This window comes from Shewanella profunda, from assembly GCF_023283765.1.
GTDB lineage: Bacteria > Pseudomonadota > Gammaproteobacteria > Enterobacterales > Shewanellaceae > Shewanella > Shewanella profunda.
In genome coordinates, this window is record NZ_JAKILG010000023.1 from 1 (window position 1) to 57,671 (window position 57,671).

Annotated in this window: 49 protein-coding genes (1 of these 49 running past the window's edge); 32 read left to right on the plus strand and 17 right to left on the minus strand. The window is 47.1% G+C overall.

Translation table 11 applies throughout. The annotated features are described in order from the left end of the window. The first annotated feature begins 135 nt into the window (after nt 1-135). The 4 genes from L2744_RS12110 (at nt 136) to L2744_RS12125 (ending at nt 2,647) form a co-directional block, all read left to right on the plus strand. Nucleotides 136-579, plus strand: a complete 444-nt coding sequence (locus L2744_RS12110) for a hypothetical protein (protein ID WP_248992139.1) — start codon at nt 136-138, stop codon at nt 577-579. 103 nt (nt 580-682) lie between these two features. Continuing rightward, nucleotides 683-1,336, plus strand: a complete 654-nt coding sequence (locus tag L2744_RS12115; RefSeq protein ID WP_248992140.1) for a DUF4304 domain-containing protein — start codon at nt 683-685, stop codon at nt 1,334-1,336. Between the two features lie 109 nt (nt 1,337-1,445). Beyond that, a complete protein-coding gene (locus tag L2744_RS12120) occupies nt 1,446-2,228 on the plus strand; it encodes a hypothetical protein (RefSeq protein WP_248992141.1) in 783 nt (260 codons plus the stop codon). Between the two features lie 89 nt (nt 2,229-2,317). Continuing rightward, on the plus strand, nt 2,318-2,647 hold the full coding sequence (locus L2744_RS12125; protein ID WP_248992142.1) for an SMI1/KNR4 family protein: 330 nt from the start codon (nt 2,318-2,320) through the stop codon (nt 2,645-2,647). Between the two features lie 492 nt (nt 2,648-3,139). On the opposite strand, the gene L2744_RS12130 is transcribed toward L2744_RS12125, so the two are convergent. After that, complete coding sequence (locus tag L2744_RS12130; RefSeq protein ID WP_248992143.1) at nt 3,140-3,691, minus strand: hypothetical protein; 552 nt, start codon at nt 3,689-3,691, stop codon at nt 3,140-3,142. 269 nt (nt 3,692-3,960) lie between these two features. Between L2744_RS12130 and L2744_RS12135 the strand changes: the two genes are divergently transcribed. Then, nucleotides 3,961-5,988 carry a S9 family peptidase gene (locus tag L2744_RS12135; protein ID WP_248992144.1) on the plus strand — a complete coding sequence of 676 codons (2,028 nt, stop codon included), beginning with the start codon at nt 3,961-3,963 and terminating at the stop codon, nt 5,986-5,988. Between the two features lie 102 nt (nt 5,989-6,090). Here L2744_RS12135 and L2744_RS12140 read toward each other — a convergent pair whose 3' ends face one another. The 11 genes from L2744_RS12140 to hslR all read right to left on the minus strand — a co-directional run bounded on the left by L2744_RS12140 (nt 6,091) and on the right by hslR (nt 17,728). Beyond that, nucleotides 6,091-7,569, minus strand: a complete 1,479-nt coding sequence (locus tag L2744_RS12140) for a M16 family metallopeptidase (RefSeq protein ID WP_248992145.1) — start codon at nt 7,567-7,569, stop codon at nt 6,091-6,093. Then, on the minus strand, nt 7,566-8,897 hold the full coding sequence (locus L2744_RS12145) for a M16 family metallopeptidase (RefSeq protein WP_248992146.1): 1,332 nt from the start codon (nt 8,895-8,897) through the stop codon (nt 7,566-7,568). Before L2744_RS12145 ends, L2744_RS12140 begins: the two co-directional genes overlap by 4 nt. Nucleotides 8,898-9,034: 137 nt before the next feature. Beyond that, nucleotides 9,035-10,456, minus strand: coding sequence for an amidohydrolase (locus L2744_RS12150; RefSeq protein ID WP_248992147.1), 1,422 nt, complete (start codon nt 10,454-10,456; stop codon nt 9,035-9,037). 1,240 nt (nt 10,457-11,696) lie between these two features. Next, nucleotides 11,697-11,957, minus strand: a complete 261-nt coding sequence (locus L2744_RS12155) for a hypothetical protein (protein ID WP_248992148.1) — start codon at nt 11,955-11,957, stop codon at nt 11,697-11,699. Between the two features lie 95 nt (nt 11,958-12,052). Beyond that, nucleotides 12,053-12,937 carry a potassium channel family protein gene (locus L2744_RS12160; RefSeq protein WP_248992149.1) on the minus strand — a complete coding sequence of 295 codons (885 nt, stop codon included), beginning with the start codon at nt 12,935-12,937 and terminating at the stop codon, nt 12,053-12,055. Between the two features lie 97 nt (nt 12,938-13,034). Beyond that, nucleotides 13,035-13,304: a hypothetical protein gene (locus tag L2744_RS12165; protein ID WP_248992150.1), complete on the minus strand. Its 270-nt coding sequence runs from the start codon at nt 13,302-13,304 to the stop codon at nt 13,035-13,037. Nucleotides 13,305-13,622: 318 nt separating this feature from the next. Further along, nucleotides 13,623-13,832 (minus strand): hypothetical protein, encoded by a 210-nt coding sequence (locus tag L2744_RS12170; RefSeq protein ID WP_248992151.1) that lies wholly within the window; start codon nt 13,830-13,832, stop codon nt 13,623-13,625. A gap of 11 nt (nt 13,833-13,843) precedes the next feature. After that, the gene (locus L2744_RS12175; RefSeq protein ID WP_248992152.1) at nt 13,844-14,395 is read right to left on the minus strand and encodes an SMI1/KNR4 family protein; all 552 of its coding nucleotides are present in this window, start codon (nt 14,393-14,395) and stop codon (nt 13,844-13,846) included. A gap of 314 nt (nt 14,396-14,709) precedes the next feature. Then, nucleotides 14,710-16,269 (minus strand): phosphoenolpyruvate carboxykinase, encoded by a 1,560-nt coding sequence (locus tag L2744_RS12180; RefSeq protein WP_312018326.1) that lies wholly within the window; start codon nt 16,267-16,269, stop codon nt 14,710-14,712. 185 nt (nt 16,270-16,454) lie between these two features. Next, a complete protein-coding gene (hslO, locus tag L2744_RS12185; RefSeq protein WP_248992154.1) occupies nt 16,455-17,315 on the minus strand; it encodes an Hsp33 family molecular chaperone HslO in 861 nt (286 codons plus the stop codon). Between the two features lie 14 nt (nt 17,316-17,329). Beyond that, nucleotides 17,330-17,728: a ribosome-associated heat shock protein Hsp15 gene (gene hslR, locus L2744_RS12190; RefSeq protein WP_248992155.1), complete on the minus strand. Its 399-nt coding sequence runs from the start codon at nt 17,726-17,728 to the stop codon at nt 17,330-17,332. 252 nt (nt 17,729-17,980) lie between these two features. Here hslR and gspC point away from each other — a divergent pair, with 252 nt between their 5' ends. The 12 genes from gspC to L2744_RS12250 all read left to right on the plus strand — a co-directional run bounded on the left by gspC (nt 17,981) and on the right by L2744_RS12250 (nt 29,482). Further along, the gene (gspC, locus tag L2744_RS12195; protein WP_248992156.1) at nt 17,981-18,907 is read left to right on the plus strand and encodes a type II secretion system protein GspC; all 927 of its coding nucleotides are present in this window, start codon (nt 17,981-17,983) and stop codon (nt 18,905-18,907) included. A gap of 24 nt (nt 18,908-18,931) precedes the next feature. After that, a complete protein-coding gene (gene gspD / locus L2744_RS12200) occupies nt 18,932-21,049 on the plus strand; it encodes a type II secretion system secretin GspD (RefSeq protein ID WP_248992157.1) in 2,118 nt (705 codons plus the stop codon). Beyond that, nucleotides 21,042-22,607, plus strand: coding sequence for a type II secretion system ATPase GspE (gene gspE / locus L2744_RS12205; RefSeq protein WP_248992158.1), 1,566 nt, complete (start codon nt 21,042-21,044; stop codon nt 22,605-22,607). Before gspD ends, gspE begins: the two co-directional genes overlap by 8 nt. Before the next feature lie 3 nt (nt 22,608-22,610). Next, a complete protein-coding gene (gene gspF, locus L2744_RS12210; RefSeq protein ID WP_248992159.1) occupies nt 22,611-23,834 on the plus strand; it encodes a type II secretion system inner membrane protein GspF in 1,224 nt (407 codons plus the stop codon). A gap of 61 nt (nt 23,835-23,895) precedes the next feature. After that, nucleotides 23,896-24,330, plus strand: a complete 435-nt coding sequence (gene gspG, locus L2744_RS12215; protein ID WP_248992160.1) for a type II secretion system major pseudopilin GspG — start codon at nt 23,896-23,898, stop codon at nt 24,328-24,330. 1 nt (nt 24,331) lies between these two features. Then, nucleotides 24,332-24,904: a type II secretion system minor pseudopilin GspH gene (gene gspH, locus L2744_RS12220; protein WP_248992188.1), complete on the plus strand. Its 573-nt coding sequence runs from the start codon at nt 24,332-24,334 to the stop codon at nt 24,902-24,904. After that, a complete protein-coding gene (gspI, locus tag L2744_RS12225) occupies nt 24,891-25,259 on the plus strand; it encodes a type II secretion system minor pseudopilin GspI (protein WP_248992161.1) in 369 nt (122 codons plus the stop codon). The genes gspH and gspI overlap by 14 nt, the downstream gene beginning before the upstream one ends. Then, nucleotides 25,240-25,995 (plus strand): type II secretion system minor pseudopilin GspJ, encoded by a 756-nt coding sequence (gene gspJ / locus L2744_RS12230; RefSeq protein ID WP_248992162.1) that lies wholly within the window; start codon nt 25,240-25,242, stop codon nt 25,993-25,995. The genes gspI and gspJ overlap by 20 nt, the downstream gene beginning before the upstream one ends. Next, nucleotides 25,992-26,996, plus strand: coding sequence for a type II secretion system minor pseudopilin GspK (gene gspK / locus L2744_RS12235; RefSeq protein ID WP_248992163.1), 1,005 nt, complete (start codon nt 25,992-25,994; stop codon nt 26,994-26,996). The genes gspJ and gspK overlap by 4 nt, the downstream gene beginning before the upstream one ends. 48 nt (nt 26,997-27,044) lie before the next feature. Further along, entirely contained in the window at nt 27,045-28,232 is a 1,188-nt protein-coding gene (gene gspL / locus L2744_RS12240; RefSeq protein ID WP_248992164.1) for a type II secretion system protein GspL, read from the plus strand. A gap of 1 nt (nt 28,233) precedes the next feature. Beyond that, complete coding sequence (locus L2744_RS12245; protein ID WP_248992165.1) at nt 28,234-28,710, plus strand: type II secretion system protein M; 477 nt, start codon at nt 28,234-28,236, stop codon at nt 28,708-28,710. A 10-nt stretch (nt 28,711-28,720) separates the two neighbouring features. After that, complete coding sequence (locus L2744_RS12250) at nt 28,721-29,482, plus strand: type II secretion system protein N (RefSeq protein WP_248992166.1); 762 nt, start codon at nt 28,721-28,723, stop codon at nt 29,480-29,482. Nucleotides 29,483-29,547: 65 nt separating this feature from the next. On the opposite strand, the gene yrfG is transcribed toward L2744_RS12250, so the two are convergent. Next, nucleotides 29,548-30,210 (minus strand): GMP/IMP nucleotidase, encoded by a 663-nt coding sequence (gene yrfG / locus L2744_RS12255; RefSeq protein WP_248992167.1) that lies wholly within the window; start codon nt 30,208-30,210, stop codon nt 29,548-29,550. Between the two features lie 164 nt (nt 30,211-30,374). Between yrfG and L2744_RS12260 the strand changes: the two genes are divergently transcribed. The 4 genes from L2744_RS12260 to L2744_RS12275 all read left to right on the plus strand — a co-directional run bounded on the left by L2744_RS12260 (nt 30,375) and on the right by L2744_RS12275 (nt 34,460). Next, the gene (locus tag L2744_RS12260) at nt 30,375-30,962 is read left to right on the plus strand and encodes an aspartyl/asparaginyl beta-hydroxylase domain-containing protein (RefSeq protein WP_248992189.1); all 588 of its coding nucleotides are present in this window, start codon (nt 30,375-30,377) and stop codon (nt 30,960-30,962) included. Further along, entirely contained in the window at nt 30,940-32,949 is a 2,010-nt protein-coding gene (locus L2744_RS12265; protein ID WP_248992168.1) for a phytanoyl-CoA dioxygenase family protein, read from the plus strand. Before L2744_RS12260 ends, L2744_RS12265 begins: the two co-directional genes overlap by 23 nt. Further along, entirely contained in the window at nt 32,946-34,073 is a 1,128-nt protein-coding gene (locus L2744_RS12270) for a sulfotransferase family protein (protein WP_248992169.1), read from the plus strand. The genes L2744_RS12265 and L2744_RS12270 overlap by 4 nt, the downstream gene beginning before the upstream one ends. 99 nt (nt 34,074-34,172) lie before the next feature. Next, nucleotides 34,173-34,460, plus strand: a complete 288-nt coding sequence (locus tag L2744_RS12275) for a DUF6916 family protein (protein ID WP_248992170.1) — start codon at nt 34,173-34,175, stop codon at nt 34,458-34,460. On the opposite strand, the gene L2744_RS12280 is transcribed toward L2744_RS12275, so the two are convergent. Next, a complete protein-coding gene (locus L2744_RS12280; protein ID WP_248992171.1) occupies nt 34,457-34,939 on the minus strand; it encodes a GNAT family N-acetyltransferase in 483 nt (160 codons plus the stop codon). The two genes, L2744_RS12275 and L2744_RS12280, sit on opposite strands and share 4 nt — an antisense overlap. 77 nt (nt 34,940-35,016) lie before the next feature. Here L2744_RS12280 and L2744_RS12285 point away from each other — a divergent pair, with 77 nt between their 5' ends. From L2744_RS12285 to L2744_RS12335, 11 genes are all read left to right on the plus strand, one after another. Beyond that, complete coding sequence (locus L2744_RS12285) at nt 35,017-35,568, plus strand: phage tail protein (protein WP_248992172.1); 552 nt, start codon at nt 35,017-35,019, stop codon at nt 35,566-35,568. Nucleotides 35,569-35,594: 26 nt separating this feature from the next. Next, nucleotides 35,595-36,125: a phage tail protein gene (locus tag L2744_RS12290; RefSeq protein ID WP_248992173.1), complete on the plus strand. Its 531-nt coding sequence runs from the start codon at nt 35,595-35,597 to the stop codon at nt 36,123-36,125. Between the two features lie 28 nt (nt 36,126-36,153). Next, a complete protein-coding gene (locus L2744_RS12295; RefSeq protein ID WP_248992174.1) occupies nt 36,154-36,699 on the plus strand; it encodes a phage tail protein in 546 nt (181 codons plus the stop codon). Nucleotides 36,700-36,869: 170 nt separating this feature from the next. Continuing rightward, complete coding sequence (locus L2744_RS12300; RefSeq protein ID WP_248992175.1) at nt 36,870-38,036, plus strand: S8 family peptidase; 1,167 nt, start codon at nt 36,870-36,872, stop codon at nt 38,034-38,036. Further along, the gene (locus L2744_RS12305) at nt 38,024-39,100 is read left to right on the plus strand and encodes a TIGR03032 family protein (protein ID WP_248992176.1); all 1,077 of its coding nucleotides are present in this window, start codon (nt 38,024-38,026) and stop codon (nt 39,098-39,100) included. The genes L2744_RS12300 and L2744_RS12305 overlap by 13 nt, the downstream gene beginning before the upstream one ends. A 25-nt stretch (nt 39,101-39,125) precedes the next feature. Further along, complete coding sequence (locus L2744_RS12310; protein ID WP_248992177.1) at nt 39,126-50,186, plus strand: putative Ig domain-containing protein; 11,061 nt, start codon at nt 39,126-39,128, stop codon at nt 50,184-50,186. Nucleotides 50,187-50,422: 236 nt separating this feature from the next. After that, nucleotides 50,423-50,974: an ADP compounds hydrolase NudE gene (gene nudE / locus L2744_RS12315; protein WP_248992178.1), complete on the plus strand. Its 552-nt coding sequence runs from the start codon at nt 50,423-50,425 to the stop codon at nt 50,972-50,974. Nucleotides 50,975-51,046: 72 nt separating this feature from the next. After that, nucleotides 51,047-51,859, plus strand: a complete 813-nt coding sequence (gene cysQ / locus L2744_RS12320) for a 3'(2'),5'-bisphosphate nucleotidase CysQ (protein ID WP_248992179.1) — start codon at nt 51,047-51,049, stop codon at nt 51,857-51,859. Between the two features lie 7 nt (nt 51,860-51,866). Continuing rightward, nucleotides 51,867-52,310 (plus strand): GNAT family N-acetyltransferase, encoded by a 444-nt coding sequence (locus tag L2744_RS12325; protein ID WP_248992180.1) that lies wholly within the window; start codon nt 51,867-51,869, stop codon nt 52,308-52,310. A 265-nt stretch (nt 52,311-52,575) separates the two neighbouring features. After that, the gene (locus tag L2744_RS12330; RefSeq protein ID WP_248992181.1) at nt 52,576-53,187 is read left to right on the plus strand and encodes a TetR/AcrR family transcriptional regulator; all 612 of its coding nucleotides are present in this window, start codon (nt 52,576-52,578) and stop codon (nt 53,185-53,187) included. Further along, nucleotides 53,178-55,040, plus strand: a complete 1,863-nt coding sequence (locus L2744_RS12335; RefSeq protein ID WP_248992182.1) for an MFS transporter — start codon at nt 53,178-53,180, stop codon at nt 55,038-55,040. The genes L2744_RS12330 and L2744_RS12335 overlap by 10 nt, the downstream gene beginning before the upstream one ends. Before the next feature lie 91 nt (nt 55,041-55,131). Here L2744_RS12335 and mnmH read toward each other — a convergent pair whose 3' ends face one another. The 3 genes from mnmH to L2744_RS12350 all read right to left on the minus strand — a co-directional run. Further along, entirely contained in the window at nt 55,132-56,238 is a 1,107-nt protein-coding gene (gene mnmH, locus L2744_RS12340; protein WP_248992183.1) for a tRNA 2-selenouridine(34) synthase MnmH, read from the minus strand. Next, the gene (gene selD, locus L2744_RS12345; RefSeq protein WP_248992184.1) at nt 56,238-57,296 is read right to left on the minus strand and encodes a selenide, water dikinase SelD; all 1,059 of its coding nucleotides are present in this window, start codon (nt 57,294-57,296) and stop codon (nt 56,238-56,240) included. Before selD ends, mnmH begins: the two co-directional genes overlap by 1 nt. A gap of 95 nt (nt 57,297-57,391) precedes the next feature. After that, on the minus strand, nt 57,392-57,671 hold the final stretch of the coding sequence (locus tag L2744_RS12350; RefSeq protein ID WP_248992185.1) for an acyl-CoA desaturase. It continues 827 nt past the right edge of the window; only the last 280 of its 1,107 coding nucleotides appear in the window; the start codon falls outside the window, past its right edge; it ends in the stop codon at nt 57,392-57,394.

Here is a 57,671-nt window from a genome sequence, read left to right on the forward strand (position 1 = left end):
CATGCTGATCTCCAATTTTTAGTTTCTTTGACAAAACTATTATGGCTCTGGCTTTAAGCTAATCCACGATTGATTGGAGATCAGCATCTTTGTGGGGAGTCATTATGTCTATACGAAACCAGTGAGTAGCAACGAATGAATTTTTCAACACTGATAGAGCTTGTGCCGTCAGGAGTAATGACAGCTTTTCTTGCTTATATTGCATATCAACAAATGGCAATTAACCGAAAAAAATTAAATCTTGATCTTTACAACAAGCGCTTTGTTATTTACACAGACACGCTTCGTTTCTATCAGGAGCTTGCTGACCAAGAAGTTAGCCAAGAATCCCATCGAGCTTTTATTAGTAGCAAAGAAGCATCTAAGTTTTTATTCTCAAAAGACTCAAGTATTTTTGAACTTCTAGATTTAATGCATTCAGAGTCATTCAAAATTACGGGTTTTAAGCGTCATGGAAAGGAGTTTTCTGGAACACCGGAATTCGTTGAAGGGTTTAAAACATCTCAAGAAACATATTTTTGGTTTAGTAAAAAACTGGGTGAATTAAAAAATAAAATGTCACCTTACCTGAATCAGTAAAAGCGTATAACAAATCGCGCCAGAATCGCACCCTTCGGGTGCTGGACGGAAAACCGCTTCGCGGTTTCCGCCCCTGCGCTCAGCGTTATGCGAAAACGAGATTATGAGTACACCTCCACACAGTAAAATTATCAACAAAGTCGCAAGGCAAGCTTTGAAACCTGTTGGTGTGAAGCGAAAAGGCCAATCGAGGGTTTGGCTTGATGACAATGGATGGTGGATTACAGTAATTGAATTTCAACCTTCTTCATGGTCAAAAGGCACTTACCTAAATGTGGGTATTAATTTTCAGTGGTACCCCAAAGAATACCTATCTTTCGATATTGGTTATAGAGAAGCAGGTTTTGTCGAGTATAAATCAGATGAGCAGTTTGAGCCTAAAGCTCAAGAGTTCGCAGAAATAGCCAAAGCTAAAGTGTTAGAAATTAGAGAGCAGCTATCTAGCCCTAAATCAGTAAAAGAGTACGTGATTTCTTCGTTGCAAAACCATCGGCCAACGTTATGGGGTGAGTTTCATCAAGGTATGTCATGTGTTCTGAACAAAGACAGAAACGAAGCTATTTCATATTTCAATCAGGTGCTAAGCAACCCTCACGATACAGAGTGGGCAATAGAGCTTAAAGAATTCACTTCCCGAATGGTTCAATTACTCGAGTCAGGCGAGGATGCGCTCCGATTCATAGATGAAATAGTAAATAAATCTCGTGAACTGAAGAAATTGGAGCCAACGGATGTTCAGATTGCAGAAATCGCATAACAAAGCGCTGCTGCCGGACAAGCATTGAGCCACAGAGGGGTTAGATAAAAATATGTTTCACTTGCTAGTATCTTACCAAGGATGGCCTGACTCAGGCGGAACCCTGTCAATGAGCCGCATATATATTAGAGAAGACGACCCTGTTGGCAGTAGGTTTTATTCAAACGGTACACTCGATGTTGCCAAATTAAAGGAATACCCTGCACTTTTAGTGACCGAAACTGGGGGCAACGGGCCGCAATTCGCAAGGGTAGCGTATATTACAAATATCACCTTGGGGAATGATGTATCCATTCAATATGCCATTGACAATAGCATTCAGCCAATTTCCAATGCTGAGCTAGAAGGGCATTCAGTAGAATTGAGATTAGGACGGTTTGGTTTATCCCATACTTGTTGGTCTGTGTGCGACGTTGATCTATTTAAGCTGTTATTGCAAAACCAACAAAAAAGGTCTATTAGTCCAAAGGTGTTCTCACTTGAAGCGGCTTACTCGCAAGATGAAAATCTTGTCTCGATTATGATGCCATTTGGAGCTGAATTTAATTCGGTACACGCAGCTCTTCAACAATCAATCAGTGCTGTCGGTTTGGAGAGCGTAAGAGCTGACGACATATGGGAGCACCATACGATAATCCAAGATATCGTAAACATAATAGCTCGAGCCAAAGTTGTAGTATGTGACTGTTCCGGGAAAAATCCTAATGTGTTTTACGAGGCTGGGGTTGCCCACGCTATCGGTAAAGAGGTGATCCTCATAACACAGTCAGAGCACGATATTCCTTTTGATCTTAGGCATATACGCTACATAAGATACCTGCCTAATAGCGAAGGCCTTGCCGATTTGTCGGCATCATTACAGTCAAGATTACGTTCAATTAGAGGCTGGTAAAGTTGCATAACAAAGCCATCAAATCAGCTCCCTTCGGTCGCCCGACGCTCGCAAGCTCGCGCGGTTTATGGCGGCGTTAGGGCTCAGATATGAATCGAGCATTTTGTAAAGTATTCAAAAGCGAAACTGGCGTTGAGTACGGCGTAATCCGAAAAGCCAAGGAGCAATTTCCTGAAGTCTTATCCACTTCGAATGTCCTTGCCGAAGACGATTGCGGTAACTATTTCGTTCTGCTTAACGAGGCTGTGTGCTTCTGGGATCACGAAACGGGAGAGAACGAGGTTCTTTCTGAGTCAGTAAATGATTTTGTTTCTAGGTGTTCTGCTCCAGAAGAAGTCGAACTAGAGCCTGGCCAGGTAGAGTCGGCTTGGATAGATCCCGAGTTTGCGAAGCAATTCGGCATCAAGAGCAAGCCCTAACAAGCGCATGTTTCGGACAAATTTCCGCTGCGCTCCAATTTGCCGCAAATGCGAGCGTATCTCCATAGAAATTTTAATCCGAAACTGACAAGTTAGAGCAAAGGAGCTATCACGCTTTTGTCCACAAACGAGTCACATATCTACTTTAAAGCAAACAGGCAACACCGATGTTAAACAGGTGAGCCATGGTGATTGGCGAGACGACCGTCCGCACCATGGACGGGGCGGTCGAGCATCCACGGAGGGACTTGCTGCGTGTCGGTGAGTGAACACCATGGCAAGTCTGCGTTAGTAGATATCAGCCAACGAATACACGGGGTCAGTGTAAACGAATCTGGTTGCCATCACTTACCTAATGCTATTACCCACCTTTAGTGCATAAAATCTAACGCTTTTTTGTCCCGAAGTGAGTTGTGTGGTGTCAAGTGGAGATTGTACGATTAAGTCGTACTACATAATCAAAACTGCCAGTTCGTGTATGAGTTAGTACACTTATTGAGATGGTGCGACAGGTGTCATCTCTATCCCACGAAAAAGCTGGTAACGATCGACATCATCATCTAGATATTGAATATTCTGCGTCCATTGCCAAGCATTATGTTGGGAAGGGGAAGCCTGAGTTTGGAAGAACAACTGGATCAATGCAGTTCTAGCATTTACCACTCCCTCGCCCAGTAAGGAATAATCCCCATTTTTGCGATACAAACTAAATACTTGCTCTTTCTCCTGCGACACTCCGTCGTAGTAGGTCAGCAGTACTTGTTCACCCTGTTCCCTAAACCACCAAGTTTCACTGTAGGGCGCCCGAGTACCAACGCTGACAGAGAGTAATAGCTGTCGTTGATCGTGGGAGCAAAAGCCTGTCGTGGTGACTTTTCGTGGTATTTCACCCACTTTGGCCGCATCGCCCGTCCATTGGCCGACAAACTGAGAGCAAAACTCATTAAAGCTGATTTTAGTTGCTACAGCCGAAAAAGGCGTTAATACACTGAGCGTAATAACCCATAGGCAATACCTTTTTAATAGGTTGATTTTATTCTGCATATTTTCACCTACCTACAATATTGCATTAGATTAGCGTTAAATTCGTCCATCAACAAATACTAAGCCGCCTTTGAGTCGATTTATGCCTAAATGCGCTGCTCACAGAGTAGGGTTAGCCGAGGTTGGCGAGCCCAATTCACAGATGCTTACACAAAGCTTGTTTATTGCTCGTCATTACTCAGTTTGCTTTCATGCTCAGTTTCTATACTCTCGAGTTTGTACGACTCAATATAATCATTATAACTATATGTATGATAAGGAGACTCATAGTGAAGAAGGCAGGAATTTTATTGCTCTGTCTGTTGATGCCATTCGGCTCAGCATTTGCGGAGCAGGGCAAGCCACTCTCGGTGGAATTGCTCTGGCAACTTAAACGTATTGGTAGCCCAGTTGTATCGCCCTCTGGTGAGCATATTATTGCGCCAGTTACAGAATATGATTTAAAGGAAGATAAAGGTTCGACCCAGTTATGGCGTTTTGATGGCGAAGGTAAAAATAATCGAGCCATCACAGCCAAAGGCTTAAAGGTTCGTGAGCCGGTGTTTTCGCCAGATGGCAAAACCTTAGCCTTTGTCAGTGAGCGAAATGAAGACGACGCAGGCCAAATCTACCTATTGCCTATGGACGGTCCCGGTGAAGCGCAGCGCTTAACCGATATTCCTACCGGTGTTAATGGCATTAAATGGGTTGGCAAGCACCTGTATTTCATCAGCAATATCTTCCCAAATCAAAAATGGGACGAGATGAAAACACAACTGAAAACCGACAAGGACAATAAGGTCTCCGCTCGCCAGTGGAATGCTTTACCCTACGCTCAGTTTGATCACTGGTTAGATGAACGTCGCCAAGCCCATGTATTTAGGATCCCAGCTTCGGGTGGCGAAGTCGAAGCCGTGACGCAAGCGCTCGGCCATGAATTACCGCGTTCGAGCCAAAGCAGTTCAAGCTACGATATTTCGCCTAATGAACGCTTGATTGCCTTCAATGCTTATGGCTCAGACAATCGTGTCGATCCTAAACTGGATATTTTCCTCGCCACGATTGGTAGCGGTAAAGCAGAAAATATCACCCCAGAAAATCAAGCTGGGGATGGGAATCCCAACTTTAGCCCTAATGGCAAAATGCTCGCCTTTACCCGTCAAAAAATCCCTGGCTTCTACGCCGATACCATAAGGCTAATGTTGCTGGATATTGATAGCCGCAAACTTAATACGCTAACACCAGAGTGGGATCGCTCGGTCAGTCAATTCAATTGGACACCGGATAGCAAAGGTTTTTATGCCGCCATCGATGATGCCGCTACTAGCCGCATTTATCATATCGATGCCAAAAACGGTAAAGTCAAAGCTATTACAGAGGCGACGGATTTTGGTCAACCTGCCATAGGTAAAGACGGTGAACTGATTGCCACCAACGAGAGCTTCTTGCATCCTGCGCGCTTGGTCAGCATTAATCCCCGCAATGGTAAGACTGAACGCCTAGAGAATTTTAATGACGATATTCTCAAGGATGTTGATTTAGGCACTTACGAATCAGTAACCTACAAGGGATATCAAAACCAAGATATTCAAATGTGGGTTCACTATCCACCCGGATTCGACCGCAGCAAAAAATACCCCCTCTTTATGTTGGTTCATGGCGGGCCACACAACGCCATTACCGACGGTTTCCATTACCGTTGGAACGCGCAAACCTTCGCCTCTTGGGGATATGTTACTGCGTGGCCAAACTTCCACGGCTCTAGCGGCTTCGGACAAGCGTTTGCCGATGCGATTAACCCAGATTGGAAGAATAAATCCCTCGAGGATGTGCTCAAGGCGGCCGACTGGTTTAAACAGCAAAGCTGGATTGATAGCGATCGTATGGTGGCGGGTGGCGCCAGTTACGGTGGTTATCTGACCTCAATTATTTTAGGTCAACCTCATCCCTTTAAAGCCTTGCTGATCCACGCCGCGGTTTACGACATGTATTCACAAATGGCGTCGGATTTTGCCGTGCACAGCACCCGATTTGGCAACTACTGGGATAATCCTGAGCTGTATAAAGCCATTTCTCCCCATTACTTTGCGGCTAACTTTAATACCCCAACCTTAGTCAGTCATGGTCAACTCGACTACCGTGTACCAGTGGGGCAAGGGTTTGAACTGTTCCGTACCCTGCAAACTCGCAATGTGGAATCGCGGATGATTTACTTCCCCGATGAAAACCATTGGGTTATGAAGCCTAATAACTCCCTCTATTGGTATAACCAAGTGAAGGATTGGATGACCCATTATGCTAAGCCGGGTGGACAATAAACGCTGAACCTAGAAGCTAGCACCTAGAACCGAGAACAGAAAAGCAAAAGGTCTGCACTATGCAGACCTTTTCTTTATTGAATCAAGCCTCGCAATGATAGCTTATTGCCCAAATCCCGTGGCTTTAATATCGACGGTTTGCACTTTGCCATATTTGGCGGCGATGGGTGCAATCTTAGCGGCGTTACCAATCAGCACAAATTGCAGATCTTTTTGCGGGAAGTAAGTTTTCACTAACCTTTGGGTTTCTTCTAGGGTTAAACCATCCACCTTAGCTTGGAACTCATTGATAAACTTATCATCGAAACCGTACAAATACATGCCTGACAAAAGCCCCGCAAGTTGGCCTGAGGTTTCAAATTTAGGTGGGAACTGACCCTTAACATAGGCTTTAGCCGAATCTAAAGTCGCTTGATCTACGCCTTTCTCCCACAAACGTGCATAGGTTTTTAAGGCTAGATCCATCGCTTCTTGGGTAGTTTCCGTCTTAGTGAAAGTACTAATGGTAAACACGCCAGAATCGGTATAAGGGCTAAAACCTGAACGCGCACCATAGGTTAAGCCAGCGTTCACTCGCAGCTCATCGTTAAGCCAAGAGGTAAAACGGCCACCTAAGATAGTGTTCACTACGGTTAAACCCACATAGTCTGGATTATCACGACTAATGCCTAAACCGCCGATCACAAAGGTGGTTTCGATTGCATCGGGTTTATCTACCAACAAGACTTTGGCTTCGGTCAACTGAGGTAGACCTTGGTTTAAGTCAGGCTGTAGCAGTTTTTCGCTACCTTTCCACTGACCAAAGGTTTGCGTCAGCTTGGCCTTCATCGCCGCCACATCGAAGTCACCTACAACAGTAATCGCGGTATTGGTGGGTTGATAATAACTCTTATGGAAAGCGTGTAGCTGCAACACTGTCACTTGTTCGAGTGAATCACTGTTGCCTGAAGTGGCATTGCCGTAAGGATGCGCACCAAATACGAGCTTATCGAAGTAACGACCAATCACAGCCCGTGGGCTTTCTTTATCCTGCTGTAGTCCTGCAATCGCGCGTTGTTTGAGTTTATCGAACTCGGCAGCATCGAAGTCTGGCGTTAACATGGCGGCGCTAAATAAGCCCAGCATCAGGTCAATGTCCTTCGCCATAAAGTCAGCACTCAGATAGCTGCCTTCTTTATCCGCTTCGGCCACTAAGCTTGCGCCGAGAAAATCCACTTGCTGCTCGATATCCGCCTTAGATTGCCCCGCCGCACCTAACAGTAAACCTGTGGCGGTCATTTGTGCCACGCCTGCGGTGGTGTCATTAACGGCGCCCGCACGCACCACGGCATTTAAGGTAATTAAAGGGACTTCGCGCTGCGGCATTAAATACACAGTAAGGCCGTTATCTAACACAAACTTATCGTAACTTGGCATAGCAAAGCTGCCAGTATCGACCTGCTTTGGCGCCGATGTCGCTGCGCAGCCCGCTAAGGCTAAGCTTGTGCCTAAAGTCAATGCTGCCATTAACTTAGACGATTTCCCAAGTGATGCCATCTTAAGTGATTTCATTGCCATCGCTTTCACTGCTGTCGATTTCATAGGGAGGACTCCTCGGTTGCCGCCAGCACAGCCACAGTGCGATTCGATTTACGTAAGTAGATTTGGGCAACTCGTTGAATATCTGCAGGCGTCACCTTGTTATAGGCATCAGGTGCATTAAATAACTTGTCGTAACTGCCAAAATACATCTCATAGGTGCCTATGGTATTAGCCTTACCATTAATGGTTTCCATCGAACGATAAAAATCCATCAACTTGATATTTTTAACTTTTTCTAGCTCTTGTTGGGTAACACCTTGGCTCGCAATCGCATCGATTTGTTCAATCAGCGCACGCTCCAGCGTCGAGGCTTTCACCTCAGGCGTGGCAACGCCCATCACATAGAAGAGGTTAGGATCGACCGACATCGGCATATAGGTTTGCGCTTCTAAGGCCACTTGTTTATCAACCAATGATTGATATAAACGCGAGCTATTACCTTGGCTTAGAATCGAGCTTAATAAGTCCAGCGCATAAAAATCCGCATGGGTTGCCGCCGGAATATGGTACGCCAACATTACGTTAGGTGTGCTGACCGATGCCTTTTGCACAAAGGTGCGACGCTCACCCTTTTGCTCAGGTTCGACAGTGCGAATCGCTTTAGGCGGAGTCTGTGCCGGAATAGGCGCAAAGTATTTGTCTGCTAAGGCTTTCACTTGAGCAAGCTTTACATCACCGGCAATTACGACCACGGCATTGTTCGGCGCGTAATAGGTTTTATGGTACTGGACTAAATCTTCCAGCGTCCAAGCGGCGATATCCGACTCATGGCCGATCACCGACCAAGAATAAGGATGGGCTAAAAACGCCACGCCTTTGATTTCGCCTTCGAGGGCATTCCAGTTAGAGTTTTCTAAGCCAGTGGAACGCTCCGACTGCACTACGCCACGTTCGCTATCGACCATGGCTTGGTTGATATCTAAGTTAGCGATGCGGTCGGCTTCGAGATCGAACATAGTTTCGAGCGCATTGGCGGGGAACCAATCGGTATAAACCGTCATGTCTTCAGTGGTATACGCATTGTTCGCGCCACCGGCGGCTTCCATAGTACGGTCGAACATTTTTGGGCCATACTTTTTCGAGCCATTGAACATCATGTGCTCGAAAAAGTGCGAAATACCGGTAATGCCGGGCACTTCGTTACGTGAACCGACCTTCCAAAACAAATACATGTTGGCATTGGGAATTGAGGCATCTTCTAGCACCATGATTTTCATGCCGTTATCTAGCGTGAAACTCTTAATGTCTTCTGCCGTGGTGGCCTGTGCTTGGCTTAGGGGATTCAAAAGTCCCATAGCCAACACCAGAGCCGATAGCGTGCGCTTCATCTTGTTCGCTCCTTGCTGTAAAAAATCACATATGAAGGTAAATTGTTTAACAAATCAAGCGCAAGAAGCTTATCCCACGCCGATTTTTTGTAAGCTCAAGTTATACCGCAGCGTTTACGGAATAATGCGTTAGCCACTTATTGGGCTTTGAGCGCCGTTAACGCCACTTTGGTCATGGCCTCAACGCCGACTTTTAGCGCACTTTCATCCACATAAAATGCCGGTGAATGATTGCTGGCCGCCGTTTCTGGGTCCGTTCCCTTTGGCGTCACCCCGAGGAAGAAAAACATCCCCGGTGTTTCTAAGGCGTAGTAAGCAAAGTCTTCGGCACCTGTGATTAATCCGGGTTCGATCAGCATCTTATCGCCCACGACACTGGCGAGCACGGGCCGCATGCTGGCGACTAATTCGGGATTGTTGACCACCACAGGATAACCTTGGTGGATCTCCGTGGTCGCAGTCGCCCCTAAGGTTTTCGCCGACAGCTGTGCCATTTCCGCTAGACGCAGTTTAATATCGGCGCGCATAGGTTGGTCGAAGGTGCGAATTGTACCAATCAGCTCGACTTCATCGGGAATAATATTAGAACGAATACCGCCATTAACCGCGCCAAAACTCACCACGGCAGGGGCTTTAGTGATATCCACCTGACGGCTTACTATGGTTTGCACGTTAGTGATAATTTGCGCCGCGGCGACAATAGGATCGACCCCATTCCAAGGACGCGAACCATGGGTTTGGCTGCCTTTCACTTTGATGGTAAAAGAGTCTTCACTCGCCATCGCCGGGCCACTGCGCAGGCCAATCATGCCACTCGGCATGCTCGAGGTGACATGCATACCAAATACTTGCTCGGGTTTGCGCTGAGCAAATAACCCTTCTTTGAGCATCAATTCCGCGCCGCCCTCTTCACCCTCTGGCGCACCTTCTTCGGCGGGTTGGAAGATAAACATCACATCCCCCGCTAGGCTGTCTTTCACTTTCACGAGGTTTTCAGCCACGCCCATTAACATAGCCACATGGGTGTCGTGACCACAGGCATGCATCACCCCCACCTTTTGATCGCGATAAGTGTCAGTCACCTTAGAGGCAAAAGGCACATCGACCACTTCAGTCACAGGCAGTGCATCCATATCCGCTCGAATCGCAATCAACGGCCCAGGCTTACCACCCTTCAATTTTTCCCCTTTTAAAATGGCCACCACGCCCGTATGTGCCACACCCGTTTGCACTTCTAATCCTAGGGATTTCAGATGTTTTTCAATAATCTTGCTGGTGCGAAACTCACGATTAGACAACTCAGGGTGTTGATGCAAATCCCGGCGCCAGTCGATCACCTTTTGTTCCACTCCCGCCGCCAACTTAGCCGCATCCGGCATAGCACTGGTCGCCGCTTGCGCTGAGGTTAAACCTGTGCCCATAAAGCTTAAGGCTAAGGCCGACGCAATTAAGGTCTTAGAAAAACGGGACTTGTTTGCAGAGGATTTAAAGCCAAATGCCTTTTGGATTGCTGATTTTGAAATAACTGATATAGCAAGTGATACAGAGGGTAAAGTCATAGCGATAGCCTATTGTTGTTTTTATAAGCTACCTAAACTACACGGACATTGAGGAATTGTTAATAGATTTAATGATGAAGGTAAATAACACAGCTAAAGAGCCAAATCCTAATGATGTTTCATTAGATGTCATATTAAGCCGTCATTCCCGCAATGCTTGTGGGCGGGAATCCAGCTTTAGGTAAATAAGCCTGTTCGATCTTGAGAGTATAAAAAATCTATGTAAGTGGCACTCATATTTAAATAATTGATTTTATGAAATTAAATTGTAAAACTATTAAGCACCGCCATTACAGTGACACGCAGCCAGTCCATCCATGGATGCTCGACCGCCCCGTCTGCTGTATAGGACATACGAATGTCGCGATCACATGGATGTGAATAAGCGACCATGGGGCGGACGGTCACTTCCATGGCAGCGCTTAATTCCGTTAATCCCAGCTATGTCTGAAAGTCCTCATTTTACGGCCATACAGCAGCTTTAACTCTAGGTGGCTTGGTAAATTCTCTTGGTAAATTTTTCCTAAATTTATTGTCGAATATTTAAGCCGTCATTCCCGCAATACTTCTGAGCGGGAATCCAGCTTTTAGGTATCTTAAGCTTTAAAAAGATGGGACAGGCTGGTCTCTGATAAAAAAAGATCAAGGCGATATTACTTTTTGGTAAAACAGGAGCTCGTCAATCTGTCTCAGCGATTAAGCACCGCCATTACAGTGATACGCAGTCAGTCCATCCATGGATGCTCTACCGCCCCGTCTGCTGTATAGGACATACGAATGTCGCGATCACATGGATGTGAATAAGCGACCATGGGGCGGTCGGTCACTTCCATGGCAGCGTTTAATACCGTTAATCCCAGCTATGTCTGAAAGTCCGCATTTTACAATCATACATACAGCAGCTTTAACTCTAGGTGGCTTGGTAAATTCGCTTGGTAAATTTTTCCTAAATTTATTGTCGAATATTTAAGTCGTCATTCCCGCAATGCTTCTGAGCGGGAATCCAGCATTTAGGCAACTGAAGTTTAGCTATTTAGAGAATTGCATACTGGACGAGTTGTTAGATTTCTGAATCGGTACTCTAGAGATTTGATTCATCTTAAGGGAAAAAACCGCCCCAGAATAGCCGCAAACGGGGCGTAAGGGCGGGTTTTAGGGGGTAACGTGAATCAGTCTGATGTAGAGTGATTTCTTATAACGTTTAGCACAAACTGCTCTGCCACGAAGTGGCATTATGCGCTTACCAGCTTACCTTTAAAGAGTGCTGAGCAGCAGTTGCACAAATACGCTCTACTGTAAAGCCGCGAGCCTCCAGCTTGGTGATGGCACCTTGGAGTTCGTTTTCACTCACGGCTTCTTTGCTAAGAATTTGAGTAATAGAAGTTGCTCCAGTCTTGGAGTTAGCCTCAATAAATTGGCTAACTTGTTTTACAACCTCATCAGCTCCGTACGTAGAAGCTTCCGAGTTGGCGCGGGCCTGAGCTGCAGTGATTTCTGGCATATTGTGATTTCCTTAATGGTGACTAATGGCTAACGCATGCCAGCATGCATGGCTTTGTAGTGACGGTTAAACGCAGCGAAGAAGTTATTGCTAAACTATACATATATTTGTCGTAAAGCATTATCAATACTAGCCATAAGGTCATACTTCATCCTTAAATTTATAGAAAAAATCAAAACTGGAGTCAGTTCAGTTCTCTGAACCCCTTTATTGAAATGCTCTCCATCTTCATGGTTTTTAAGTGCAGCTTTTATCATCATAGCCCCCACGCCCTCATGTCCATCTTTAGCAAAAAGCAATAAGGATCCTCGAGCTTGATCTGAATAATGATGCCCTATGTAATCAATGATTGACTGCTGTAATTCAGGATGATGATCCAACTCAAAATTGGCTAATATAAACTTCAGTTCATTGACGAAAGTATCCTCATTAGCATAAAAACTCTCTATCGATGTGTTAGAACCATTCTTATATTTGAGTGAAAGATCAAACATTCCAGACAGATCTTTTTCTTTAAAATTTTTATTAAGCTCCAAACTGTTCCCCTCCCGCTTTGTAACTGGTGTAGTCACTTCGAAAAAGGAGTGCCTCATATTATTGAATACCCATGAAAGAGCAGTTGAATACGATTTCAATTTTCTATCATTCGTTATGATTGCCTGATGCTCTATTGATTTTTTAGTTTCATCTTCTATTTTATTGGCGTGACCTGTCCATACAGCATTAATTAGAAGGCCTAAAATTGTTATTCCCAAGAGTGCTTGCAGAGATATTGCAATCTGAGCATACCATGAAATGGGAAGAATATCCCCATATCCTAGTGTTGTTATCGTCACAATACTAAAGTATAGAGCACTGACTGGAGTTAAATCTTTATTTAATAGTCCATTTGGAGCGTAGTAATATATGACAGCAAAAACGAGTATGCAGGCTAAATACGAAAAAAATAAAACCCTAACAGATATTGAGCCTAACTTCATAATTATCCTTGGTAACTTAGTACTGCGCAAAAAGACTGGTAAATAAATGCAGCGTTTTGAATATCTCTGCCCAGCCCGATCGCATAACTTATTATCATTAGTTGGACAAGTTAGCTACAAGCCAATCATTCACTTCTTTTGGACCTTGGCCGAAATGAGGATTAGTCAGCTTAATCACGTAAAGATTATCATTGTTATCCAAGTGGTTAGAAAGGAAGTCATATATCTGCTTTGGGTTTTGCCCAGTGCTGATTGCATACGAAGACTCCGAGAGCATCGCCCAATTTCCGTATGATTTTATATCTTCAACTATCGGTGGGCGTTTTGTTTCGTTGTTAAGGTCGTAGGTAATAATATACGTAGTCATATTTATATCTCCTTATATATGTTTTAAATGCTAACATTTGATTTATACGCATGCGTGTTTGCCTCACTAGAACAAAGATCTAGCCACCCATTTTAAATCAACAACATAATGCACTTCCTGTTTGACTACAACCTGTACTGGCTAAAATTACTTGAACAAGATCCATCAAATGTGGCAGGACTGTATCTGAGGTACAAAATAGAGCTAATTCATTAAAAAATAGCGTATTTCAGCCATGCTAACCCACCCACTATACGAATGGGCAGTGATTGGGTTGATTACACTGGATTGCTGTCAATAAATATTAAGAGTGGATGGCTAGCTAAAATTATTTAAAGAAACCTCCAAATCACCGCAATAATTTTCAAAGTACTTATGCATTTTGAGCATAGCATTTAGGATTTGATGCTTTGTTTCTGGTGTCATCAGAGAAACGTCTTCGAGCATTTTTATGCGTAACTTATCTTTGCCCTGAAGCTCACCTTCAATAGTCAGTTCACTAGGTTTGTTGAATAATGGGTCGTTCATTTTCGTTATCCTTAATCCTCAATTAACTCATCTGGATATAGCGCGATTTGCGCCAAGGATTGTTCAAAAAATTGGCTTAGGTCTGGGCTAATAAAGTCCATCATATCGGGATCATGAGTGTATGCGATGACTTGTCCGATTTGGCCTAATGCCGAGGGCGAATGATCTGCAATCAAGAGTAATGTACCGCCCCCAAATTGGGCAAAGGGCAACCAACCTTCTTGATACCATCCCGATTGGATTTTGGGATCCCGCACTTCTGGCTCGTGGTAATCAGCGTAGTACTGAGTCTGTTTTTTCATTCGGTCACGAAATTTAAGTGATGAGGCTAATGACAAAAAATCATACCGACAAAAGTAATCTTTTCGGGCAAATACCGTGCTCCACTCATTGCCACCATTGGCATATCCCCAAAGCTCCCTTAGCTGAGGATCAAGTTTAAAACCTAATTGTTTTTCGGCTTCATCTAAGGCTGAGTTTGATAAGCCATGATCTAGTTCTAATGTTTGATTCATGTTGGCGTAGATAGCGCTCAATGCTTGTAGATACGTCTTAACGTCCATTGTATTTATTCCTCCATCTTAGAACTTGGCACAGCCCTGTTAGTCAGTTTGCTTTATACGGTTAGCATATGCACTTGCGGAACTTATTTAATCGAATTAACCACATAAATGCCATTTTAAAAGCTAAAAAACTCAATATGCGAGGGTGATTAATGACCTTGAACGGGCAATCCCCGCAGGATGCACAGATATTTCGCACGCTTGGTATTAGCTCAGTTTAATGGCATGGTTTGCGTCAGCCCTATAAAAATGGCACTGACCAATATTGAGTCAGTGCCATTTTTTACAGGCTTTAAATTTAAGCGCTTAGGTTTTTATGCCTTTGGGCCAGCGCTTCGGATTGCGTCTGACACTTGATACTTAGCGAAGTTTTTAGTGAAGGCTTCGGCCAGTTTTTGGGCATATTCGGCATATAGTGCTTTATCGCCCCAAGTGTTGATTGGATTGAGTAAATTGCTGTCTACGCCAGTTACCGCCACAGGAACGGCGAGGTTCAATGTGTCTAAGTGAACGGTTTCAGCATCTTTCAATTCACCGCTGACAATCGCATCGACGATGGCGCGGGTGGTTGGGATATCAAAACGCTTACCCACACCGTGTGGGCCACCAGTCCAACCTGTGTTGACTAAGTACACTTGGCTACCGAAGGACTCAATGCGCTTCATCAACAGTTCTGCGTACACGCCAGCAGGGCGTGGGAAGAAAGGTGCGCCGAAGCAAGTTGAGAAGGTCGATTGAATCGCTGAGGTTGAGCCGATTTCAGTCGAGCCCACTTTGGCGGTATAGCCAGATAAGAAATGGTAGGCCGCCTGTTCTTTAGTCAGGATAGAAACCGGTGGTAATACGCCAGATACGTCGCAGGTTAAAAAGACAACCGCATGTGGCTCGGCGCCGCAGTTGTCTTCTTTACGTTGGGCAATGTGTTCTAGCGGATAGGCCGCGCGGGTGTTTTCCGTCAGGCTGCTGTCTTTGTAGTTAGGGACGCGGTGTTCGTCCATGACCACGTTTTCGAGTACAGTGCCGAAACGAATCGCATCCCAAATCACGGGCTCATTCTTCTGGCTTAAATCGATACATTTGGCGTAGCAACCGCCTTCGATATTAAATACGCCGCCCGGTGCCCAGCCGTGTTCATCGTCACCGATCAGGAAGCGTTTGGGATCGGCAGATAGCGTGGTTTTTCCCGTGCCAGACAGACCGAAAAATAACGTAGTGTCGCCATCTTTACCTACGTTGGCCGAGCAGTGCATAGGCAATACGCCTTGGGCTGGCAGTAGGAAGTTTTGCACTGAGAACATAGACTTTTTCATTTCGCCAGCGTATTTCAGGCCAGCAAGCAGCACTTTACGTTCGGCGAAGTTTAAGATCACGGCCGCATCTGAGTTAGTGCCATCGCGTTCTGGTACGCAAACAAAGTCAGGGGCATTGATGATCTGCCACACAGGTTTGTCTTTGCGATTAAATTCTTCAGGAATGATAAAAAGGTTGCGGGCGAACAGTTGATGCCAAGCGTATTGAGTGGTCACTCGCACTGGCTGGTAATGTTCAGTATCGGCACCGACTTCGAGATCCGATACAAACAGCTCTTTATCGGCGAGGTAAGCTTCAACCCGTGCCCATAAACCTTCAAAAGCACCGGGTTCAAAAGCTTGGTTGACTGGGCCCCATTCAATATCGGCCTCTGAACTGGGTTCTCTAACGATAAAACGATCGCCGGGTGAGCGACCACTGCGAGCGCCTGTTTTAGCGACTAATGCACCATTAGCTGTCAATTCACCTTCGCCGCGTAGCAGGGCAAATTCGACAAGTTGAGCTGTTGAGGGGTTGTAATGAACGCGGTTTAATCCATCCGCCATAGCGAGGTCTCCATTTATTTGTATTTGTAAGGTTATTTTTATTATCGATCGTCTGCCGATTTATTTTTTATTTATCGCCTAGGTCATGCTAGGGATAAAGTGAGGCCGATTGTAGCCTAAGCGGAGTACAAAGTGTGAGCTGGATAATTGCCGAATAAAAAAATGGGCACCTCAAGGCGCCCATTTATTGACTAATTTATTGATTACTGAGGCGTATTTGAGCATTGGCCATTGGCAAATATCGCCGCGATATCTATGCCATCGAACGCATAGTTGGCATTGCAATACTCACAGCCCATTTCAATTTTGCCTTCTTCGGCAAGAATGACTTCAACTTCGGCTTGCTCTAGGGTCTTAATTGCCGCAGCACTTCGTTCACGTGAGCAGGTGCATTTAAAGCTGACTTCAATAGGATCGAATAGGCGCACTTCTTCCTGATGATATAAACGGTGTAATACGTTTTCAGCATCTAAACTGAACAACTCCTCGGCCTTAATGGTTGAGGTTAATTGGCTTAAATGCTCGAAATCCTGATTGTGATCTTCTTGGCTTGGCAAAATTTGCAGGAACATGCCAGCAGCCTGTTGTCCATTGGCAAATAACCACAGCGCCGTTGGTAACTGTTCAGATTGATTGAAGTATTCCTCAACACAGGCGGCCAGAGTGGGCTTATCTAATGCCACCACACCTTGGTAGCGTTCACCTTCATCTGGTGTCAGGGTGATCACCATATAGCCTTGACCAAATAAGTCGGCAAGGCTGGCATTATCGGCTAATTCGCCATTCCAACGTGCAACACCGCGCAGTTGTTGCAGGTTATTACCATTGATAACCGCAAGCGAAACCGGGCCATTGCCCTGCAACTGCACGCTGATATCACCACTGAACTTTAAAGTAGCAGTTAACAGTGAGGTGGCCACCATTAACTCACCAATTAAGACTTGTAATACAGGTGGATACTCTTGGGCGCCGATCACTTGTTGATAGCTATCTTGCAATTGCACTAGCTCACCACGCACATCGGCATTATCGAACAGGTAACGGTGTAAAATATCTTGGTTCATATTGAATCTCACTATTAGAATTCTTTAAAGCGAATGAGCTGACGTCGTTGCTTTTTATCTGGTTTATGGTCTGGCGCAGGATTATTGAGTATATTCAACCGTCGTGCTTCGGCGTTTACTGCGCGTTTTGCCACACTATTAGCTGTTTCTTCGTACAATTCTTGTGCAATTGATGCACTTTGGCGTAATTCGGATAATTTTTTTATGACGATCTCTTTATCGTCATATCCTTGGCGTATTTTAAGGACGGCACCTATCTCTGCATTCTTACTAGATTTGATGCGCGCTCCGTTGTAATGTACTTTGCCGCCATTGATCATTTCCTTGGCAATGGCGCGGGTTTTAAAGAAACGCGCGGCCCACAGCCACTTGTCGAGCCGAACGCTGGTATTGTCGCCAAAACTTTGCGTCATAGTGCCTCCAAGGTAAAAGATCGATGAGTTCACATGTTGAACAATAAAATGCGTGAGCTGCATTTCTATTATGTTAAAGGGTGGCATGCTTCACACCCTTTTAAGGCGGCCAAAGTTAGCATAATTGGCCAATTTTCGCCAATTACAATACTGTTATGGGGTTGTTGCCAAATGCGGCCTAGGTTAGCATGTGGCTGGCATCATTAATTTATATAATCAGAACAGAGACCTGTATCGAGGGTCCACATAGATATGGATTTATTAGATAAAATTATCGCGAAAGCTGCCAGTATTCCTCACAAGCCCTTAAGTCAGATAACATTCTGGTTCGGGTTTATTGTGAGCTTGCTGTTAGCTGCACAAATTACATGGAAGCTCGTACCTACAACCTCATCATCCAGTGCTTGGTCACCCATGGCCACCACGGTAGGTAGTGGGGCTGGACAAGCCGATCTCGCAGGTTTACAGCAACTTGGACTTTTTGGTAAAGCAGATGCTCAGTCTGAAAGAACTAAGGTCGAAGTGGTTGAAACAATCACTGATGCACCTAAGACAACACTGTCGATCCTATTGACTGGCGTGGTTGCTTCAACGGCAGAGCAAAAAGGACTCGCGGTTATTGAGTCCAGTGGTAATCAAGAAACCTACAGCCTTGGGGATAAAATTAAAGGCACTTCTGCCTCACTCAAGGAAGTCTATGCCGATCGAATCATCATCACTAACGCAGGCCGTTACGAGACCTTAATGCTTGATGGTTTAGTTTATACGAGCCAAAGCGCAGTCAATCAGCAGTTACAGCAGGCAAAAACAAACAAATTAGACCAAACCGTAAACCGCGTTGATCAACGCCAAAATGCCGAAGTTTCCCAAGAACTGGCCGAGTCGCGTGATGAGTTATTAGCCGACCCCAGTAAAATCACCGATTACATTGCCATCTCACCCGTAAGACAAGGGGACTCAGTCGTAGGTTATCGTCTTAACTCTGGCAAAGATGCCAATTTATTTAAGCAAGCAGGCTTTAAAGCGAATGACTTAGCGAAATCTATTAATGGGTACGACCTGACTGTAATGACTCAGGCGTTAGAAATGATGAGCCAACTACCTGAGTTAACCGAAGTTTCCATTATGGTTGAACGGGAAGGTCAGTTGGTTGAAATCATGTTTAGTTTGCCGCAATAACACGCGTTAGAGGAAAGTAAAATAATGAATAAAAAATGGATTCGACGCAAACTGATTGCTGGAGTTGTGGCGGGCGCTGCCATATTTACCTCCCAATTTGTTTGGTCAGAACAATATGCGGCCAACTTTAAAGGCACTGATATTCAAGAATTTATCAACATTGTTGGTAAAAACTTGAATAAGACCATCATTGTTGACCCAACGATCCGTGGCAAAATTAACGTGCGCAGTTATGACCTGCTGAACGACGAACAGTATTACCAGTTTTTCCTTAACGTTTTACAAGTTTACGGCTATGCCATCGTCGAGATGGAAAACGGTGTGATTAAGGTCGTTAAAGACAAAAGTGCACAAACTGGCGCTATCCGTGTCGCAAACGATACCGATCCCGGTATCGGCGATGAAATGGTCACTCGTATTGTGGCGCTGTATAACACCGAGGCTAAGCAACTTGCACCTCTGTTGCGCCAACTTAATGATAACGCGGGCGGTGGCAACGTAGTTAACTACGATCCCTCTAACGTACTGATGCTTACGGGCCGTGCCTCTGTCGTTAACAAGCTGGTGGAAATTATCCGCCGTGTAGATAAACAAGGGGATACATCAGTACAAGTTGTGCCCCTAGAGTACGCATCAGCCGGTGAAATGGTGCGAATTATCGATACCCTTTACCGCGCAAGCGCAAACCAAGCGCAGTTACCTGGTCAAGCGCCCAAAGTCGTGGCCGATGAGCGTATTAACGCTGTAATCGTCAGTGGTGATGAAAAGAGCCGTCAACGGGTGGTTGAGCTTATCCATCGTCTCGATGCTGAGCAAGCCAGCACCGGAAACACTAAGGTACGTTATTTACGCTACGCCAAGGCTGAAGATTTGGTTGAAGTGTTAACCGGTTTTGCCCAAAAACTGGAAGGTGATAAAGAGCAAGGCGCTCAAACAGCGGGTACTAAGCGTCGTAATGAAATCAACATTATGGCCCACACTGATACCAATGCTTTAGTGATCAGCGCTGAGCCTGATCAAATGCGCACTATCGAAAGTGTTATCAACCAACTCGATATTCGCCGTGCTCAAGTCTTAGTTGAAGCGATTATCGTGGAAATTGCTGAGGGCGATAACGTTGGTTTTGGTGTGCAGTGGGCCTCTGAGTCCGGTGGTATGACTCAGTTTAATAACCTTGGTCCAACCATAGGTGAGATTGGTGCGGGGATTTGGCAAGCGCAGGATGTGGAAGCTTCCCAAACTTGTACTGGTTCGGGTGATAATATGACCTGTACATCTAACCCAGATACAGAAGGGGATGTAACACTGCTCGCTCAAGCTTTAGGCAAAGTCAATGGCATGGCTTGGGGCGTGGCCATGGGTGACTTTGGCGCCTTAATGCAAGCCGTGTCGAGTGATACAAACTCTAACGTACTAGCGACTCCTTCTATTACCACATTAGATAACCAAGAAGCCTCGTTTATCGTAGGTGACGAAGTGCCTATTCTTACCGGTTCTACCGCCAGTTCAAGCAACAGCAATCCATTCCAAACCGTTGAACGTAAAGAGGTGGGGGTTAAGTTAAAAGTCATACCTCAGATCAACGAAGGCAATGCGGTTAAATTGGCGATTGAGCAAGAAGTCTCTGGGGTTAACGGTAACACGGGCGTGGATATCTCCTTTGCGACTCGCCGTCTAACCACCACTGTTATGGCAGACTCAGGGCAAATCGTGGTGCTCGGTGGTTTGATTAACGAAGAAGTGCAGGAAAGTGTGCAAAAAGTGCCTTTCCTCGGTGATATCCCGTTCCTTGGGCATTTATTTAAATCATCCTCGAGCAAAAAGACCAAGAAAAACCTGATGATCTTTATCAAACCAACCATTATTCGCGATGGTATGACAATGGAAGGGATTGCTGGGCGTAAATATAACTATTTCAGAGCCTTACAGCTTGATCAGCAAGAACGTGGCGTTAACTTAATGCCCGATACGCCAGTGCCAGTGTTGGAGGAATGGAATCAATCTGAGTATTTGCCACCGGAAGTAAACGATATTTTAGAGCGTTACAAAGATGGCAGAGGCTTAGACACCCAGATGCGTAAAACGGATCCAACGCTCAAAACGCTGGATGAAAACAAAAGTAAAGATAAAACCAATGAGTGAAATTCAACTATCCCAAGTCGATGACTTAAGCCTAGTTTCTAATGAGCTAGGCTTAGAAACCGAAGGTGATGAGGTATTTCGCTCCAATAGCAAAGAGCGTCTACCCTTTGCCTTTGCCCACCGTCACGAGGTGATTTTGGCCTATGGCGATACAGACGAGTTGAGTCTGTTCCATACCGCTAAAACACCACTTGCTGCCATGCTTGAAGCACGCCGTTATTCGAGTATTGATTTGCCCTTAGTACAGCTTGAACCCGGTAGATTTGAGGCCAAATTGACTCAGGTCTATCAGGCTAATTCCTCGGAAGCGCAGCAACTGATGGAAGATATTGGCAACGAGATGGATTTATTCACCCTTGCCGAAGAGTTGCCTCAGACCGAAGACTTGCTCGAAGGTGACGATGATGCCCCTATTATCAAGCTGATTAATGCCTTGTTATCTGAAGCGATTAAAGAAGAGGCCTCGGATATTCACATCGAGACCTATGAAAAGCAGTTGATCGTGCGTTTCCGTATCGATGGTGTGCTGAAAGAAGTGCTTAAGCCGAACCGTAAATTGTCGTCACTGCTAGTGTCGCGGATTAAGGTGATGGCGCGCCTCGATATTGCCGAGAAACGGGTGCCGCAGGATGGGCGTATTTCACTGCGTATCGCGGGTCGTGCGGTCGATGTGCGGGTTTCGACCATGCCATCGAGCCACGGTGAACGGGTCGTGTTGCGTTTATTGGATAAAAATGCCGGTAATCTCGATTTAGAACAATTGGGTATGAACGATGCTATTCGAGTTAAATTCGAAGATCTTATCCGTCGCCCACACGGTATTATCCTAGTCACTGGCCCCACAGGTTCAGGTAAAAGTACCACGCTATACGCGGGCTTAACTGAGATTAACTCCAAAGATACCAACATTCTGACCGTTGAAGACCCTATAGAATATGAGTTAGAAGGTATAGGTCAAACGCAAGTTAACACTAAGGCGGATATGACTTTCGCCCGGGGTCTAAGGGCTATTTTACGTCAAGACCCTGACGTGGTGATGATAGGTGAGATCCGCGACCTAGAAACCGCGCAAATTGCGGTGCAGGCGTCGCTCACGGGTCATATGGTGATTTCAACGCTGCACACTAACACGGCCTCAGGCGCTATTACGCGTTTGCAGGACATGGGAGTCGAACCTTTCCTTGTTTCCTCGAGTCTGCTTGGCGTGTTGGCCCAACGCTTGATCCGTACCCTCTGTCCTAAATGTAAAATTGAGCATGCGCCCGATCAGCGTGAACGTGAATTGCTGGGGATAGCGGCCGATGATGACAGACACATTTTCCGCGCCAATGGCTGTAAAGCCTGTGGCAACAGTGGTTATCGCGGTCGTACCGGTATTCACGAACTATTGCTGGTGGATGACAATGTGCGCGAGCTTATCCATGGTGGTCGAGGTGAGTTGGCGATTGAAAAATACATTCGTCAGTTCGTGCCCAGTATTCGCCACGATGGCATGAGTAAGGTGCTCATGGGCATCACTACACTTGAAGAAGTGCTAAGGGTGACCCGCGAGGAGTAAGCTATGCCAGCATTTGAATATAAAGCACTGGACGCCAAGGGTAAGCAGCTTAAAGGGGTTATAGAGGCGGATACGGCTAGACATGCCCGTAGCCAACTGCGGGATCAGCGTATGATGCCGCTGGAAATTCTTCCCGTTACCGAGAAAGAAGCCAAAGCAAAAAGCAGTGGATTTTCTTTCTTCAAACGGGGGATTTCAGTCGCCGAACTTGCCCTTATTACTCGCCAAATTGCCACGTTAGTGGCGGCGGGATTACCCATTGAAGAATCACTCAAAGCCGTTGGTCAACAATGCGAGAAAGATCGTCTCGCGAGTATGATCATGGCGGTACGTTCACGGGTCGTTGAAGGTTATAGTTTTGCCGATTCCCTTGCCGAATTTCCGCATATTTTTGATGATTTATATCGCGCTATGGTGGCCTCGGGTGAAAAGTCGGGTCATTTAGAAGTGGTATTGAATCGTCTCGCCGATTACACCGAACGCCGCCAACAGCTTAAGTCAAAACTGCAACAGGCAATGATCTATCCGATAGTGCTGACCGTTGTGGCGATTGGCGTGATTTCAGTATTGCTCGCAGCTGTGGTACCTAAGGTTGTTGGGCAGTTTGAACATATGGGGGCTGAGCTACCCGCTACCACTCGTTTCTTGATCTCTGCTTCTGACTTCGTACAGAATTACGGCCTATTTGTGGTACTTGCCATTGTGTTATTGTTTGTGGTGTTCCAACGGATGCTCAAAGCGGCCACATTTAGAATGAAGTACGATAGTTTTTTGCTGCAAATGCCCGTGATTGGTCGTGTCAGTAAAGGGCTCAATACAGCACGTTTTGCGCGTACCTTAAGTATTCTCTCTGCCAGTTCAGTCCCCTTGCTTGATGGTATGCGTATTGCGAGCGAAGTACTGCAAAATATGCGAGTACGCGCCGCGGTTGATGATGCAACGGCACGCGTGCGAGAAGGTACTAGCCTAGGTGCGGCATTGACTAACACTAAGCTGTTTCCGGCAATGATGTTATATATGATTGCCTCGGGCGAGAAGAGTGGTCAGCTGGAACAGATGCTAGAACGGGCTGCCGATAACCAAGATAGGGAATTTGAGGGTAACGTCAATATTGCCCTTGGGGTATTTGAACCTATGTTGGTGGTGAGTATGGCGGGTATAGTACTCTTTATCGTAATGGCGATTTTGCAGCCGATATTAGCGCTGAACAACTTGATTAGTAACTAATTTTTAAATTTATGGATTATAGCCAAATCGATTGGCGTAGGTTTTTTAGGAGAAGTAGTCGATGCAAATAAACAACAGACAAAAAGGTTTTACCTTACTCGAAGTGATGGTGGTGATTGTCATCCTTGGTATTTTGGCTTCTATGGTTGTACCTAACTTGATGGGTAACAAAGATAAAGCCGACCAACAAAAAGCCGTATCAGACATAGTGGCGCTCGAAAACGCCTTAGATATGTATAAGTTAGATAATGGTGTTTATCCAACGACTGAACAGGGCTTAGAAGCCTTAGTACAAAAGCCAACGATTTCACCAGAGCCACGCAATTATCGTGAAGAAGGCTACGTAAAACGCTTACCGCAGGATCCATGGCGCAATAATTACTTGCTGCTAAGCCCAGGCGAAAACAGCAAGCTCGATATTTTCAGCACAGGCCCAGATGGCCAATCAGGGACCGAGGATGATATCGGTAACTGGAATTTACAGAATTTCCAATAAGATGCTAAAGCTGCGCCAAGCTGGCTTCACCTTAATGGAGGTGATGCTGGTGATTTTGCTAATGGGACTCACCGCTGCGGCGGTGACTATGTCTATTGGCAATTCGGGGCCACAGCAGGCCGTTGAAAGAACGGCGCTGCAGTTTATTGCCGCGACAGAATTAGTGCTCGATGAAACCGTTTTGAGCGGCCAATTTATTGGCATTGTGATTGAAAAAACCAGTTATCAGTTTGTGTTTTATAAGGATGGTAAATGGAGTCCACTGGAGAAGGACAGAATGCTGTCGGAGAAACAGATGGATACCGGCATGTCGTTGAACTTAGTGCTCGATGGCTTGCCCTTAGTGCAAGAAGATGAAGAGGATAAATCTTGGTTTGATGAACCATTTATCGAGGCTTCTACCGAGGATAAAAAGAAATACCCAGAACCTCAGATCATGTTATTTCCCAGTGGCGAAATGAGCGCCTTTGAACTGAGTTTTATCGCAAAAACCGATAAGGGACAGGTCGATATACTGGTAGTTGGCGATGCGATTGGGCGTTTAACCCTAGGACGACCCGATGAAGCACACTAAGGGAATGACCTTGCTCGAAGTGATCGTTGCGCTGGCGGTATTTTCTGTCGCGGCGGTTTCAATCACTAAAAGTTTGGGTGAGCAAATGGCAAATATGCCCATTCTGGAGTCGCGTACACTCGCCCAATGGGTTGCTGACAATCAAATGGTGGATATCAGACTTGAGCCCCAGTTTCCCGAATTAGGTAAAAAAGAAGGCCGAGTGGAACTGGCAGGAAAGGATTGGTATTGGCGCCGAGAAGTCGTGAAAACCACGGATGATACTTTCAGAATGATCCGTATTAGCGTCAGTGAAGATGAGCGTTACCAGCGTATTGCAGCACAAGTGAGCAGTTATGTCTTTAAAACTAACTAAAGCTCACACAGGCTTTACGCTGCTTGAAATGTTAATCGCGATTGCGATTTTCGCCATGATAGGTATAGCGGCCAATGCGGTGTTAAGCACGGTATTGACCAACGATGAAGTCACTAAAAGTTTTTCGACTCGCCTAAAGGCTTTGCAGCAAGGCTTTGGTGCGATTGAACGTGATTTAAACCAAATGGTTGCGCGAACGCCGAGGTTACTCGAAGGTGGGCGCGGCACGACAGTATTCCAAACGGGTAACGAGATTTTAGATTCAGAGTCAGAAGCCCTCGTATTTTACCGTTTGGGTTGGTTAAATCCCGATGGTTTACTACCCAGAGGTAGTTTGCAGTCCGTGGCCTATGTGGTGCAAGAAGGGCGGTTGGAGCGCTGGTATTTTCCCTATCCAGAGCCTGAGTTTGGTTCTGAGCCCATCAAGACGGTGATCATCGATAAAGTGTTATCGGTAGAATATTCCTTCTTTATGGAAGATAAATGGGAGCGCAAAGTCGAAGCGACTAAGCTGCCTAAAGCCATAGCGATGGAAGTGGAAATTGAAGGTTTAGGTAAGATCCAACGTAAGTTCTTGTTGCCATTAGGGGCGTTAGCGCCTGAAAAGTCTAAGGATGACGACAGCAAAGATGATGAGCAGTCGGAAGGCGACAATACTGAGAATGAAGATACTAGCGGCGATGGCTCGGGCGAAGTGGATCCCAATGACGATCCCGAAGGCGAGGGTCGAGAATGAGAACCCGTATTCAGCTTCAATCTAAACAGCGTGGTGTCGCACTGATTGTTGTGCTGTTGATCGTGGCGCTGGTGGTGATTATTGCCACTAATATTACCAGTCGTAACCAGTTGTCGATGCGCCGAACATTAAACTTAGCCCAGTACGATCAAGCCTATTGGTATGCGATTTCGGCAGAAGAGTTGGCGAAGAAAATTCTAAAACAAGATTTAGATGATTCTGAAGGAAAGGTTCATCGACAGCAGTATTGGGCGATGAGTGATGTGGTATTTCCGGCTGAATATGGTGAAATTGCTGGCAAGATCACCGATATGCGTTCCTGTTTTAATTTAAATGCTTTGTCCGCCACAACGAAAGAAGTGGAAAATGGTCAACCTAAGCAGCCATTGGCAGCAAGGCAATATAAGGGATTATTAGTGAGTTTGGGGGTGGATGATTTTTCTGCGGATCGTCTGACGCAAACCTTAAAAGATTATCTTGATGAAGATACAACCGCCAGTCCCTATGGCGCCGAAGATGCAGAGTATGAAGCGCGAAACGTGCCTTACCGTGCAGCCAATACGCTGATGAATCATCGCAGTGAATTGCGGGCTGTAATGGGATATACCCAAGATATTTATTTGAAATTACTGCCCTATATTTGTGTTATTCCGGGCAATGACAGGCAACTGCTCAATGTAAACACCTTAGAGGTGAAGCAAGCAGCATTGCTTGCTGCCATGGTTGAGGGGCAAATTTCAGTTGGCGAGGCAGAGAGTGTGATCAACCAACGCCCTGGTGATGGTTTTGCTAAAATAGATGATTTTTATGAAACCTCCTCCATGAGGTCGATCAAATGGGAAGATGCAATGAAGTCGAGTTTTGTTATCGACAGTCAGTATTTCCTCCTCGCCTCAGGCGCTAAGGTCGACAATGCCATCTTTAGGATGGAGAGCGTGCTCAGAAAAGGTAGCGGTAACAAAATGGATGTGCTCACCCGTCAGTTTGGTGGACAAAAATAATAGCAAACAAGCTCAATTCTTTTAGGTTGAAGCTGGTGGAGAAAAACTGTGAGTGAACGGCTATTTATTCGCTTAGGCAGAAACACGGAGCAGGCTTGCTCTTGGTTGGTGTGGTCTGAGCAAGAACAAGAAATTATCGCCTCAGGCGAACTTGCTAATGCCCAAGGTTTAGCGACGCTAACCGAGCGTGCGGGCAATCGTCCTATTGATGTTCTCGTTCCAGCGTCAGCGATGACCTTAACCAGCGTCAACTTGCCGGAAAAAGGTCAACGCCAAGCGTTGAAGGCTTTGCCTTTTATGTTAGAAGAAATTCTGGCCGATGATGTAGATTCCATGCATTTTACCGTTGGGCCACGTAACGGTGATGCCTTAAGTGTGGTCGCCGTCGCCCATGAACAAATGCAAACTTGGTTGAATTGTTTAACCGAAGCGGGCTTAAAAGTTAAACGCATTGTTCCCGATTGTTTAGCACTGCCGCTGCAGGAATGCCAGTGGGCAGCCATGCGTTTTGGCAACGAATTACTGTTAAGAACAGGTTCAGGTACAGGCCAAAGTTTGCCACTCTCTTGGCTGCCCCTTGCGATGAAGCAACTGGTCACTAAGGATGAAGATATCTCAGTGGCAAGTTATACCGATCTCGAACTTGAAGGCGTTGAGCTTAAACCGCAACCCCTAGATTTACCTATGTTAGTGCTTGCCCGCGGTATTTTAAATGCGCCTATCAACTTACTGAGTGGTGTTTACACTCCTAAGCGCGAATACAGTAAGTACTTAATGTTATGGAAAAATGCCCTCATTATACTCGGGGTAGCCTGTTTGCTCGCCCTTGTGAATAAAGGGCTGACTATCCACCAAGTCAATAATCAGATCGCCGATCTTAAAGCACAGAGCGAGTCGATTTATCAGCAAGTCGTGCCGGGCAATTCACGGATTGTGAATCTACGTTCGCAAATGGAAAGTCAATTACGTGCATTACAGGGACAAGGTAGCGGAGCCGAGTTTTTTGCAATGCTGGATGGTTTGAAAGATGCCTTTAAGCAAGTGCCTGAACTTAAGCCCAATACCTTAAGATTCGAAAGTGCGCGTAACGAGATCCGTATGCAAGTGAGTGCTAAAAACTACGCCCAAATTGAGAAGTTTAAAGAGATTGTCGGACGTCGTTTCCAACTCGATGGCGGCACTATGAATAGCGGTGAAGATCAAGTCACCAGTACCTTAACCTTGAGGAGCAAATAAGATGGATAATTTGCGGACTTGGTGGCAAGGGCTCGCATCCCGCGAGCAGCAGTTAGTGGGTTTTTGTGCGGTATTTTTGGTGATTGGTGTGTTTTATTGGGGTGTTTGGACACCCATTGCAAATGCAGAAGCGGATGCACTGCGTAACCTCACTGCCCAGCAACAGACGTTGAACTATGTAAAACAAACGGCGAATAAAATAGCGAGTCTTAAACAAAGCGGTGCTAAACCCGTGATGTCGGGTAGCTTAAGCTCTGTGGTTAACCAAACAGCAGGCAACTATGGGTTAGTGATCACGCGCATGCAACCCCAAGGTGACAAGATCCAAGTATGGATGGACGATGTGCCTTTCGATGCTTTGCTGGGTTATTTAAGCGACTTAGTGCAGAAAAAAGGCTTATCCCTCGAAAGTGTTGATTTGGCAGAGGCCGATGCGCCGGGCTATGTCAAAGTAAGACGTATCCAATTAGCGCAATAGGGGTGTAGTTGTGAGTTTGATGAAAAAAGTAATCATAGGCGTACTGATTTATTTAATATTTTTAGTCGTTCTTTTTCCCGCTAAGATTGCGATAGCATTAGCGCCATTGCCTGCGAACATCAGTGTGTCGGGTGTGAGTGGCAGTATTTGGTCTGGCAATATTGAAACCTTAAGTATGCCACAGCGCCAACTCGAGCAAATACGTTGGGAGCTTAGTCCTTGGGCGTTATTTTTAGGCAAAGTCAGCGTTGATTTTCAAATAGGCAGTCGAGCAACTCCCGTAAGTTCTAAAGGATTGGTCACTTGGTCTTTAGGTGGCTTAAGCGCCAAAGGGTTACGTTTTGAGGCGCCAGACAGTTTTCTTATTGGTAATGCTAAGCTGCCGTTTAGAACTGAAATCACAGGGGAAGTCAGTCTGTTAGTCGAGACGCTAGAGCAAGGTAAGCCTTGGTGTGATCAGTTATCGGGAAAACTTTTTCTAAATCAAACCCATGTAAAAAACCAGTTTGGGGATTATCCTCTAGGTAATATTGAACTCGGACTGAGTTGCGTCGAAGGCAAAGCGCAATTAGCTACAGATGAAGCTAAGAACCAGCTTGGTATTGTTGGTACCTTGCAGTTAGATGAAGGCAATATGGTGAAGGTTGAGGCTAAGATTAAAGAAACAGCTGAGCAGCCCAAGGATATGCGTGAATCACTGGGTATTCTGGGTAAACGTGGTGCCGATGGCTATTTCTCAGTGGTGTATCAGGGACGTGTCCCAGGGCTGTAGCTGAACAATTGAGCGCTATGATAAAAATAAAGGCACCTTAGGTGCCTTTGTTTTTTATCATTTTTCTATTGTTTTAAATCATCAAGTAATAAGTGGTAGTCAGTAATAGCAGGGAAGTCGTGAAAGATTTTTATCGGTTTTTGGCTATCGGGATTAGCAATCCCCAGTTGATGACCAACGCCTGCAAGCCTCGCCGCATTGAGTATGGGTTCGCTGTCGTCAATAAAGAGGCAACGGCTAGGATCGAGGACAAATTTTTCAAACAAGGTTTGCCAAAATTGTGGATGCTCCTTGGGATAACCCGTCTCGTGGCTGGAAATCATGCCATCGAGCCCTGAGGCAAGTTCAGTATGCTGAAGCTTTAAGGCAAGACTCTTAGGGTGTGCATTGGTGACCAGAATACGTTTTTTACCCGCAGAGGCTAAGGCATCCAAAAAGGGCATACTATCTTGGCGTAGTTGGATCCTATCCACTAAAGTGCGGTGCAAACCCATAATGTCGAGCTGAAGTGTTGCTTGCCAATAATCGAGGCAATACCAATCAAGTGTTCCCGTCACTTTGCCATAGGCATTCACGACTAATTGTTGCGCTTCATCCTTGCTAATGCCTCGCTGCCGACTCAATTCCTGTGGCACTAAACTCAGCCAAAAATGATTATCGAAGTGTAAATCCAATAGTGTGCCATCCATATCGAGCAGCACTGTATCTATGGTGTTCCAGTTAAGCATGGGTTATTCCATTTGTTTCAACGAGTCAGTTAAGAGCTGTGCTAACTTGTAGGGTCATTACTTTGTGCTAGGCTTGATTGATTGACCTAAAAACACAGTAGTTGGATATGGATATCGACTCTTTTGCCTTGCTTGCTCATATTTCAAATACCCACCAGTTGGATATGGATATCGACTCTTTTGCCTTGCTTGCTCATATTTCAAATACCCACCAGATACTAGTAGAACTTAATTCGTTGTTGCAACAAGACTGGTTGCCCCATGTTAATCAACGTGACTATCAGGGAGGCTGGGATGTTCTCGTCCTGCGCTGCGCCGCTGAGTATCAAGGGGCACATCCTATCTTGCAAGCCTTCTCTATATCATCGGCCGAAGATTGGTGCAATTTGCCTTGTCTCGAATCTAGTCCTGCGTTGTTAAGTTTTATTCAATCCCTCGTTTGTCCGGTGAAATCCGTGCGTTTGATGCGTTTGCATGCTGGCGCGCAAATCAAACCCCATCGAGATCAAGGGCTCAGTCTAGAGCAAGGCGAGGCACGGCTGCACTTGCCGCTGCAAACCAATGAGTCGTTAAATTTTTATGTGGATGGTCAGCGCGTACCTATGCAGGCAGGCGAGCTTTGGTATATCAATGCCGATCAAATCCATTGGGTCGAGAATAAAGGACGGGAAGCGCGCATCAATCTCGTGATTGATTGCGAAGTGAATACTTGGCTAAGGGACTTAGTGAATGCTGCAGAAATTAGAGTTTGAATCAGGATCATCTTTAAGCGTGGAAGCGTTAGCCGCTTTTGCTAACGCCCTGTTGCAGGCCACCTCAGCAGGAGAGTCAAAGCGACTGATTGATCCCCTATTAACCCAACTCTGTCAGTGGGCTGAGCTTGACTTACACCCTGACGGTTTCTTCGATACCGAGGCGAGCATGACGCCGTTTGGTAAGGCGGTGTCGCTCACTACGGCAGCACAGTGTGCCGAAGATCCCGAGCGTGGGCGGGTCTTTATGCAGGGGATTTATCAAGCGATACAAGATCGTCTAAAGGCTCATCCCGGGCAGGCTGTGAATATCTTATATGCGGGGACAGGGCCTTTTGCTTGGTTGCTATTACCCCTACTACCGTTATTTTCGGCCAGTCAAATTCAAGTGACGTTACTCGACATTCATCAGGCTTCAATAGACAAAGTCATGCAGCTAATTCAATACTTTGGCTTGGGTGACCGTATCGTGACATATGTGTGTGTTGATGCGACCCGCTGGCAGCCTGAGCCAGTGCAGAAGTTCGATTTGATCGTCTCTGAAACGATGAAGCATCTGTTGCAACAGGAGCCGCAAGTGCAAATTTTTACCCACTTACAGGCGTTTCTTGAGGCCGATGGGGAGTTTATTCCCCAGAATATCGAACTCGATGCGTGGCTCGAGTGTAAAACCGTGCAGGGGAGAGAAACGCATTATTTAGGGCCTTTATTCGCACTCAATCGCCATACGGCACAACAACTTGCCAGTGGTGATCTCAGTCTTTTGGCTGGCTCATTACTCCTACCCGATTTTGACCAAGGTACTGTCACCCTTAAGCTCACCACTGTGGTGCAAGTGTATGAGCAACATAAACTGCGAGAAAATCAGTCCCAGTTGACCCTGCCTCGATACCAACAACAGCTCTGGCTTAAGCCGCTATCTAGGTTAAGTTTTCGCTATGAGATCGGGCCATATCCCGATTTTGTGTTTGATTTGCCATTGCTTAAAACCGTTTTAGTCTCGAGTGATGATTTAGGGGGCGGTGGTATTTATCACCTACTGCGCCTATGGCAGAAAGTACAGTTACAGAAACGTGGCGAGTCTCTGCCTCAGCTCGCCCATGAATGGACTTTAGATAAAGCCTTGCTGGATCTCTGTGGCATTGGTCTAGAGCCGGGGATGAAGGCGCTCTATCAAAATGACAATCAACAGGCATTTATTACTTTTATATTGCAGACTGCTAAGCTCACGGCGGAGGATATTGACAGCATAAATCAACGACTGCGTGATTTATCCTTAGGCGTCGCGGGAGCTACCACGACAGCTCGGGCTAGCGTTTCACCTCCCATTGCGGTGTTAAGTGATGCCCAGCTCGACTTTTGGCACAGTGAAGGTTACTTAGTGATCCCGCAAGTGTTATCGACAGAGCAATGCGCTGCGACGCGAGCCTTGATTTGGCAACAGTTAGGGGCGAATGAACAGGACACTGCGACTTGGTATCATCCCCGTGAATTGATGCAGAAAATTATGCTGCAGCTGTTTCGTCACCCAACTCTCGATGCGAATCGCCAGACTCCACTCATCCGCCAAGTATTTGAACAGTTGTGGCAGCGAACCGATCTGGTGATGACGACCGATAGAGTCAGCTTCAATCCTCCTGAAACACCGATATGGCGTTTTCCTGGGCCCGATATGCATTGGGATATGCCGCTACAACTCCCCATCGAGTTTGGCACCCAAGGGTTAATCTATTTAACCGACACCAGCGAGGATCAAGGGGCATTTTGTTGCGTCCCCGGATTTCATCTTAAGATAACGGATTGGCTGGTTGAACAGGCTAAAACGGATATCGAGCTGCAGCAGGATTGGCATGAATGGTCGGTGAAGCCAATAGCGGCAAAGGCGGGGGATCTCATTATTTGGCACCATGCCTTGCCCCATGGCGCCAGTCCTAACAGGGCTAAGCTGCCACGTATGGTGCAATATATTAACATGTATCCGTTATGAGCCAGTCGCAGCGGTATTGGTTGTTAGTCCATAGTCCGATTGCCTTGAGGGAACTGAGCAAGGCGACGACTATGGCTGAGTTCTGTCAGTATCTTCGGCAGTTTTGGGCTCTGCCAGACTATGGTGATGGCGAATTACTGGCTATCTTAAGTGCAGGTAATCGGCAATCTTTGCAGCCCGATTTATCCCTCTTGTGTCAGTTTTGGGCCCCAGCAAACTATGATCCGAAACACAGGGTGCTAGAGTGGATCTCCGCCACGGAAAAACCGACATTACCTTTTCACTCTGAGCATATTTGTGCCGTGCGTAGCCAGATGCTGTCCGCCTTGATAAGGCCTAGAACCCCTCTATTACCGCTGCCGGATCTGTCAGGGTTTACGGCGCAAGTGCAGCCAGCAGGTTTTATCTTTCACCTCTCGCGTTGTGGTTCCACTCTCGTGTCGCGCAGTTTTGCTGGGCTATCTAAATGCAGGGTGTTATCTGAATCGCCTCTGCTGACTCAAGTGCTACTGGACAGTAGCCTATCAGACACACAAAGACGTGCGGCTTTAACATTTTGCATTAATACCCAAGGTCAGTTGTTTCATCCTGAACAGCATTTGTTGATTAAATGGAATGCGTGGGATTTGCAGTTTTGGCCCTTGATCCTGTCACTGTATCCCAAGGTTCCTGTCTTATTATTACTCAGGGATCCGGTAGAAATACTGGCTTCACAGCAAAAGTCGGTCGGCTTTCATATGGTGCGACACCCATCAGGACCTTTGTTTAGTGAGTTATCAAGGATTGAAGCTAACGAGACGACACTGGATTATCAATGCAAGGTGTTGCGGTTGTTATTGGACTATAGCTTAGATGTCTGTAGCTATAGTCAAGTACTGGCTGTGGATTATAAGGATTTATTACCTGCGATAGCAGATAACATCGCTAAGTGGTTTTCGTTGGATCTTTCTGCAGAAGAGCGAAGCCAAGTTGAGCAATGTCAGTTGATACACTCTAAAACAGCGACGCAATTTTTTGTGGCAGATTCACAATCAAAACAAATGTTTTTTTCGGCTAAGCAAAAAAAACAGATCTACAGTAATTGTAGTTGGTCAAATCGTTACTTTTTTGAAACCAAAAAGTAACAATTTCCTTGTATTTTAGTGTAACGTAAACTAGCTTTATTTAGCTGTTTATGGATTAAAAATATCAGCAAGTTAAAGTTTTTATTCTAGGGATGGAAAATGCAATCATATACTTTCAAGCAGTTAACCGCTTTATTAGGCGATAACATCACACTCACAGACTCTCAAGGGAGTCGTCTTCAGCTGGTTATTCACAATGTCGAACAAGGTGTACAAAGCGCTCCCCAATGGGAGGATTTTGCGCTCTATTTGTTAGGACAGGAAAATATTCGGGTTCCCCAGGGCAATTATATGTTTGAGCACCCAGCATTGGGGGCTGAAACCTTATTTATGAGCCCTAAGAGTCAGGTGGAATACGAAATTGTGTTTAATCGCAGGGTCGTTTAAGGCTGCCATTCCATTAGAAGATAGACCTCATTTGCAGTGCTTTTATGTTTAAAACCGAGCTTTTCATACCATAGGCGTGCTGGGTTGTACTGTTCCACATGAATACTGACCACAGTTTGCTGTTGGCGCGCTTTAGTAAAGAGTTGCTCAAAGAGATAGCTACCAATTTTTTGTTTTTGATATGCGGGAAGCAAACTGATATCGACCACGCGGATTTCAGTTGTCCACTGGTCCACAAATAATCGGCCTATCGGCGTCTGATCCCATTCGACGATAAAGAACTGCTCGGTATTGTAATAGTGAGTGTAGTGGTGCAGTTGAGCCGAAAACTGTTGCTGTAAAAATGCCGCTTTTTGGTCTGCGGTAAAGGGAACTTGAGATAATTCTTCGTCCCTGGTTGTTGCGTAAAGTGATAATAAAAAAGGCAGATCCTCTGGTTGGTAAGGCCGTAATTGAATCCTGTGTTGTAGATCTGTCATGCGTCACCCCGATTGTTATTTGACTTGAGTGTAAGAGTGAAATCGAACCCTTGTAAAGTGTAAAAAAGGAGAGAGTGATGGATCCATTTATAAGTGAAATAAGGATATTTGGTTTTGATTGGGCGCCCAGAGGGTGGGCAAAGTGTGATGGATCTTTACTGTCCGTTCAGCAAAATCCCGCACTATTTGCTTTGCTCGGTCAGAATTTTGGAGGTAATGGCACGACAACGTTTGGTTTACCGGATTTAAGGGGGCGAGTCCCTGTGCATTTGGGCGCTACGACGAGAAATTCACCCACTTATGTCACCAGCACAATTGGCACCGCAGGAGGTCATGAGGGGATCGCATTAACCGAGGCACAAATACCCGCCCATAGTCACCAAATAAGGGCCTCATCGTCACCTGCGACCGTAAAGGCATTGACGGGTAACGTCATCGGTGTCGCCATTAATAAACAAAACTCTCAAGTGACTCATATGTATGCCCCTTTCGATGCAGTTAATCAAGTCAGTCTTGGCCCTGATTCGATTGGAATCACGGGCGGAGGGCTACCGCATCAGAATTGTCAGCCTTCGATGGGGGTCAATTTCTGTATTGCCCTTCAAGGCATATTTCCATCTCGTAATTAACCAATACCGACAAGCAGGAGATGATGATGAGCGAAGCATTTATTGGTGAAATCAGATTATTTGGCGGGAATTATGCCCCCGTAAACTGGCATAAGTGTGATGGAACCATGCTAGCGGTTAATGACTATCAGGCGATGTTCGCCTTGATAGGCACCTTGTATGGCGGTGATGGTGTCAATACCTTCGGTCTGCCCGATTTACGTGGCCGAGTACCTGTGGGCATGGGGCAAGGACCCGGTTTAACGGCGCGGTCGATAGGGGGAAAATTTGGCGCGGAGGCTGTGTCGCTGGTATCCACTGAATTACCCCCTCACAACCATACGTTAGCTGCGAATAAGGCTGAGGCGTCAACGGAATTACCAAATAATGCACTGTTTGCCGCCCAAACGGATGGCGATAAGATTTATTTGGCAGAGGCGAGCACCAATCAGTTGGCGACACTGGCAGCCACTTCTGTTTCTGCTGCTGGTAATAGCCTACCACACGCGAATGTGATGCCATCCTTGGCTGTGACGTACATTATCTGTCTGAATGGCTTGTTTCCATCCAGAAATTAAATCTATTGAGTATTCATGGAGTCTCATTATGGCCGATCCATTTGTTGGTGAAATCAGAATAATGGCAAACACTTTTCCACCCTATGGGTGGGCGCGTTGTGATGGACAATCGATACCGATATCGCAAAATTCTGCGCTCTACTCTGTGCTGGGAATTGCCTTTGGTGGTAACGGTAGCACGATATTTAATTTGCCGGATTTTAGAAGTGCGACACCTATTTGTTCGGGGCAGGGATCTGGGTTGTCAAATGTGGTACTGGGTGAATTTAGCGGTGTGGCTGACGTAACCCTGTTAAGCGCGGAAATGCCTGAACACAGCCATTCTTTAAATGGCAGAACGACCACGGGGAGTCAAGGTATCCCAGATGCAACCCTATATATAGCGGCAGATGGCGCGGGCGGCGGCGGTGAAAATATTTTTTACATGGTGCCGAGCACCGCGACTGTGGATAGCGTCATGTCGCTTAATAGCATTACGGCAGTAGGTTCTGGTATGTCACATCCGAATACTCAACCTTACTTGACCTTAGAGTTTTGTATTGCGCTCAATGGCGAATACCCAGTTCGTAATTAGTTGGATTGGCTGTGTGGCAGTTAAGGCCTCTTACTGGGTTAAGTAAGAGGCTGTCTTAATCGCGTGTTAATGGCTGGGATTGAATTTAAACGATGAAGGTCATTAACCTGTTGTTGCGGTGGTTTTGTGTGTTTGTTCCCCTGTTCGTTGCGCCGTTACAGGCGGAGACAGTGGCATTTAAAAATTATGGGCAATGGGTTTGGTTCGAATCGGCGAGTGACGGCCTCTATCGCCAAAAGGCTGCAGATCTTACCGTGCAATTTGCCCCCCGTTTGATTGTGAAAACAGCACGTGAGGTCACCACGGCTGAAATGGCCTTAATGGCGCCGGATGCGACGCGGATTACTGATTTGTTTTTGATGAATCGTTACCGCTACTTTTTGCTCCATTACGATCGACAGACACAGGCATTTGCTGCATTGGTGAAGTTACAAGCTGAAGCTAAGCTCCTCTTGATCCAACCGGATCTGCGCCAGCAAAGGCAGAGATCCGTTGCGCCAATGGGATCTGGGTTTGAGCGAACAAGTGCAGCCAATGAGGAGTGGGCGCTACCCGCTTATTTGGCAGTGGTGAAGAGGAATGGTTTGTGGCCCTCTAATGGCGGTAAAGGGGTCACTGTGGCTGTGATTGATGATGGATTTGAGCTGTCACATCCCGAATTTGCACAGTTGAATACGCGTTTTTATTATGATTTTTCTATCAAGCAATTGGTGGATGCGAACCCTCGCCAAGAGGTCTCTACTGGGCTGCATGGCACCAAAATCGCAGGCGTGCTTTTTGGCTTACACAATCATCGGGCACCAGAAGGACTTGCGCCTAAAGCCAATTTTGTTGGCATTAGTCAGCGAGATACTTGGACTAGCCAGACCTTACAAAGTTTTTATATTGCTTATCTTGCAAAAGCAGATGTGATCAACTGCAGCTGGCACAGTCAATGGTTACTCGAGCCAATTGAGGATGTTGTAGATGTGATGGGGCGCGAGGGGCGCGAAGGCAAGGGGGTTGCCGTGGTATTTGCGGCGGGCAATAAGGGTAAATTGTTAACCCTAGGTATGCATGAGGCCAGCATAGCGAGTGCGATAGTGGTCGGCGCCACTGATGCGAATGGAAAGCCATTAAAGAGCAGTAATTTTGGTAATACAGTGGATGTATGGGTTTTTAGTGAAAAAATAATCAGCGCGGATGCCAATGGTAGCTATAGTTATTTTTCAGGAACCTCAGTTTCTGCTGCAATTATCACAGGTTACATAGCCTTGCTAATTGCCAATGATCCGTCACTGGATGTGGATCAGGTGCTCGATAAATTAAGGACGATACCAGAATTATGGAAGAAATGACGCCCCCGGTGCCATCGGCAGATGAAGTTAATCAGGAACTGGATTTTACCAGTCACTGTAGTAGCAACTTCCCCGTAATTTTAGCGGGCTTAAAAATATCCTTAGTAGTCACCAGCTATCAGGCACATAGGTTGTTTTTCATCCGCTCTGACGGCAAAAAAGTGGACGTTAACTTCAAAAACTTTCCGCGCCCTATGGGGTTAGCCGTCACGCCGCAACAAATTACCTTAGGCACTCTGCATGAAGTGTGGCGTTTTCGACGCAGTGATGCGGCGTTGGACTTTTTATCTGAGCCATCTCAGGCCGATGCCTGCTATATCGCTGGCGCGAGCCATACCACAGGGCTTATCAATATTCATGACATTGCCTATGGCAAAAAAGGCCTGTGGGTGGTGAACAGTACCTTCTCTTGTTTAGCAACCCTAGAGCCAGGCTACAGTTTTGTGCCACGTTGGAAGCCGGGTTTTATTTCTGAACTGGCTCCTGAAGATCGCTGCCATTTAAACGGCATGGCGATGCTCGATGGCGAGCCTGCCTATGTGACGACCTTTAACCAGTCGGACGAAGCCAGTTCTTGGCGTGAGGCCGCTAAAGATAAGGGCACTTTGATTGATGTTAAAACGGGGGTGCTAAAACTTGCTAATTTAGTGATGCCTCATTCGCCACGTTGTTATCAAGGGTACGTCTATTTTTGTGAATCGGGTCATGGCTTGGTGCGTCGTTATGATCCCCGGACGGAAGAAGTTATCGATCTAGTAAAGTTGCCTGGTTTTACCCGTGGCATGGATTTTTATGGTCCTTTGATGTTTGTCGGTTTATCTAAAGTGCGTGACTCGGCTATCGCTGAACCCGCTCCTATAGCCCAAGAATATGCCGAAACCTTAAGCGGTATTTGGTGCATTAATTTGGCAGATCATAGCGTGGTGGGTTACGTCAGTTTTGAAGGAAATATCGATCAAATTTACGATGTTGCCGTGTTAGTCGGCGCCATCTATCCCGAGCTCTTGCTGCCAGACGATGAGCAAGCGATGTCAGTATTTCATTTTCCGCCATTAAACTGGTGAAACTGTAGCCAAAAGGTCGCATTTTATGGATAAGCACATTTTTAGAAAAGGATTGCCGCTGTTATTTCTAGCTACACCATTACAGGCTGCACCTGTCTTATCGCACCTGTCGGGCCGAAATATGGGGCGCTCGGCGAAAAGCAGTTTCAGTGTATCGCTTGCACAAGGTGAAATTGAGCCAGTTGAAATAACCTCTGATCTTGAAGGTACGCAGAGTTTTGCCGCTTTTACCGACTCGTACCAGCCGGAATTATCTGATGCGACCGCAGTACCTCAGGATGTATTGCGCTTTCTTAGCCAAAATGATTTGCTTCGACCGACCGATGCGATGCCAACCACCTACAGTGGTGATTTGGACAGTGATTTTAATAAAAACTTAAGTGCAGATAATTGCAGCCTTCCTTACACTTGGTATGGCTGTGGTATTAGAAGTATCACCCGAGTGACCCCCGCAACGTCTCCCACTGACGCCGATTCATTGACTTGGAAAATGGTGTTCGATGTGCCAGTGTCAGGGGTCAGTGCAGCAGACTTTTCCATTGGGGGATCGACTGCGACAGTGACCTCAGTCGTGGCAAACAGCACAATAAACTACAACGTCACCGTATCGGGCGGTAATCTCGCCGACGTGAATGGTACTGTGACCATTAACCTCAAGTCATTTGGTCAGTATGACATCAGGATTCTTGGCGTTGACCCCGACGATGACATGATGAAAGTGGGGGTCACCGGAAGCCCCAACAACAACTCCTATCTGATGGTGAATGCTGCCTCCCCGGTTGTGACCGATGGCAATATCAGCATTTCCGGTGCATCGGGTACCGGGGGCGCCTATAAAATTGGCGATACGGTTACCGCAACCTGGAACAATACCGCAGGCGGCGATAATAATGCGGACCTTACGGGCGTTACTGTCGATTTCTCACAATTTGGCGGCGGTGCCGCTGTGGTTGCCAGCGACAGCAGTGGCACCTGGACGGCGACTTATACTATTTCCGCGGGCGGCATCGATGCCGCGAGTCGCAATGTCAGCATCACGGCCACCAATGCGGTCGGCCCCACCACCACGGCCGATACCAGCAATGCCACCGTCGACAACATAGCGCCGACCGTCAGCAATGCCTTCATTGGCATTTCCGGTGCGACCGGAACCGGAGGCGCCTACAAGATTGGCGATACTGTGACCGCCAGCTGGGACAACTCCGCCTTTGGTGACGATAACAGCGATACCATCAGTTCAGCGACTGTCAACTTCTCGCAATTTGGTGGTGGTGCAGCCGTTGCAGCAACTAACAGTAGTGGTACCTGGACTGCAACCTACACGATAGTGGCTGGTGCGATTGACACCACCAACCGGAATATTTCCTTCAGCGCAATCGATAACGCGGGCAATACCACGACAACGGCAGACAGCAGCAACGCGACACTCGATAACGTTGCACCTTTTGTGTCCGATGTTTATATCGGCATTTCCGGCGGCACAGGTACTGCAGGCGCTTATATCGTCGGCGATACAGTGACGGCCAGCTGGGACAATTCTGTCATTGGTGACGATAACAGCGATACTATCAGTGCCGCAACGGTCGACTTCAGCCAGTTTGGTGGGGGGGCCGCTGTGGTAGCAAGCAATAACAGTGGCATCTGGACGGCCACTTATACCTTGGTTGCGGGCGCCATCGATGCCTCCAATCTTAATGTGTCAGTCACTGCGACGGATAACGCAGGCAATACCAGAACTCAGGCCGATAGCAGCAATGCCGTTGTGGATAATGTGGTGCCAGCCGTAACGAGTGTTGGTGTTCCGGCCAATGCGACTTATGAGGAAGGGCAAAACCTCGATTTTACCGTCAATACCAGTGAAGCGATTACAGTCGACACCGGGGGGGGCACGCCACGTATTGCACTGACGATCGGTGCTGACACTGTGTACGCCAGTTACCTTTCCGGCACAGGCAGCAGTGCTGTCATTTTCCGCTATACGGTACAGAGTGGTGATCTCGATACCGATGGGATCGCGGTCGCGGGATCGATAGAAGCCAATGGCGGCACCTTAAAAGAGAGCTCGGGTAATACGCTGAACTCAGTGTTAAATTCGGTCGGCAGTACGACGGCGGTATTAGTGGATGCGGTTCCACCAACTGTGAGTAGTGTCGCTGTCCCCGCAAATGATACTTATGTGGCAGGCGAAACCTTGAGTTTGACGGTTAGCACCACTGAAAATGTGACCGTTAATACGGGTAGTGGTACACCGCGTATCGCCTTGACTATTGGTGTTGCAACGCGTTATGCCACTTATGTGAGTGGCTCTGGAACGACTGAATTAGTCTTTAGTTATACAGTGCAGGCCGGCGATAACGATACCGACGGTATTGCTGTGGCGGCAAGCATAGATGCCAACGGGGGAACCTTGCTTGACAGTGCGAGCAATGGCTTAACTCTCACATTGAATTCGGTTGCTTCAACCGCAGACGTTCTGGTCGATACCGCCGCGCCGACAGTGCAGAGTTTGAATCCCTTAGATGGGGATATTGGGGTGGCAGTCGGTGCCAATTTTGTGCTGACCATGAATGAAGACATTCAACTCGGTACCGGTAATATCGTGATTTATGATGCCGATGATGTGGCTGTAGCGACGATTGATGTGGCTTTACATGCGGGACAATTAAGTATTGCTGGTGGCATGCTGACCATTAACCCGACCGCTAATTTGGTAGAAAATACCAGTTATTACATACAAATCGCTAATAGTGCTATTACAGACTTGGTGGGTAACGCTTATGCGGGCATAAGTAATACCACGGATTGGAACTTTACCGTTGCAGATGTCACACCGCCTGTTGTTACTGGGATTGTTGTGACCGGCTCGCCCGCGGCGAATGCGGCCAGCCTAGTATTTACTGTGAGTTTTGATGAGGTGGCCAGCGGCCTATCTATCGATGATTTTGTCCTCACGACAACGGGGTCGGCGAGTGGGAATATTGCCAGCGTTTCCGCCGTATCCGGGTCGAGTGTCGATGTGACTGTGAATACTGTGACGGGTACTGGCAGCCTGAGACTCGATGTGCAAGCGAGTACGAATATCCAAGATGCTGCAGGTAACGGTGATGGAACTAATGGCTATACCGCGGCTTATACGAGTGGTGCAAGCCATATCGTCGATCGCGATGCGCCTTTAGCGCCTTCGGGACTCGATCTTGCTACGGCTTCCGATTCGGGGATCAGTAGCACAGATGATTTAACCAATGATACCACTCCTACCCTCACAGGCAGCGCCGAGGCCAACAGCACAGTGACCTTGACCAGTAGTTTGGATGGTGGGTTGGGAACAACTACAGCCGATGGCGCGGGGGATTGGTCGTTTACTACGTCGCTGTTAACCAGTAATTCAGTGCATAATATTACGGCCACCGCGACCGATGCCGCTGGCAATAGTAGCGTAGCGTCGGCGGCGCTTGTGCTCAGTCTCGATACACAAATCCCCACAATAACCAGCTCAGCTCCCGCTGGTGGTGCCGCGGCCGCGGATACCAATGTGGTATTCAACCTTGCTTTCAGTGAAGCGGTGAATAATCTGGCTGCGGATGATTTTGCTCTGGGGAGTACGGGTACTGCATCTGGCACTATCTCGAGTGTTTCCGTCAGTTCAGGATCCAGCGTTGCCGTAAGCGTTAATGGTATTTCGGGTACGGGTAGCTTGACAGTAGGCCACGCAGCGAGTGATGTTATCGATGATGCGGGTAATGCACTCGGGGCCTATAGTGCTGGTACTGCACACTCTGTCGATACTGATGCGCCAACTATTTCGGGTGTCAGTTTTGATCAGGCATCCGTGACTGAGGTCAATCAAAGTGTGATTAGCCTGACCTTAGCAGGTGCAGAGGTGGGTACCACCGCAAATTACAGCATTACCAGCAGCGCTGGCACGCCTGTCACAGGATCTATTGCGGTCGCGAGTGCGTCACAACAGATCGTCAATATAGACGTGAGTGGCTTGGCGGATGGCACTCTGACCGTGAGCCTCACCTTGACCGATGCGGCGGGCAATGTTTCTAGCCCAGCCGTGACCGATACCATATCGAAAGATGCCGCAGTGCCTACAGTGGATGTCGTCGCCGTTAGCGATGGGCATTATGGTGTCGGCAGTACTATCGATATAACTGTCACCTTGACCGAGGATGTGACTGTTTCTGGCACGCTTTCTACGCTGTCGATCGATATCGATGGTGTGGCTCGTCAGGCTGTATTTGTGTCTGCGGCGAGTGGTGTGCTGACCTATAGATATACAGTTCAAGCGGGTGACAATACGGGGGCGAGTGGGTTAATTGTCGATGCTAATGGCATAGTGCTAAATGGCGATACCATGCGGGATGCGGGCAGCAACGATGCCGATTTAAGCTACAGCCTGTGGAGCAGTGTCGATGTGATTGTCGATACGACGGCTCCCGTTGATCCTATAGTGACGACACCTTCAAGCGCTATGAGCACCAATCAGGTAACGACATTGGTCAGCGGTACGCACGCTGAAGATGGGGTGACAATCAGCCTCTATGCCGACGTGAACAATGACGGTGTTGCCGATAGCGCGACTGTGTTGGATGACACTATTGTGGTGGCGGGCGCTTGGACCCTGAGTGCTTCATTATCGACCGACAGTGACAATAATTTTGTCGTGGTTGCAAGCGATGCTGCGAGTAACGTTTCAGCCCCTCAGAATGTCCCCACTATTACTCAAGACGCCACAGCACCTGTCGCACCTTCTGCACCTGATCTCGATGCAGCAAGCGATTCAGGTGTGAGTTCAACGGATAACATCACCAAGAATACGACTCTGGTACTGACGGGCACTGCAGAGGCCGGCGCCAGCGTTGTCCTTAGCAGCCATCTTGATGGAGTGCTTGGCACTGTTAACGCAGATGGGGGTGGTGACTGGAGTGTCAGTGCGACGAACGTGAGTGCTGGAACCCATAGCATCACAGCCGTTGCTACTGATATTGCAGGAAATAGCAGTATCGCATCGAGCGCCTTATCTGTGACCCTTGATACGATCGCACCCACTTCTTCTGCCATTGATAATCAAAGCATTCAACCTGGTGAGAGCTCATCGGCACTCGCATTTACCATTGCCGATGATGTCACCGCTGCGGCAGATATCCTAGTGACGCCGGCTAGTTCAGATACTTCGGCGGTTCCACTTGCGGATGTTGTGCTGGCAGGAAGCGATGCTAATAGAAGTGTGACTGTGACTGCGTTGGGATCGGGTACGAGTACCATCACCTTGACGCTCGAAGATGATGCGGGCAATACCAGCACTCGGACCTTCGATGTTGTGGTGAATAGTGCGCCCACTATTTTGGGGACACCTGCGAACAGCGTGGCTCAAGGAGCACTCTATAGCTTCGTACCTAGCGCCGCTGATGCGGACGGTAATAGCTTAATCTTTGATATTACGAATCGACCTTCATGGGCGAGCTTTAATACAGCGACGGGAGCGTTGAGCGGTACGCCGAGCAATGCAGATGTCGGTGTCACTACCGCAATAGTGATCAGGGTCAGTGATGGCACGCTCAGTGCGAGCCTGCCAGCCTTCGATCTCACCGTCACGAACGTCAACGATACACCGACGATTACTTCGACAGCGGTGACGGCGGCGACCCAAGATGTGGCTTATAGCTACACCTTGACCGCCACCGACGCCGATGTGGGCGATGTGTTAACCCTGAACGCCGTGACCCTACCGAGTTGGTTAAGCTTCAATGCCACCACTGGGTTACTCAGTGGTACGCCGAGTAATGCCGATGTCGGCGTCCACCCAGTGACCCTACGGGTCACAGACAGCGATGGCCTTAGCGCTGAGCAAAGCTTTAGTATCACAGTGACCAACGTCAACGATGCGCCCATCATCAGTTCGATGGCCATCACCAGCGCGACCCAAGATGTGGCTTACAGTTACACCTTAGTCGCCAGCGATGCGGACACGGCTGATGTGGTAACCCTGAGCGCAGTGATTAAACCCAGCTGGCTGAGCTTCAACGCTGCATCTGGGGTGTTAAGTGGTACGCCAAGCAATGCCGATGTCGGCGTCCACCCAGTGACCTTGCGGGTGACCGACAGCGATGGCCTGACCGCCGAGCAAAGCTTTAGCATTACGGTGACCAACGTCAACGATGCACCTATCATCAGCTCGATGGCCATCACCAGCGCAACCCAAGATGTGGCCTACAGTTACACCTTGACCGCTAGCGATGCGGATACGGGTGATGTATTAACCCTGAGCGCAGTGACTAAACCCAGCTGGTTAAGCTTCAATGTCACCACTGGGTTACTCAGTGGCACGCCAAGCAATGCCGATGTCGGCAGTCATGCAGTGACACTACGGGCGACCGACAGCGATGGCCTAACCGCCGAGCAAAGCTTTAGCATCACAGTGACTAACGTCAACGATGCACCCATCATCAGCTCGATGGCTATCACTAGCGCAACCCAAGATGTGGCGTACAGTTACACTTTAGTGGCCAGCGATGCGGACACGGCTGATGTGGTAACCCTGAGCGCAGTGATTAAACCCAGCTGGCTGAGCTTCAACGCTGCATCTGGGGTGTTAAGTGGTACGCCAAGTAATGCCGATGTCGGCGTCCACCCAGTGACTTTGCGCGTCACCGACAGCGATGGCCTAACCGCCGAGCAAAGCTTTAGCATTACGGTGACCAACGTCAATGATGCGCCCATCATCAGTTCGATGGCTATCACCAGCGCGACCCAAGATGTGGCGTACAGTTACACTTTAGTCGCCAGCGATGCGGACACGGCTGATGTGTTAACCCTGAGTGCAGTGACTAAACCGAGCTGGTTAAGCTTCAATGCCACATCCGGCATCTTAAGCGGCACGCCAAGCAATGCCGATGTCGGCGCACACCCTGTGACACTACGGGTCACCGACAGCGATGGCCTTAGCGCCGAGCAAAGCTTTAGCATCACAGTGACTAACGTTAACGATGCACCCATCATCAGCTCGATGGCCATCACCAGCGCAACCCAAGATGTGGCCTACAGCTACACCTTCGTCGCCAGCGATGCGGACACGGGTGATGTGTTAACCCTGAGTGCAGTGACTAAACCAAGCTGGTTAAGCTTCAATGCCACCACAGGGTTACTCAGTGGCACGCCGAGTAATGCCGATGTGGGCAGTCATGCAGTGACCCTGCGGGTGACCGACAGCGATGGCCTAACCGCCGAGCAAAACTTTAGCATTACGGTGACCAACGTCAACGATGCACCTATCATCAGCTCGATGGCCATCACCAGCGCAACCCAAGATGTGGCCTACAGCTACACCTTAGTCGCCAGCGATGCGGATACGGCTGATGTATTAACCCTGAGCGCAGTGACTAAACCCAGCTGGTTAAGCTTCAATGTCACCACTGGGTTACTCAGCGGCACGCCGAGCAATGCCGATGTCGGCAGTCATGCAGTGACCCTGCGGGCGACCGACAGCGATGGCCTAACCGCCGAGCAAAGCTTTAGCATTACGGTGACCAACGTCAACGACGCGCCCATCATCAGTTCGATGGCCATCACCAGCGCGACCCAAGATGTGGCCTACAGCTACACCTTAGTCGCCAACGATGCGGACACGGCTGATGTATTAACTCTGAGTGCCATCACTAAACCCAGCTGGTTAAGCTTCGATGCGACCACAGGTTTACTCAGTGGCACGCCGAGTAATGCCGATGTGGGCAGTCATGCAGTGACCCTGCGGGTGACCGACAGCGATGGCCTAACCGCCGAGCAAAGCTTTAGCATTACGGTGACCAACGTCAACGATGCGCCTGTTGCGATAAGTTCAACCGTGACGCTGGAGGAAGATAGCTCGGTGATGATCACGCTCATGGGCGAGGATGTGGATAATGATCCTCTTACCTTCGAAGTCGTCAGCCTGCCAGAGTCCGGCACTTTAGAGCAGCATGGGACAGTGTGGTTATACACCCCGGAGAAGGACTTCAACGGCACAGATCAACTCAGTTTCATTGCTAAAGATGCTGAGCTGAGCTCTGAGCCTGCGACTATCACCATTAATGTCACCCCCGTTAATGATGATCCCCAAGCCGTTGATGATACCTATACGCTCACGAGCACGGTAAACGATATCTATACTCTGGCGGTGCTCGAGAACGATACCGATGTGGATGGCGATACCTTAACGATTGACGGTGCAGCGGCGGATATCGGTAGTGTGCAAATCACCAACGATGGGCTGACGTTTACTGCGCCGCAAGCTTACGTTGGACCCGTGGCGCTGCGTTATACCATCACTGATGGTAATAAGGGGCGTGCAACCGCCAAAGTCAATGTGCTTATTGATGGCGCCGAGACGGATAACCAACCCGTCATCACCTTACCCGACGATGTTGAGGTGAATGCCACCGGCCTATTCACCCGAGTCAAACTCGGGTTTGCGAAAGCGGTCGATCGCAACGGTAATGCATTGCCGGTTTCTTTAGTGAACCAGAGTTTGTTTTTTGCGCCTGGTAACTCCTTGGCTTACTGGCAAGCCGTCGATAGTGAGGGTAATAAAGCGATTAAGGCCCAGAAAGTCAAAGTGCATCCCTTAATCTCGTTAAGCAAAGATCAGGTTGTGGCTGAGGGTAATGACGTCATCGTCACTGTTCACCTTAACGGTGTGGCGCCTGATTATCCCCTCTCAATCCCGTTCACCGTTTCAGGCACTGCCAACAACAGTGATCATGATTTAGTGAGCGGTGTGGTGGCGGTGAGTTCCGGTCAAGAGGCACAGATCCACTTCCGAACACTAGACGATAGTGACATTGAAGGGAATGAAGAGGTATTAATCAGTCTCGATCCTAGTTTGAATGTGGGCAGCAAAAATCAGACACAAGTCCTGATTACGGAAGCGAATATCGCGCCTAAGGTGAGTTTAGCGGTGACTCAGGCGGGTGAACATCAACTTATCGTCGCTCAGAATGGGGGTGACGTGCGTATTGATGCCCATATCAGTGATGCCAATATGCAGGACAGTTTAACCTCGGTCTGGGAAAGTGGGGTACTGAACTTGCAATCTGACCATCAGGGCATGTTCTTCTCACCTGCTGCGGTATTGCCGGGGATTTATCCTGTGAGTTTGACCGTCACTGATGATGGCATTCCCGCACTCTCTAGCGCGGAACAAGTCTATATTGTGGTACGTCCAACCTTGCCGGTACTCACCGGAGCTGACACCGATGGGGACTTAATCCCAGATGATCAAGAAGGTTTTAGTGATGCAGACCGTGATGGCATTCCTGATTATTTAGACGCCATTAGCGATTGTAATGTGATCCCTGAATCTGAGTTACAACCGGTGTATTTCTTGGCAGAAGGGCAAGCCGGCGTGTGTTTACGTCTGGGTAATATTGCACTTACAGAGGGGCTAAGTGGTGTGCAATTGCAACCCAATCAAGTGCCTGAAGACAGTACAGCGGCAAATATAGGCGGTATTTTTGACTTTATTGCCACAGGGTTGCCACAACAAGGACAGAGTTACAGCCTAGTGTTACCACAACGCTCACCTATACCAGCTAATGCGGTATACCGTAAGTATCAAGTACAAAACGGTTGGAAGGATTTTGTGATTGATGAGCGTAACAGTGTTGCCAGCAGTGAAGGTGAGCGAGGTTTCTGCCCACCCCCCGGAGACAATAGTTGGACTTCAGGATTAGCCGAAGGCCATTGGTGTGTGCAGCTGACGATAGAGGATGGTGGGCCAAACGACGATGATGGTGTTGCTAACCGCACGATTGTCGATCCGGGAGGGGTGGCAGTGGTGCTTAATGGCAACCATTTACCCGTTGCTAATCCTGACTCCGCCTCACTTTCTTGGAACCAGAGTATTGATGTCGATGTGCTTGCAAACGATACCGATAGCGATGGTGATGCTCTGACGGTCACGCAGGTGGTCAGTGAGTTTGGTACCGTGGTTATCTTAGCTAATCAGCATGTGAGTTATACCGCAGCGACTGATTTTGTCGGAACAGATGTGCTTATCTATAGCATTACCGATGGTAAGGGTGGCACCGCAAGCAGTGAGCTGACAGTGACAGTGAACGGCAATGTGGCGCCGATTGCAGTAGATGACACGGCAACCACCGATGACCGAACAAGCGTATTACTCGATGTATTAAGTAACGATAGCGATGCGGATGGCAATAGCCTGAGCTTAGTCAGTGCGACAGCACAGCAAGGCGCGGTTTCAGTGGAGTCGAACAAGCTGCGTTATGTTCCTAAAACAGGATTTGATGGAGTCGATACCGTGAGCTATCGGATTAGTGATGGGGTTGGAGGCGAGGCAACGGGGCAAGTATTCATCACCGTTAAAGCTTATCAGGATGTGGTTATTGATAATAAATCGGGTGGAGGCAGTCTGTCTGTTGGGGCATTAATATTGCTGCTGGGAGGAGGTTTTATGCGCCGCAGAGCATGGCATAAATTGATTATGGGGGCGCTGTTGCTTGCGGGTGTGTTCAACCAAGCCAATGCTGCTAACGATGGATATTGGTATGTTGAAGGATTTATCGGGCAAGCTCAGGTCGATAACGGCAGGCGAGATTTACAACCACAGGCGGGTACGGGCGCAGTGACTTCAGTTGATGACACAGATACGGCGTTTGGTGTGAGTGTCGGTTATCAATGGACCCCCGTTGTGGCAATGGAGCTCGGTTATGCCGACTTTGGCAATGGGAGCGCGCGGATTGAAGGGGCCAGTTTAACCCCCGAGCAATATCACCAGCAGGTAAAAGCCGTGACGCCGGTATTGGCCGATGGTGTCATGTTGGGACTGCGTTTGATGTTGTTGCAGCATGATGGCTGGCGTTTTGACGTGCCCCTAGGGTTGTTTCGTTGGCAAGCCGATATCAGCAGCACTATGGGCAACTCGCGTTTAAGTACTGAACTTGATGGTACAGATTGGTATACAGGTATACGCTTTAGTTATCAATTTAGTGCGTCATGGTCTGTAGGTTTGGGGTATCAATATGTGGATATTGAGCCAAATGACTTCTTAAGTTACCAGCTCAATCTGCGTTACCAGTTTTAAGGTTGAACCAGATTACAAAGGGGCTTAGCCCCTTTTTGCTATCTAAAATTTGTTACATGTTGAGCATATATTGAAGGCGTTCACTTAAGGCTGCGCTCGGTTTGTGATGTGGATCGCAAAGAATTTGCGATTTGTCTTTAGGCGTTCTAATAAATTCAGGTTGTAGATTAAAGACAGGATAGTAAGATTGTCACTTATCTTAATTTGTTTATCGCTATTTTTATCCAGAGGCAGTTATGTCGCAGCGGCAGAAAAAGCCGGAAATATTGCATACCGAAGTTGTCGCGAGAAGCCGATTATTTCAAATTGAACAAGTGCATCTTAAGTTCTCTAATGGTGTCGAGCGCCAATATGAGCGTATGAAAGGCGGTAGTCGTGGCGCTGTGATGATAGTACCTATTCATCAAGGACAAATGCTACTGGCGCGCGAATATGCTGCAGGAACCGATAATTACGAGCTAGGCTTTCCTAAGGGGCTTATCGACCCAGGTGAATCACCGCTCGAAGCTGCTAATCGTGAATTACAAGAAGAAATTGGCTATGGCGCGAATAAACTTACGCTATTGAAAGAACTTAGCCTCGCGCCGGGTTATTTTTCCAGTAAGATGCAAATTTTTATTGCAGAAGATCTGTATGAGAGTCGCCTTGAAGGTGATGAACCTGAGCCTATTGATGTAGTACCTTGGGCGCTCGCCGATTGGGAAGCGTTGCTCGATAATATTGATTTTTCAGAATCTCGTAGCGTGAGCGCGTTGTTTTTAGCGCAAAAATATTTACAACTTAAATAATCTTTTTCCTTTTAAGCGTTCAGGGGTTTGAGCGCTTGCAAAACATTCGCGAAGTTTGCGATTGGAGTTGTTATGAAGCCAGAAGAGTGGATCGACGAGGTTATAGCGATTGCGACCGATGCGGGGATAACTATCCGTGATATTTATCTTAAAGGTAATTTTGAGCGAGAAATCAAATCCGACAATACCCCCGTCACTTCTGCAGATTTAGCGGCGAACAAGATCATTTGTGATCGATTAACCGCCCTAACGCCGGATATTCCTGTTTTATCTGAAGAAGCGGCCGATATTCCTCTGAGCGTACGTGAATCTTGGAAGCGCTATTGGCTAGTCGATCCTTTAGATGGAACGGGGGAGTTTATTGCCGGCAGTGGTGATTTCTCTGTAATCATAGCGTTGGTGGAGCACAATCGCCCCGTTATGGGGGTAGTTTATGTGCCTATGACGCAAGTGTGTTATTACGCAATTGCGGGTTTAGGGGCTTATAAACGCACTGATAAACAAGAAGTTCGCATCAGTAGTCGACAAATTCAGCACCGTGAAAATGTATCGCTACGATTAGCCGTGAGCCGCCGCCAAGATCCCCAATCCGTATTGACATTGTTTAATCACCCTAAATATTGTGAGCTAGTGGTGATGGGCGGAGCAGCGTTGAAGAGTTGTCTTGTCGCCGAAGGTCGAGCCGATTGCTATGTCCGTGTCGGTCCAACGGGCGAGTGGGATACGGGAGCGGCGCAGATAATTGTTGAAGAAGCAGGTGGTCAACTGATGGATACCGAGCTACAACCTTTGACCTACAATGAGCGCGAGACCTTAGAAAATCCAAACTTTATCGTTGTGGGGGCTCCTAATTTAGAATGGGATAAAATTTTAATAGGTGAATGATCCACAAATGCTGTCTATACGTCCGGTGTTAAAGTCAGAATTATTCGCAGTTTATCAGCTCGAACAAGCCATTTTTGGTGATCACTGCTATCCCGATTTTTTCTTCCGTCAGGGTTTTGATTGCTGGCCTGAGCAATTTTTAGTTGCCGTAGATGAAGAGAATCAAGTGCAAGGTTATTTGCTCAGTGCCCAGAGTAGTGATCCTTTATGTATGTGGATTTTATCTGTGGCTGTGAGTGAAAGTACTCGAGGCAAAGGTTTAGGCAGGCGATTGATACAAAAGTGTTTAGCCGAGTTGCCAGTGTCTGTTGAGCGGGTGTGTTTAACCGTTGAACCGAGTAATCCTGCCCATGGCTTATATCAGCATTTAGGTTTCATTGATTCAGCTTTTGAGGCCGATTATTTTGGTGCTGGCGCAGATAGAGTTGTGATGAGCTATCGCAAGCCTTAAACCTCACTCTCATTATTTGAATCAAAATAGTAGACGGCGTGCCCATAGCGCGCGCTGTTTATTTATGCTGGTTATAGATGTCTTTTCTAACAAAACCCGTTTCGCTTGCCCATTTAAGCTGGTCTAAGTGCCCGCCTTTATTCATCATCTTCAATGATATTCTTCGTAACTCCCCCATTTCTGTACATAAAACAAACTTATTTTGAACGTTGTTTTTTATTTTCCCTGCTGTTAGTCTCTTGCTATACAACAGGGAGTGAGATCTATGGCCAGACGAAAAGAACACAGCCATGATGAAATCCGCGCTATGGCAATACAAGGGGCAACAGAGTTACTGACAGAGCAAGGTATCGTAGGGCTCAGCTTACGCAAAGTCGCCAGCCAAATTGGCTATGTCCCCAGTACTTTGATTAATATTTTCGGCAGTTATAACTATTTGCTGTTGGCAGTTTCAGAGTCAACGCTTCGGGCTTTGCAGGAACGATTAGCGGATGTTTGCGCTGTCGATAGTTTACGTAAAATCATTGTAATGGCGTGGGAGTATAATCAATTTGCCCATGAGCAGCGCCAGGCTTTCAAGCTGGTTTTTGAGTTGCAATTACTCGATTCTGAGCCGCTGCCTGAATCTCAAGGGCAATTGATTGCGGGATTATTCGCACTAATTGAACGTGAGTTGGCACAGTTATTCCCCGATTTTACAGCGAAGCAACATTTAAGCATGAGCCGCGTATTATGGGGTGGGATCCATGGGCTGACATCTCTGTCACTCGATAATAAGCTATTTGCTGAGTCGTTATCACTGCGGGATTTACTCGAGAGTCATGTGTTGGCTTATCTAAAGGGAATGGGTTATCAGAAGGAGCTATCATGCTGCTAACAAAACGTTTTTTACCTTATTTTGCGACTCAGTGTCTTGGCGCTCTGAACGACAATATCTATAAAAATGTACTACTGCTGTTAGTGACGTTTAGCCAAGTTAAGGATTTACCCGTCAGCGTCGACATGTTTGTGAACTTGGCGGCTGGGGTGTTCATTTTGCCGTTTTTCCTTTTTTCGGCCCATGCGGGCGTGGTTGCCGATAATATGGATAAGGCCAAACTTATCCGCCGATTAAAATTGTTCGAAGTCATCATTATGTTTAGTGCCGCTATCGCTATCATAAGCGAGAACTATATGATGATGTTATTACTGCTATTTTTAACAGGAAGTCAGTCAGCTTACTTTGGTCCAGTTAAATATTCCTTATTACCCCAAGCCTTAAAAGAGGATGAGTTAGTGACGGGTAATGCATGGGTAGAGATGGGGACTTTTCTCTCAATTCTTGTGGGAACCTTGAGCGCGGGACTCCTTGTTTCAGATGAAAATGCAACACTCTGGTCGGCCATTACCGTTGCAGTGCTAGCGCTGGCGGGATATCTGTCGAGCCGAGCTATTCCTGCATTACCGCCGCAGGGGACAATACAAAAGATTCAATTTCGACCTCTTTCTGGCACATGGCGCAGCATTAAAAAAGCCCGCCAAACGCCTTCAATCTGGATGGCAATTCTTGCTATTAGTTGGTTCTGGTTTTTAGGCGCAACCTATCTCACCCAATTTCCTAACTTTGCTAAATTACATTTGCACTCAGGGGCGACGGTTGTTTCGCTATTATTGGGCATGTTCTCCATCGGTATTGCTGTTGGTTCCTTTGTCTGCGAGCGCTTTTCATTTGGTCATGTAGAGTTGGGTTTACTACCATTTGGTGTGTTGGGATTAACTGTGTTTGGTGTGGACTTGCTTTGGGCTATCCCTCCTTCCCCCGTCGATGCTAGCGTTGTTTATGGATTTAAAACCTTTATCGCTCAGTCGCAGCATTATCGGGTGATGCTAGATTTCTTTATGATTGGTGTCAGTGGTGGCCTGTTTATCGTGCCTCTGTATGCTTTTATTCAATCCCGTTCAGCCAAGGGAGAATGTGCTCAGGCCATTGCTGCGAACAACATTATGAACGCGTTGTTTATGGTGGCTTCGGCGCTGTTATCTATGTTGTTGCTCGGCGTTGCGGGTTGGACTATTCCGCAGCTATTTTTGTTATTGGCTGTGATGAATTCTGTGGTCGCGCTTTATGTTTACTCACAGGTCCCGGAATTTACTCAGCGATTTATCAGCTACTTACTCAGTCATGTGATGTATCGGGTGACTGTGACTGGTCGCGATAAAATTCCAAAAGAAGGTGCAGGCATTATTGTCTGTAATCATGTGAGTTATGTGGATGCATTAATCATTATGGGGGCATCTACGCGACCAATTCGCTTTGTGATGGATAAATCTATCAGCGAGATCCCAGTGCTTAAGTATCTGTTTAGGCATGCTGGCGTGATCCCTATCTGTTCACCTCGGCACAATGAAGCCACCTATAACCAAGCTTTTGAATCTATCCATGCCGCACTTGCCAATGGCGAGTTAGTGTGTATTTTCCCAGAGGGGAGGTTAACGCCCGACGGTGAACTTGGTGATTTTCGTCCCGGAATCGATAAAATCTTAGCCAGAGATCCTGTACCTGTTATTCCTATGGCCCTCAAAGGATTATGGGGATCTTACTTCAGCCACAAGGGCGGGCATGCATTAACTAAAATGCCAAAGCGCTTTTGGTCAAAAGTGTCTGTGGATTTAACGGATCCAGTCAATGGAACACATTCAAATAAGGATTCTTTGAGAGTCCAAGTGGTGAGTTTACTGCAGAAGTCTTAAATCGCACTCGCATTATGAAATAAAGTGAAGCGGTAACCGCGAACCTAGCGTGCGCGGTTATCTTATTTATGATAGTTATTTGCAAAAGCTTTTATTGGTTATGATAGCTGTCCAGCCATTCATGCATTGCTTGATGTGAGCCCTTAAAGAGGATCCGATCGGACTTTTTCTGTAATTGGTATTGGTACATAGGATCGTAATACTTGTGCAATAACAGGTTTATCCAGACTAAGTGCAGCGAAGTGTCATTCTGGTTGATTTGTTGATCGAGGGCTTGTTGCATCACATCTTGCAGTTCTTGATGTTGCTTCCCGCCTAAACGTTTTCTAATACTTACCAAACTTTGCAATAGATATTCGCTGAATGCCACAAAACCTGCTTCTGGGCCTAAGCGTTCACAAAATCCGCGATACATTTTATGCACATATTCATTGCGCAAGCGTTCGAGCCTCGCATCGTCAGTCTCTTCTAGCACTAAGACATTAGCGGCTTGCATGGCGCTATAAAATGTCTGCGGTAGCGCTGAACGCCCAATCAGAAAACTCTCATCTTCGAGGAGTAAGCAGGCTGCGCCACTCGTTTTATGCTGTAGTAAGGCAATAGCGAGTTGATTTTCAAAGTTAATCTGTGTCGGCTGTGGGTCGATATTCTTGCCAAAGCTAGAGCCTCTGTGATTGGCTATCCCTTCAAGATCGACTGCTTCTTTACGTTGTAAGAGGAAATCTGTTTTACCGCAGCCCGTCATTCCGCTCAAACTCACTAGCGGCTGCTGAGTGGGTGCCACTTCAATCACACCAATTAAATATTGACGCATGGCTTTATAGCCGCCCTGAATATAAGGGACTTCGATACCCGCTTCTTTGAGCCACTGTTGGGTGAGTTGCGAGCGCAATCCACCACGAAAGCAATAAAGGTAGGCATTGGGGTTGGCTTTAAAATAGTTTACCCAAGCCTCGATTCTCTGTTGCTTGATCGGGCCATTCACCAGTGAATGGCCTAATTCAATCGCGGCTTGCTGACCAAATTGCTTATAGCAGGTGCCGACCCTTTCCCTTTCACTATCGAACATCAAGGGCAAATTAGTCGAGTTGGGAAAAGCGCCACGGGTGAACTCTATGGGGGCTCGCACATCCATGATCGGATGTTGATTGAGGAAAATTTCCCGATAATGCTCAGTAGGAACGATAGCACTTGGCATTAGCACAACACCACACTAGCCTGAGTCGTTGGCGTTTCAAGCGACCCAATACAGATAGGCGCTATTTGATTCGCATTGAGTAGGGCGATTAATTCGGCTTCGGCTGCGGCCGAGACGGCAACTAATAAACCACCACTGGTTTGCGGATCACAAAGAATAGCTTTTTGATGCTCGCTGAGTTCGGGTAAATGCTCGCCATAACTGTCGTAATTACGAAGAGTACCGCCAGGGACACAACCTAAGGTCAGATAATCTAAGGCGCGGGGTAGCAAAGGAACGGCATTAAATTTAAGTTTTGCCGTGAGGTTCGCACCTTGGCACATTTCGAGTAAGTGTCCAGCTAGCCCAAAGCCGGTGACATCAGTCAGGGCGTTTACGCCATTAATTTTAGCGATTGCAGAGCCTATAGTATTGAGTTGACACATGGCATTGACGGCAATTTGGCTGTCTTCATCTTTGAGTTTTTTCTGTTTTTGCGCCGTGGTTAAAATGCCAATCCCAATAGGTTTAGTGAGATATAAACGATCGCCAGCTTTAGCAGTATCATTCTGCTTTAAATCAGTTAAAGCAATCTGCCCCGTTACCGCTAAGCCAAAAATCGGTTCTGGAGCATCGATACTGTGACCACCTGCTAACATAATACCCGCTTCCATACAGGCTTGGCGTCCACCATCCACAACTTGCTGGGCTATTTCGGCGGGGAGCTTATTGATCGGCCAACCTAAAATCGCAATTGCCATGATAGGTGTACCGCCCATGGCATAAATATCACTGATTGCGTTGGTTGCCGCTATGCGGCCAAAGGTGAAGGGATCATCGACAATCGGCATAAAAAAATCGGTAGTGCTAATGATACCGATATCGTCATTGAGTTTATAAACGGCGGCATCGTCGCGGCTTTGGTTACCAACCAGTAAATTGGGATCAGTAAACACAGGTAGTTGTGAGGCAAGGATAGTGCTCAGTACTTTAGGGGAAATTTTACAGCCGCAACCAGCACCGTGGCTATATTCTGTGAGTTTGATATTTTCAGTGGGGGAGAGTGTGCTAACTGACATGAGCTCAACATCCTGTAAAAGTAATTGAGGCATCATCATAATCAGATACGGCCACCATGCAAGGTGGCCGTTTAACTTTAGTGCGAAATTGTGGCTTAGCTATAACTTGAAGTGAGGCTTCGCCAATTCTTTTGTTGTACTAAGAAACGCGCCTTTAGTTCTTCAACTTGTTGCAGTAGCTGTTGATCAACTAATTGCTTGCGCTTAGCTTCTAACAGGGCTTTTTTTGCTTGATAGTAATCCAGTAAATGCAGCTTTAATAATTCGTATTCAGCTTGGATTTTTTCAATAATTTCATCGGCATTGGGCAGGTGATTTACCTTCCGCTTGGTGCGCAATAACTGCATCTGTAAGCGTGCGCTCTCGATGCGCTCC

What these genes read in the sequence shown, in the direction of transcription:
- L2744_RS12110 (WP_248992139.1), top strand. Translation starts at nt 136, where the DNA reads ATGAATTTTTCAACACTGATAGAGCTTGTGCCGTCAGGAGTAATGACA.
- L2744_RS12115 (WP_248992140.1), top strand. Translation starts at nt 683, where the DNA reads ATGAGTACACCTCCACACAGTAAAATTATCAACAAAGTCGCAAGGCAA.
- L2744_RS12120 (WP_248992141.1), top strand. Translation starts at nt 1,446, where the DNA reads ATGAGCCGCATATATATTAGAGAAGACGACCCTGTTGGCAGTAGGTTT.
- L2744_RS12125 (WP_248992142.1), top strand. Translation starts at nt 2,318, where the DNA reads ATGAATCGAGCATTTTGTAAAGTATTCAAAAGCGAAACTGGCGTTGAG.
- L2744_RS12130 (WP_248992143.1), bottom strand. Translation starts at nt 3,691, where the DNA reads ATGCAGAATAAAATCAACCTATTAAAAAGGTATTGCCTATGGGTTATT.
- L2744_RS12140 (WP_248992145.1), bottom strand. Translation starts at nt 7,569, where the DNA reads ATGAAATCGACAGCAGTGAAAGCGATGGCAATGAAATCACTTAAGATG.
- L2744_RS12145 (WP_248992146.1), bottom strand. Translation starts at nt 8,897, where the DNA reads ATGAAGCGCACGCTATCGGCTCTGGTGTTGGCTATGGGACTTTTGAAT.
- L2744_RS12150 (WP_248992147.1), bottom strand. Translation starts at nt 10,456, where the DNA reads ATGACTTTACCCTCTGTATCACTTGCTATATCAGTTATTTCAAAATCA.
- L2744_RS12155 (WP_248992148.1), bottom strand. Translation starts at nt 11,957, where the DNA reads ATGCCAGAAATCACTGCAGCTCAGGCCCGCGCCAACTCGGAAGCTTCT.
- L2744_RS12160 (WP_248992149.1), bottom strand. Translation starts at nt 12,937, where the DNA reads ATGAAGTTAGGCTCAATATCTGTTAGGGTTTTATTTTTTTCGTATTTA.
- L2744_RS12165 (WP_248992150.1), bottom strand. Translation starts at nt 13,304, where the DNA reads ATGACTACGTATATTATTACCTACGACCTTAACAACGAAACAAAACGC.
- L2744_RS12170 (WP_248992151.1), bottom strand. Translation starts at nt 13,832, where the DNA reads ATGAACGACCCATTATTCAACAAACCTAGTGAACTGACTATTGAAGGT.
- L2744_RS12175 (WP_248992152.1), bottom strand. Translation starts at nt 14,395, where the DNA reads ATGGACGTTAAGACGTATCTACAAGCATTGAGCGCTATCTACGCCAAC.
- hslO (WP_248992154.1), bottom strand. Translation starts at nt 17,315, where the DNA reads ATGAACCAAGATATTTTACACCGTTACCTGTTCGATAATGCCGATGTG.
- hslR (WP_248992155.1), bottom strand. Translation starts at nt 17,728, where the DNA reads ATGACGCAAAGTTTTGGCGACAATACCAGCGTTCGGCTCGACAAGTGG.
- gspC (WP_248992156.1), top strand. Translation starts at nt 17,981, where the DNA reads ATGGATTTATTAGATAAAATTATCGCGAAAGCTGCCAGTATTCCTCAC.
- gspD (WP_248992157.1), top strand. Translation starts at nt 18,932, where the DNA reads ATGAATAAAAAATGGATTCGACGCAAACTGATTGCTGGAGTTGTGGCG.
- gspE (WP_248992158.1), top strand. Translation starts at nt 21,042, where the DNA reads ATGAGTGAAATTCAACTATCCCAAGTCGATGACTTAAGCCTAGTTTCT.
- gspF (WP_248992159.1), top strand. Translation starts at nt 22,611, where the DNA reads ATGCCAGCATTTGAATATAAAGCACTGGACGCCAAGGGTAAGCAGCTT.
- gspG (WP_248992160.1), top strand. Translation starts at nt 23,896, where the DNA reads ATGCAAATAAACAACAGACAAAAAGGTTTTACCTTACTCGAAGTGATG.
- gspH (WP_248992188.1), top strand. Translation starts at nt 24,332, where the DNA reads ATGCTAAAGCTGCGCCAAGCTGGCTTCACCTTAATGGAGGTGATGCTG.
- gspI (WP_248992161.1), top strand. Translation starts at nt 24,891, where the DNA reads ATGAAGCACACTAAGGGAATGACCTTGCTCGAAGTGATCGTTGCGCTG.
- gspJ (WP_248992162.1), top strand. Translation starts at nt 25,240, where the DNA reads ATGTCTTTAAAACTAACTAAAGCTCACACAGGCTTTACGCTGCTTGAA.
- gspK (WP_248992163.1), top strand. Translation starts at nt 25,992, where the DNA reads ATGAGAACCCGTATTCAGCTTCAATCTAAACAGCGTGGTGTCGCACTG.
- L2744_RS12245 (WP_248992165.1), top strand. Translation starts at nt 28,234, where the DNA reads ATGGATAATTTGCGGACTTGGTGGCAAGGGCTCGCATCCCGCGAGCAG.
- yrfG (WP_248992167.1), bottom strand. Translation starts at nt 30,210, where the DNA reads ATGCTTAACTGGAACACCATAGATACAGTGCTGCTCGATATGGATGGC.
- L2744_RS12260 (WP_248992189.1), top strand. Translation starts at nt 30,375, where the DNA reads ATGGATATCGACTCTTTTGCCTTGCTTGCTCATATTTCAAATACCCAC.
- L2744_RS12265 (WP_248992168.1), top strand. Translation starts at nt 30,940, where the DNA reads ATGCTGCAGAAATTAGAGTTTGAATCAGGATCATCTTTAAGCGTGGAA.
- L2744_RS12270 (WP_248992169.1), top strand. Translation starts at nt 32,946, where the DNA reads ATGAGCCAGTCGCAGCGGTATTGGTTGTTAGTCCATAGTCCGATTGCC.
- L2744_RS12275 (WP_248992170.1), top strand. Translation starts at nt 34,173, where the DNA reads ATGCAATCATATACTTTCAAGCAGTTAACCGCTTTATTAGGCGATAAC.
- L2744_RS12280 (WP_248992171.1), bottom strand. Translation starts at nt 34,939, where the DNA reads ATGACAGATCTACAACACAGGATTCAATTACGGCCTTACCAACCAGAG.
- L2744_RS12285 (WP_248992172.1), top strand. Translation starts at nt 35,017, where the DNA reads ATGGATCCATTTATAAGTGAAATAAGGATATTTGGTTTTGATTGGGCG.
- L2744_RS12290 (WP_248992173.1), top strand. Translation starts at nt 35,595, where the DNA reads ATGAGCGAAGCATTTATTGGTGAAATCAGATTATTTGGCGGGAATTAT.
- L2744_RS12295 (WP_248992174.1), top strand. Translation starts at nt 36,154, where the DNA reads ATGGCCGATCCATTTGTTGGTGAAATCAGAATAATGGCAAACACTTTT.
- L2744_RS12305 (WP_248992176.1), top strand. Translation starts at nt 38,024, where the DNA reads ATGGAAGAAATGACGCCCCCGGTGCCATCGGCAGATGAAGTTAATCAG.
- L2744_RS12310 (WP_248992177.1), top strand. Translation starts at nt 39,126, where the DNA reads ATGGATAAGCACATTTTTAGAAAAGGATTGCCGCTGTTATTTCTAGCT.
- nudE (WP_248992178.1), top strand. Translation starts at nt 50,423, where the DNA reads ATGTCGCAGCGGCAGAAAAAGCCGGAAATATTGCATACCGAAGTTGTC.
- cysQ (WP_248992179.1), top strand. Translation starts at nt 51,047, where the DNA reads ATGAAGCCAGAAGAGTGGATCGACGAGGTTATAGCGATTGCGACCGAT.
- L2744_RS12325 (WP_248992180.1), top strand. Translation starts at nt 51,867, where the DNA reads ATGCTGTCTATACGTCCGGTGTTAAAGTCAGAATTATTCGCAGTTTAT.
- L2744_RS12330 (WP_248992181.1), top strand. Translation starts at nt 52,576, where the DNA reads ATGGCCAGACGAAAAGAACACAGCCATGATGAAATCCGCGCTATGGCA.
- L2744_RS12335 (WP_248992182.1), top strand. Translation starts at nt 53,178, where the DNA reads ATGCTGCTAACAAAACGTTTTTTACCTTATTTTGCGACTCAGTGTCTT.
- mnmH (WP_248992183.1), bottom strand. Translation starts at nt 56,238, where the DNA reads ATGCCAAGTGCTATCGTTCCTACTGAGCATTATCGGGAAATTTTCCTC.
- selD (WP_248992184.1), bottom strand. Translation starts at nt 57,296, where the DNA reads ATGTCAGTTAGCACACTCTCCCCCACTGAAAATATCAAACTCACAGAA.